Below are 57,671 nucleotides of genomic sequence, written 5' to 3'. Positions count from 1 at the left end.
ATAGTCGACAACTAATTGCTTCTCGTGTGGGTAACGTAATGCAAATAATTGTGTTAACACATTAAACACAATTAAGTTAGCAATCAGAAACAGTTGGCTAGAAACATAATAGTCAATTTGATAATACTGTACTCCCCATAATAGTGCGACTGCATAGGTCATGAACATGCCAACTAAATTAAGTGGGCGCCATGCTTGCCATACACTAATCACTAAAATGGCGATTGATAACATTAAATAGTAGGAAAAGAGCAGAATATGATTTCCGCCACCAGTAGATAGCAAAATAGGCGCTAAATACCCGCCTAACGAGGCTAAAACAGCCAAACTGATCGCTCGTTGTAACAATGCAAGCAAAATACTGGCTGCACAAATCAAGATCATTGCAACGAATGCCATACTATAAGGTAGCATTGTATACAGTTTAAAAGCGGCAAAAACGGTAATGTAAAAACAGCCTATTGAGCCACCTTGTAAGATCAAGGCAAATAAAGACTTTTTATGGCGTAAATACCATCCCACACCAAGTAAAACTAAACAAGCTACTGCGCTCGCTATCAGGCGTACTTGTGGTGATAGCATGTTGTTTTGAATACTGAATTTCAGTAAATAAGCGATACCAAAAAACAGCAAAAGAATACCAATTTTTGCTAGTGGGTTCCCTTTCCAAATCCAACTAAAAAAGTGACTAAATAGAGGGACTACCTCATTATTTTGGTCACTCACTTTATTGTTTGAAGGATGATCAACGTTGTTTGAAGGTTGAACAACGCGATTAACATCCACTGTTGGTTGGAATTGCTGTTGAGGCACTTCTTCTGTTACTTGGGAGTTTAAGACGGGTGGAGCCGTAGGCAAAGGCTCCAACTCATTAGAATAATAAGAGAGCTCTTCCGAGGCGCTTTGATATTGTTGTGGTTTTTCAGAGGCAACAATCGTTTCTGGAGGGCTCAGCTCCGTTTGCTGATTAATCTCCCTATCTTGATAGCGCTTTAGCGTTTGCTCTAATGATAGAATACGTTGATTTTGCTGGAATAATTGGTATTTCACTCGCTGGGCAAAAACTATTGCGATAATCGCAAGTATAGGTGAAACAGCTGCTAAAATAGCAATTATTAACCCTATCAGTATCAAGCCATCCACAAATAGCTTTCCCTCATCTTTAAACCTACGATTAAAAAATTTGCAAAAAAAGCGTATTCCTCTCTTCGCCTAGTGTAGATAGCATTCTAGCTATTGCCAAGCTGCTGTAATAAATTATTACAAATTAAAGTGCTCGCTAGGTTATGCCTAAAAACGGTGACTCAAAAAGAGTTTGTCCTACAAGCCAACACGCTATTACTCTTATTAAGAGGAACCATAAAATAGCCTTTTTTGCTAATGTAATACGCTTATTGACTATTTTTTATCTCTCTTGATTCTCTGTAACTCTTTTTTTTGTTTTCATTGATGTTATTTAATAAAAACTCATCTTTTTTTCGCCTTTCTTTATAAATTTATGTTATTTATATGTTTACATTATTAAAAAATAAATACGCATTAATAATGTAAGAAAGAGTATCAATAAAAGAAGTATATACAAAATAATTTAGATTGCATATAAATAGTTTTATTTCGATACTCAAATTAGGATTAATCGATTCCATCAATCGCAGCTTAAATATGCTGGAAATATTTTTATTTCATATTATGAGGACATTATGCTGTTACATATAATAATGGCTGCACTTGGACCAATCATCCTCGGTTTAGCGGTCGGGTGGCTATCCGGGAAATATGGTTTTATAAAACGTGAGTATTCACAAGCGTTTGCAGACTTTGTGGTTAAAATTGCGCTACCTTTTGCTTTATTTCTTGCCGCTGCACAAGCGCCACCTTCCGTACTGCTAAATATTGATTATCTATTAGCGTTGGCGGTTGGTTTAATCGCTTCTTATATTATTGGCTTCGTGGTTGGTAAGTTATTCTTTCGTCATAATAAGAAAGATGCAGCAATGCAAGCCTTATCGGTTTCCTTCCCTGATATGGCTTACTGTGGGCCACCTGTTTTATTAGCAACGGTCGGGTCGTCCGGTCTTATTGCGATGGTGTTGGGAAATTTAATTTATACCATTATTATTATTCCTTTTACCCTGTTGCTTATTAGTGGCAGACAACAGAATAATGGTATTTTAAAATCGATCGGCAAAGCGATTGCACAGCCATTAGTTTTCTTACCTATATTAGGGGCGCTATTAGCCATATTTGGCGTTAAATTACCTGAAATTTTGCAAAATTCGGTCAACGAATTAGGTAAAACCGCTGGTGGTGTCGCGCTGTTTTTCCTTGGCTTATTACTTTCAGGTATTAAGCTAAAAATCAGTGTTGAGATTGTGTTCAACGTCTTTGTGAAAAACTTTTTGCAAGCCGCATTAATACTAGGAACGGGTATTGCATTGGGGCTACAGGGCGATATGTTAAAAGCAGCCTTTATTATCGGTATTTTACCAACAGCAACGGCGGTACCGGCACTGGCTATCAGTAATAAAGCTTACACGGACACCTCCGCTAGCACAGTTTTACTCAGTACATTAGCCTCCCTCATCTCAATTATTGGCGGTATTACTATCGTCGAAATGCTCTAACCTACTCAGCAGGCTAGCATTAGCCTGCTTTTCCTTCCTGATTTTGTTCACCGATTATTTGCCATAGAGATCACAAAAAAAGTATCATATCTATATATGATTTCTTTTCGCATTCAGGGAATAAATAATGAAAATTAGCGATGAATTAGCTTATGCAATCGCTTCCGTTACAGAGGTTGCGGCATTAGCCGCGCATAATTGGGTAGGTAAACAAGATAAAAACGCAGCAGATAAAGCCGCCGTTGAAGCCATGCGTAACCGCCTAAATGAATTAGATTTTCACGGTCAAGTCGTGATCGGTGAAGGTGAAATTGACGATGCGCCCATGTTATATATTGGAGAGCAAGTGGGTAATCCCTCAGCGAAACAGAAATTAGATATCGCTGTTGATCCTATTGATGGTACTCGTATGGTCGCCTGTAATGAGCACAATGCCATTGCGGTTTTAGCGGCAGCGCCAACGGGTACCCTGTTACAGGCTCCAGATATGTATATGGAAAAATTGGTTGTCGGTTACGAAGCCAAAGGTACAGTACATCTCAATAATCCATTAGAAAAAAATCTTGAAAACCTCTCCTCAGCACTGAATAAACCGATAGCTCATTTATCAATTGCTATGCTTGATAAGCCACGCCATCAACATATCATGCAAACAATTCGCAATTTTGGTGCGAATGTCATTGCAATCCCTGATGGCGATGTTTTAGCTTCCTTATTAGCTATCTTACCTGAACATCCTATTGATATGATGTATGGTATTGGCGGTGCACCTGAAGGAATTATTAGTGCCGCCATTGCACGTGCTTTAGGTGGTGATATGCAAGCTCGTTTAGTCTCTCGTACTCAAGCTAAAGGAGATAATGCACAAAATAGACTCTTAGCTGAGCAAGAGGCAGCGCGCTGCCGCCAAATGGGCGTGAATATTGGGGAAATTCTCACATTAGACTCAATGGTGAGTAGTAATGATGTCATGTTTGCAGCAACAGCCATTACCCCCACAGTGTTAATGGATGGCATCGCGCATCATGCCCACAGTTACACCTCGAATACGCTGCTAATTAATGGTCATAACCGTTCGTTAAAGATTATTAATAACCGACATTTCCATTAATCTCATCTGATCGAACTGGTATTAAACCTACCAGTTCTTTTTCAAAGCGTCTTTGTAAATCTACTTAGTTCGACGACATAATTGGCAATAATTTTCACCTTCACATTTTGACATTATTCTTCTAGGTTATAGAAGGATATTTTTTAATCATCTGTATCATGATCTAATAATGGAGTATTTATGAAATTGAAACTTTTTATCGCCACAGCCGTCGCTCTGTCAACCCTGTCTGCTTTTACAGCTCAAGCTAACTCAAATGCTAACGCTAGCACTACGTTTTCAGCGTCTGTCGCGAAAAAACTCAATAGCTATGAGGATATCATGGTAGGTAAAGTCTGGGTAACCACAGAAGCGCTTGATCAAGATAACAAGCAAGTTGACCCAGCCAATGAACAAGTTGCCAATTTCTTTGGACTTGCCGAATACTTTCCAGATGGCACATTTAAAATGATGACGCCAGAAGGTAAGCCAAAAATGCAGGGTGACTGGTCATTTAGTGACGATGGTAAAAGCCGCTCAATTACCGCGAAAAATGATAAAGGTGAAGTGCTATTTACCCGCGTAGTTGAAAACATCACCGTGACGCCGGAAGAATATACTTATCGTATTTATCCAACACCGGATGATAAATCAAAATACGTTGATATTGTGCATAAAGTGAAAAACTAATTGCCCCAATATGCGGTTGTTCCCTTGCATGGTATTACAACAACATATTCCTGACCCCATCATAGTAAAAAGGATGGTGACATAGTAAAAAGGCCATAGACAGCTCACCGTCTATGGCCTTTTATATAGGTTAAACTGCGTTATTTATCTTGTGCCAATGTCATACGATTCAACATTGGAGCAGTAATCACCATCAAAATCGCAATCACACCCGTTACAATACCAATTTTCAAGAAGACATCACTGTAAACGGATAGTGATTCAAGTGAACTTGTCACCTTCCCTTCTGGTACAGCGGCCAAGGATGCTACGTAACCGGCAATAAATGCAGCAGCAGAGTTAGTTAAGAACCATGCTCCCATGATAAAGCCCATCAAACGCTGAGGAACCAATTGCGCTACCATCGCGAGGCCGAGACCTGAGATCATCAGTTCACCAATACTTTGGAAACCGTAACAAATTATGAGCCAGCCAGCAGACACTATCCCCGCCTCGTTGGCAAATTTCGCACCTAATGGCAACACCAAGAAGGCTGCCGAGCATAGCAACATACCGATAGCAAACTTGTGTGGCATCGGTAAGTGATCGCCCATTTTATTGTAGATTGCCGCCAGAATTGGGCTACCAATAATAATCCAGAATGGGTTTAATGCTTGATATTGTGCTGGTTCAACAGAGAATATTCCAAATATTTCATGCTCAACGTTGTGTAACGCAAAGAAGTTAAGCGAGGTTGGCATCTGACTGTACAGAACAAAGAAGACGATAGCTTCTAACATCAGAATAAGTGCAACAATCATGCGGCGACGTGCAGAGCCATTTAGCGCTAAGGTTTCTTTAATAAAGATAACAATAATCCCTAGCGAAATGATACCCAATGCTGCACGAGCGATCTCCAAATTGTGCAGTAACCATGTAGAAATCACGATCAGAGCCACAACCCCTACAATAGTCACTAGCAATTTAGAAATCACTATTGGAGCAAAGTCAGGTTTAGAACCATGATCGGCAACCCATTTCTTACACATAAAGAAGTTAATCAATGTGATAACGAGGCCGACAACACTGAGGGAAAAGGCAATATCCCAACCATAATGTTTTGCCAACCAAGGCGTTGCTAACATCGAGAAAAGAGAGCCGATGTTAACGGACATATAGTACATGGTGAATGCACCATCCAAACGCGGGTCATCTTTTTCATAACAAGTGGATAGTAACGATGATGGGTTAGCCTTAAATAAACCATTCCCAACAGCAATCGTTGCTAGCCCGATATACACCATGGAGACATCGTGCCCTGAATATGCGACGAAAGCATAACCAGCAATTAACACTAACGTACCGAGAACGATAACGCGTTTTGTGCCGAGAATTTTATCGCCTAACCATCCCCCAATAGCAACAAAGCCATAAACTAATGCAGCAAAAGCAGAAAACAAAGTAATTGACTCTGTTTCTGACATGCCCAGCACTTGGCTTAGGTAGAGAGGGAGGATCCCTTGGAGACCGTAATAACCAAAACGTTCCCAAAGTTCAATAGAAAAGATGAGATAGAACGAGCGAGGTTGCTTAAACGCGTTAAGACTGACTTCCTCTTTGTTGTTAGTTGTGGACACTAGTTACCTCTATGACAACCTGTACATAAGCAAAAAAAGCTAAATGGGGTACTGTTTATACCCTCAGCATTGTTATTGTCTCAAGAATTCCAGTTTAAAAATCCAAAGTTGTCCGGTTAAACGCGTTAAATTCACTAACTTCCCGCCGATACATTAACCTTCAAATTCGACATCACTGTGTGTAATAGGATGCTTATGAATCACAAACATAAAATTCAATGAGTTAAAGCAGATTTGATTATTTATTCAACATTGATAGTGATAAATACCGCTAGAAATGCGAAAATCAATTAAGCAATATACGCTATTTATGCACCAAAAATAAAGATTTAGCTAGTACTAATTACCCCATAAATAGTTCGATATCGTGAATAAGGTCACTTTTATAGCTAATTTACACAGTTAATACTGGATATTAATTAACCAATTGATACGTAAATGTTAAGCATTTTGTGCTAATTTTAAAACTAAGATAATTAAATTTACCTTAAGCTCATTTCAATTAATAATCTTATATCTTTCCCTCGGTGGATTGTTATATGACAGTGCCGTCCGACTAAAAAATCTATTATTGGATACTCTATTTGGGATGGGTTGTTTGATATTTAATCACGCCGATGGGAGTCGTATGGAACCACACTCCATCTATCTATTCACAGAACTAATCAGGTGGGATTTGAAGGAAGTTAGATAAAAAAAAGCCCAGCAAATCGGCTGGGCATAATGCATTCTACTTAAGGATCTTAGTTACTTCGAGTAAAACTACCATTTCATAGCTGCATTATTGCATTACTTCATGTAAAGAAATGAATGTTGAGGGTAAATATATGAATGTTTACGCAAGCAAACAGAATATACTTATTACTAAGACCACCAGCTCATACAAAAGGTTCATAATTTTTTATTTTTTTATCACCAGAAATTCCTTTTGCAGCACAAATAGCTATTTTGCGATAACCACCTGAAAGAGATTGTTTATTGCGCTAGGGAAAACAGCGAGTTAACCTTATGGTAGATACGTTAATAAAAGGATCTTCAGTGAAAAAATTTTTGTTGTCACTGTTCGTTATTTGCAGTGCCTTTGCGCTTAACAGTTATGCAGCACCTTTGTCTCCCCCTCAAGACAAACAACTGTTGCTCAAAAGTGCGCAGGACGGACAAGCCGAAGCTCAGTTTAACCTTGCTATGCTGCTTCAATCCGAAAAACAGTTAACGGAGGCCGCTAAGTGGTATCGTTTGTCGGCTCAGCAAGGGTTTACAAAAGCGCAAATTAACCTTGCGTTGCTGTATCAACAAGGCAATGGCGTCGATAAGAGCCCAGAACAAATGCTGTTTTGGATGAAAAAAGCGGCTGAAGCAGGCGACCCTCTAGGCCAATTAAATATGGCTGAATATACTCTGAGCGGCGTTGATAAATTATTGCCTAAAAATAAACAACAAGCCGAAGCTTGGTTGGTTAAGGCGGCAGCACAACATTTTCAACCCGCAGAATTAATGCTAGCTTACTGGTATGAAAAAGGCATTGCCGTTACTGAAGCCCCCCAAAAAGCACAACAAATCTACCAGTCGCTAGCAAAGCAAAATAATCCCCAGGCTCTTTATTTATTGGGTTATCAAGCCGCCACTGGCATGTACGATAAAGCCGATTATCAGCAAGCCTATCAATACTTTTCACGCTCAGCTCAACTGGGCTTTTCACCCGCACAAAATAGCTTAGGTATGCTCTATTTGCATGGTCAGGGGGTGAAAAAAGAGGTGAAATCCGCGATTAAATGGCTAACACTGGCCTCCGAACAAGGTGAAATTTCTGCTCAATTTAATTTAGCATTAATTTATGCGAGGGGTGATGGTGTGCCTGCTGACCAAGCAAAAGCCTGTCACTGGTTTATTCGCGCAGCCCAACACGGTAATAATGACGCACAATATGCCACGGGAGCATGCTACCAATACGGTATGGGCGTCAAACAGGATGATAGAAAAGCACTTTACTGGTATAAGCTCGCCGCCTCTCAGGGAAATGAAAGAGCAGAAAAGAAAGTGTTGATCCTCGAAAATAACCTTAAAAAATAATCCTGCTTGTCTGCATAAAAACGGTTTGCTGTTTGTTTATGCAGACTTCATGATGTTATTACCCGCTATTTTTGAACGGCACGGTAGATTCGTTGAGGCCGCCCTACTTTGCCGTACTCAATTTCCGCTTCGATTTTATGTTGAGCTAAGCAGTACTCTAAATAACGGCGTGCCGTTGTACGGCTCAGTTTAATTGTTTCTGCAATTGTCTCGGCGGTATATTCCGCATCGGGTTGTGCAAAAAGTGAGAGCACTTTTTCGAGTGTCAACGCATCAATCCCTGTTGGTAGTTCCTCTTTGGCCTCCCCCCGTGCATAAGTATTAAACATATCGTCGATTTGGCTTTGATTTGTTTTGCTCCCTGCCTGTAACACTGATTTACGTTGAATATAGCGATCGAGTGTTTGCCCTAAGCGCTCATAAGCAATAGGCTTCACCAAATAATCGAACACACCTAAGCGGATAGCTTCTGAGACAGTTTCCATATCGCTCGCCGCCGTGGTAAATACGATATCGGCGTTGTTTCTTTCTTGGATCAATTCATGAACCAGATCAATGCCTTTACCGTCAGGCAAATAGTTATCGAGTAAGATGAGATCAGGCTTCATATATTCAATCATTTTTCTGGCCTGAGCCAAATCACCTGCAACCCAAACTTTATCGCAAGCGGGATAGGATTTTATATACTCACCGTGCATTTCTGCTAATAAGAGTTCATCTTCCACAATGAGGATTTTTATCTTAATCATTTTGCATCTTCACTTTCGGAATAAAAATTGAGAATAGAGTACCATGTGGTTGATTATCTTCAATTATAACCACACCATCACACCTTTTGACATACGAAGCCACAAGATACAAGCCAATGCCGTGCCCATCGACTGACTCCGTTTTTGTTGTCATACCTCTTTCAAACCACCTTTCTTTCATTTCAGCAGGGAAACCACAGCCCTGATCCGCGACTTCGATCACAAACTCGCTCCCTTCATCAGAAAGGTACAACTCAACCTGCTTATTACCCTCATTATTTTTCAAGCTTGCTTCAAACGCATTGTCCAGAAGATTCCCCAAAATGGCACAAAATTCTGTACTGCTAAGTAACGGCGGTAACGAACTCAATTGGCACCCTTCTATAAATACCAATTGCACCCCAAGCTCTCTGGCACGGTGATATTTACCAAACAGTAACCCAGCGACTTGCTTATCGGCAAATTGCTTGCGTAATGAATCAATCAACTGCTGTTGTGACTCAGATTCCCCTTTGATCATCGCTAGTGCTTGATCATATTCCTTCATTTGTAGAAGGCCGCTCAGCGTTGACATCCAATTAAGGTGTTCATGACGCAAAGAGCGCAAATTCTCAACGTATTGACGTACTTGTGTCAATTGGGAATTGAGAGATTCAATATCATTTTGGCTACGAAAGCTAATGACCGCGCCAATTAAGTGATTTTCATCGTGTAATGCAATGCGGTTTGCAATCACATTTAACCCATTGAAGGAACAAATGACATCATGTTGTGTGGTAGAGATATCATTAATAAAAAATGTTGCCGGCGTCACTAACTCACTGATAGCGCGCCCAACCAAATGGTTAGATGGTTCACTTAGGGAGAGCATTTTGCGTGCGTTGTGATTGATATTAATGATGCGCCCTTCACAATCAACGGCAATCACCCCTTCGAAAACGGCTTCAAAGATCCCTTTTTGCATAACCACCATTTGCGCGATCTGCTCTGGCTCCATCCCCAGCATTTGCCGTTGGATCAACCGAGTAAAGGCCCATGACAAAAAAAGCAAGATGACCAAAACCCCAAAAAAGGTGGCTCCCGTTTGTACAAATAATTCACTACGGGAAGTTTCAATTTTATTGGTGAGGTACCCGATAGACACCACCCCAATCACCTTATTATTTTCATCAAATATCGGCGTTTTTGCGCGTACAGCATTCCCTATAGACCCTTCACCGTCAATAAAATAGCTTTCACCTCGTTCCAATGCACCGGGTTTATTCCACTGCATTTTAAAGCCAACCTTTTCTTGGTTTGGGTGATATAAGCGCATCGAATTTTCATCCCCTATCACCACATAATCATAATCTGAATCTTGATTTAGTTGATCTGCAATCACTTTGAGGCTTTGAATGTCTTTGGTTTTGACGGATTGGACGATACCTTCCATCGATGCAATCAGCTTCGCCTGACTCATGGCAAGAGAGCGAATATTGGCCATTAAACGGTTTTCTGCCGTGTCGGTGAAATACTTGCCTAGGCTAAAAGTCAATACGACAGAAACGAGTAATAGCAAAAAGAACACCCGTACTGAAAAGGATATCGATTTATTTTTTCTAAATAGAGAACGTTGATGCTCTTTTGCCATGAGATACCCTATGTTACCTACTGAAAAGTAAAAATATTGTTACACGAAAAGCAAGCCAATAACACACACTAGACTCGATTTAGCGAGCAAATAAACACCATATTAATAATTAAATCCATTAAAACCAAGCAATAAAAAACATATCCCATAATAAAGTGCATAAAAACCATTAAACAAATACAAACTCCTTTTAGAAACATGAAACAGGTCAAATATAATAATGCTATAAGCATTAATATTAATATCGAAAAGGATAATTAAATAAAAAGCTAATGAGTTATTTATTAAATTAATATTAAGAGTTTTATTTAATTAACTTTAACATTAGTAACAACTTAAAAACATCTCTATATGAGATGCAGGATACTAATATGTTCGAAAACATAACGTTTCACCAAGTAAAACGTCATGAGAACAGGAAACTAGCTGAAATTGCTCAGTTTTTAAAAGAGAACGACCTCGATATTGATTCAAGCATTGACGTTTTTATTACAATTACGCGCAATGATAAATTAATTGCATGTGGTGGCCTCGCTAAAAATGTTATTAAATGTGTGGCTATCAGTGATCATGTTCGTGGTGAAGGTCTTGCATTAAAATTAGCCACTGAATTAGTTAACCTTGCCTACGAAAATAATACAACCCATCTCTTCATTTATACTAAAACTCAAAACGAAAGTTTATTTCAACAATGTGGATTCCATACTTTGGCTACTGTGCCAAATATCATGGTATTAATGGAAAATAGTTGTTGTTACTTAAAACGCTATATTAAAAACTTAAAAAACTACCGTAAAGAAGGCAAAAAAATAGGTGCTATCGTGATGAATGCCAATCCATTCACTCTGGGTCACCGCTATTTAATCGAAAAAGCCGCTCAATCTTGTGATTGGCTACATTTATTTGTCGTCAAAGAAGATACCTCACGGTTCCCTTATAGCGTTCGCTTAGCACTGATTGAGGCAGGCACCAAAGGAATTGAAAATCTCACTATCCACAAAGGCTCTGAATACATCATCTCAAGAGCGACTTTTCCCTGCTATTTCATCAAGGACAAAGCCGTTGTTGATAATTGTTATACCGAAATCGATATCAAAATTTTCCGTCAATATATTGCACCAGCACTGGGGATCACACACCGTTTTGTGGGCACTGAGCCTTTTTGCAAAGTCACTAATCAATATAACGAAGACATGCGCTATTGGCTCGAAACTCGCACGCTTAGTTATCCACCTATTGAGCTGGTTGAATTTCCGCGAATGGTCTATGACGGCACGGCGGTATCCGCCTCACAAGTTCGTAGACTGCTTGCTAAAAAAGATCTTGCGGCGATCAAGCCGATTGTTCCCGAGGCAACCTATCGCTATTTAGAGGATATGTTAGCTTCCCGTTCAACATCGGCCCCTCACCGTATCGAAAATTCTGAATTAGTCACAGGTGAACTATGAAAATACTCCACGCAGCCGTTGCAGGCACGCTTGAATCAAGCGATGTCATGGTACGAATAGAACCCTTAGAAGACACGCAGGAAGTTTCAATACAAATCAGCAGTAGTGTTGAGAAACAGTTTGGTGATGCGATTGAAAAAATTGTCCTTGAATTGATTGAACAACATGAAATTGAAGGCGCTCAAATCATTATTGATGATAAGGGTGCCCTTGAATGTGTTCTTAGAGCGCGCCTAGAAGCCTTGCTTGCAAGAGCATGTGATATCACTGCATTGCCTTGGGAGGACAAATAATGACACCGGAAAGAAAAACTCGGACGCGTAGAAGCATGCTGTTTGTCCCCGGCTCTAATGCCGCAATGCTGAGTAACTCATTTATTTACAAAGCCGATGCGTTGATGTTCGACCTTGAAGACTCCGTCGCCTTGCGCGAAAAAGATACGGCTCGTCGTTTGGTCTATCATGCGCTACAACACCCTTTATATCAGGATGTTGAAACCATTGTTCGTGTCAATGCTCTGGATTCCGCTTTCGGCGTCGCAGACTTAGAAGCCGTTGTTCGCGGTGGTGCTGATATTGTGCGTTTACCCAAAACAGATACAGCACAAGATGTTATTGATATCGAAAATGAAATTTTACGTATTGAGAAAAGCTGTGGTCGCGAACCTGGTAGCACCGGTTTGCTTGCTGCTATTGAATCACCGATGGGGATCACACAGGCAGTCAACATTGCTCACTCATCACCCCGACTTATTGGCATCGCATTAGGTGCCGAGGACTATGTCCGCAATTTGCGTACCGAGCGGTCTCCAGACGGTATTGAACTCCTCTATGCTCGGTGCGCCATTTTACAAGCTGCACGCTCAGCCGGTATTCAAGCATTTGATACCGTATACTCTGACGCCAATAATGAAGAAGGTTTCTTAAAAGAAGCCGCACACATTAAGCAACTTGGTTTTGATGGCAAATCCTTAATTAATCCTCGTCAAATCGAACTCCTTCATAACCTTTATGCGCCGACACAAAAAGAAGTGGATCACGCCCAACGCGTTGTTGATGCCGCCAATGCCGCGGAACAAGAAGGCCGTGGTGTGGTTTCACTGAACGGAAAAATGGTTGATGGCCCTGTCATTGACCGAGCACGCTTAGTGCTTTCACGAGCGGCATTATCAGGTATTCGAGAAGAGTGAGGCATTGAAAATGACAACGATAACACAGCGCCAGGCACGCGTATCAGCCTATTTTGACCATATAACTGACGATGCCCCTCGTCAATTTAAAGATATTGGCAAAGTACAACAACAAGTTCAAAAACCCCGCAATCGCAAACTGTGTGATGATTTGCAAGTCGCCATCCGCCGTTCAGGTTTAAAAGATGGCATGACCATTTCATTCCACCATGCTTTTCGTGGCGGTGATTTGACCATCAACCTTGTCATGCAAGTGATTGCAGAGATGGGATTCCGTAATCTCACTCTGGCTTCTAGCTCGTTGAGTGCTTGCCATTCCCCATTAGTAGAACATATTCGCCATGGCGTTATCCGCAAAATTTACACATCCGGTATTCGTGGGCCATTAGCAGAAGCCATTTCCCGTGGTGAATTAGCTGAACCAGTACAGATTCACTCGCATGGTGGGCGAGCTAACCTGATCCATAGCGGCGAACTGAATATCGATGTGGCTTTTATTGGTGTTCCATCTTGTGATGAATACGGTAATGCCAATGGCTATACCGGTGAAGCTTGTTGCGGTTCATTAGGTTATGCAAAAATTGATGCCGAAACGGCAAATAAAGTCGTGATGCTAACCGAAGAGTTACTCCCTTATCCACATAACCCTGCTAGCATCAAACAAGATGAAGTCGATTATATCGTCAAAGTAGCGCGTGTGGGGGATGCCGACAAAATCGGTGCCGATGCAACTCGTATGACCTCTAATCCGCGTGAATTACTGATTGCGCGAACAGCCGCAGACGTCATCGAAAAATCAGGCTACTTTAAAGAAGGTTTTTCACTACAAACGGGGACTGGCGGTGCTTCACTTGCCGTCACTCGTTTCCTTGAAGACAAAATGCGTCGCCATAACATCTGTGCAGGTTTTGCATTAGGGGGTATCACATCCACGATTGTTGATCTGCATGAAAAAGGCTTTATTCGCAAGTTAATTGATGTGCAGAGTTTTGACCGTGCTGCGGCAATGTCACTCGCCCGCAACCCGAATCACATCGAAATCAGCGCCAATCAATACGCTTGCTTTGACTCAAAAGGGGCCTCTGTTGATATGCTTGACGTTGTTGTACTCAGCGCCCTCGAAATTGATACACGCTTTAATGTCAACGTGTTAACTGGCTCAGATGGCGTGATCCGCGGTGCATCTGGCGGACACAGTGATACCGCGGTTGCATCAAAACTGTCAATCATTGTTGCACCTTTAGTACGTGGTCGCATTCCAACTTTAGTCGATGAAGTGATCACTTGTGTTACCCCCGGCTCTAGCGTCGATATTCTCGTCACTGACCATGGTATTGCCGTCAACCCTGCCCGTCCTGAGCTAAAACAGCAATTGGAAAGTCAGGGCATAAAAACGGTCTCCATTGATTGGTTACGCGAACGTGCTGAACTGTTAACGGGTAAACCTAATCCGATTGAATTTACAGACAAAGTCGTGGCAGTAGTTCGTTATCGCGATGGCTCTGTAATTGATGTCGTGCATCAGGTTAAGGAGTAACACCATGTTTTACCCACTGCCTGATACGATAGAGCAACCTGAAATTTCTTTATCTGAATTGTTGGCAAGCCGTGATGTTCGTCAGGCTCGGCAACAACAATGGATTGGTCTCCATCAGGTAACCCTGATTTCGTTTACTGTCGTTTTTCCTGGACCTGTTAAAGATAATCATCTTGTCAGGCAAATCTTTAATCAGGGATTAAATGCGCTTAAACAGGTGGCTCAATGCAGGCAGTGGGTACTTTTAGCACAACAATCTTTCGCTTTACCAACAGGCCCTGAATGTTTCGTGGCAGTCGATGCCGATGCCATTGAGGTTAAAACTGCCTTAATTGAAGCAGAAGAGTTATCAGCGGTCGGTCGTCTATGGGATTTTGATGTCTTTGATGCACAAGGACGGCAATATTCGCGCTCTGAGCTGCAACTTCCTCCTAGACACTGCTTAATCTGCGAAAAAGAAGCTAAGATCTGTGCGCGAGAGCGTGCTCATTCATTAAGTGAAATTATTCATCAAATAGAGGTGCTAGCCAATGCGTCCAATCACGATTGAGCAAACAGAGCAACTCACACAAGAGATCGTGCACTACTACAGCCAACTCGGCTGGCAAGCCATGATGGCAGAAGTCAATTTAACCCCCAAACCAGGGTTAGTTGATAAATTCAATACTGGTGCTCATAAAGACATGGCGCTGACCGATTTTCATCTTAGTGCTCATGCTATTGCACAACATTTTCCTGACTTTTTACTGGCAGGCGCCAAATATAAGCAGTACCCCATCGAGCAAGTTTTGACGCTTATTCGCCCTATTGGTATAGCTTGTGAAAAGTCGATGTTCCAATCCACCAAAGGGGTTAATACCCATAAAGGATCAATATTTTCTCTTGGATTACTACTAACCGTTATTGGTCGCCAATTAGCACTGCATGAACCCGTTTCAGCCAAGAGTATCAGTGATGGGGTATCACAAATGTGCCGAGGCATTACCGCGGAACTAAAACATAAAACGATCCGTCCTACAGCAGGCCAGCGGTTATATCAATCTTTCGGTTTGACAGGCGCGCGCGGTGAAGCTGAAAGTGGTTATCAATTAGTCGTCAATTTATCGCTCCCCTACTATTTAAAACAACTTGTTGAAGGTAAACCACAAGAACTCGCATTACTTGAAACGTTAATCCTATTAATGGCGAACAATGATGATACCAATGTTGCCAATCGTGGTGGATTGGAAGGGTTAGCATGGTTAAAAACACAAGCGCAAACTTTACTCGACCAAGGTGGATTAACAACCTCTGCTGATTTAGAAAAAATTAAATCATTCGATAATCAATGTATCGCAAAAAATTTAAGTCCTGGAGGAAGTGCTGATTTACTTATTTTAACGTGGTTTTTATCTCGGTTACCTTATTCAAAAGACAGGATCCATTTTACTCATTAATAAAAAATAAATTTAAATCAACATAGGAAAATTAAAAATCATTTTAATAAAGATATGTTAATTAAATATTGATTATTAGTTTAACGAATTTATAACTTATTTGGTATTGAAGAAGAGATTGACACTCTTCAACGAATCTCTGCATGCCAAATTTGTCATTAAACAAATTCATAATATTAAAGTTCATAAAATTTAATATTAATTAAGTTTAGTATTAATATTAAGGAAACTGGCCTATGCAAAAAGATAAAATATGGAAGCTATTTATTCTAATAGCGATTCCCATAATCATATCGCTTATTCCCACGCCGGAGGGGCTACCCCATATTGCTTGGTTACTATTTGGTCTCTACTTAGCCGCTATCGTCGGGCTGGTACTAAAACCTTATTCTGAACCTGTAATATTGTTAGCCACCATTGCTGCAAGTGCGACGATCATCGGTGTGACTGGCACTAAAGATGTCAAAGTGAGCGAGGTCTTAAGTGGTTATGCTTCGGGTACAACATGGTTAGTCTTTGCAGCGTTTACACTCAGTGCTGCTTTCGTGATCACTGGGTTAGGTAAACGACTTTCCTATGTTTTAATTGGTAAATTAGGTAGTACGACATTAGGTCTTGGCTATGTGACTGCCATCCTTGACTTAATTATCGCGCCTGCAACCCCCTCCAATACCGCGCGTGCTGGTGGGATTGTTTTCCCTATCATTAACAGTGTGGCTGTGGCTCTGGGTTCAGATCCCGAAAAAAGCCCTCGAAAAGCAGGTCACTACCTTTTAGTGAACGTTTATATGGTGACAAAAACCACCAGCTATATGTTCCTAACAGCTATGGCTCCGAATGCGTTAGCACTGGCGATGATGAGCGATATTATGGGGATTAGTTTGAGTTGGGGAGGCTGGGCGCTTGCAGCCGCAGTTCCGGGTCTTATCATGCTCATTTTAACGCCATTCATTATCTATAAGCTTTATCCACCTGAGTTAAAAAAGGTCAACAACAAAGAGATCGCCGCAAAAGGTTTAGAAGAGCTTGGCCCCATGACGGTAAGAGAAAAGCTGCTGAGTATTGTGTTCCTATTAGCTTTAGCGGGTTGGATCTTTGCCGATAAAATTGGTGTCAGTGCTTCCACTGTTGCGATTTGTGTTATGGCTTTGACATTAATTCTGGGCGTTGTGACTTGGGATGATGTGCTAAAAAATAAAGGTGGCTGGAATACCTTGATTTGGTACGGCGGTATCATCGGGATGTCTGGTGTACTGACAAAAGCTGGCTTTTTCGAATGGTTAGCCAATGTTATGGGTCAACACCTCTCATTCGGTGATCAAACCATGCTCGCCTTCTTTGTGATTATGTTTATCAGTGTTGCGATACGTTACCTCTTCGCGTCTGGCGGTGCTTATGTCGCTGCAATGGTGCCTGTGTTTGCAACTGTCGGTATGGTTGCGGGTGCACCACCAATGCTGCTAGCCCTCGGTCTACTCTTCTCGAATGCTTACGGTGGCAGCTTAACCCACTACGGAGGCGCGGCAGCACCAATCGTCTTCGGTGCTGGCTACAACGATATTCGTTCTTGGTGGATTATAGGTGGTATCGTTGCATTCTTAAGTTTACTGGTACATATGACAATTGGTTTAGGCTGGTGGGAAATATTAATCAGCTCCGGTTTAATTTAGAAAATAATAATCTGAATACAAATTAAATTAACAATGGGATCTGAGCTTATGAGATCCCATTTAAATATTAAATGCCCTCTTCCTATTATTTTGCTGTGCTATCGGCAGCGATTGTTTTTATTTCATGCCATCAACAGCATAAATAATAAATGAGCAATACTCTAAATAGGAAAATACATGAAAAAAATACCTTGTATGTTGATGCGTGGCGGCACATCTAAAGGCGTATTTTTATTAGCGGATGACCTACCAAAGAATATCCAAGAGCGCGATGAACTCATATTAGCTATTATGGGATCGGGCCACGCACTACAAATTGATGGTATTGGTGGTGGTAGCCCTCAAACCAGTAAAGTGGCAATCATTAGCCGCTCCCCCCACCCTGATGCCGACATTGATTATTTATTTGCTCAAGTTTCAGTGACGGAACGTATTGTTGATACCGCGCCTAATTGTGGCAATATTCTCTGTGCCGTTGGCGCTTACGCCATCGAAAAAGGGTTAATGCCTATAACAGGTGATGAAACAACAATCCGAATTCGTAATATCAATACGAATACTTTCGTCAACGCCACAGTACAAACACCAAATGGTCATATTGTTTATGAAGGTGATACCACCATTGCAAGCGTTCCTGGTCATGCTGCCCCTATCGCCCTCACATTTTTAAATGCGTGTGGTACAAAAACTGGAAAACTACTCCCCACGGGCCATGCCATTGATACTTTCGATGGCGTCGAAGTCAGTTGTATCGATATGGCGATGCCAGTTGTGCTCATTGACGCCCCTCAATTAAACAAAACGGGTTATGAGAGCGCGGCTCAACTTGAAGCGGATAAGGCGTTTATGCAGCGCCTAGAGAGCATTCGCCGCCAAGCTGGCCTTGCGATGGGATTAGGTGATGTCAGCCAAAAAGTGATCCCCAAGCCTGTTCTGGTTTCCCCTGCAATTCATGGTGGAACGGTTAACGTTCGCTATTTTATGCCTCATAAGTGTCACGGTGCATTAGCTGTTACAGGCGCTATTGCAATAGCGACAGGCACCATCTTAGAAAATAGCGTCATCAAGCGTTATTTAACAAAAAATGTCGATATGCAGCATATCTCGATTGAACACCTCAGTGGTCATTTTGATGTTTCGCTCAATCAGCAAGGCGACTTCCCAGAAGGGTTACAAGCTTCCATTATTCGAACGGCGCGAAAGCTATTTTCCGGGGATGTGTATGTTCCTTAATCGGTTATCTCTCTGACACATGACGCCTATCTATTATAGGCGTCACCTTTCTCTAACTAGTGTGACTGAAATTCCCCTTGGATCACATAAGAAACTTGATGAGCCTCATCGGGTGTTGGCAATTCTAATTTACTTGCCATACGCTCCATTACCTTTTCTGGCACGGCGTAGTCACGTTGACGATTTTGTTGTTGCCACTGCTTGTAGGGAACTTCCAAATAAATAAGGTGAATTTTCGCCTGATAGCGGGCAAACAAACCGATCATACTGGCTCTTAATGACGCACTCAGTGAAGTTGCATTCCAAATAAAGTCCTTTTTTGCACGTAACAAGACTTTCGCCTGCTCCTTCGCTTGTTGAGCGACCCAACCTTGCGCATTTTTATCGGCAGGATCGATTTTATGCGCGCGACGAATTTCATCAAGGCAGACCACTTCCCATTGCGGATAATGCTGAGCAATAAAGTGATCTTTTCCCATTCCCGGCAAGCCACACAGCATAACCACTTCACTTCCTTGCTCCTCAAAAGGCTCGTAATCCGTAGTGCCACGCTGGTGATGAAAATAGTGGAAACGCCCAGCCGCCGAAGCAAAAGCTTTTGGTTGCGTCCAACACCCCTGTTCGCGACAAAATAGCTCAAATATTTCAATGCGAGACAAGAGTTCCGACTGATCTTGGCATATGCGCCCCAATACGTCCGCCTTTGCTAATAAACACAGCAGTGACATATCAACACGTAAAGAAGCAGCAAATAGCGCCCGCTCAGGGTCGACTTTTTCCATCAACCATAAAGGTAAGCCATGATAGCGAACTAAAGCGGCGATTTGTTCACGTATCGCAAACGGGGTTTCAACCTCTCGATAAAGAATGCGTCGAGCAGATAATTCACCTTTTTTCGCATGACCAGGAGAGATAATACGCCCGTTTTCATCTTCTCGTGTTGTCGTACGCTTTTCAACATCATGCAGCAGTGCTGCTGCCCAAACGATATTTTGCTGTAAAACAGGGAGTTGTTGGTATTCAGGTAATGCTTCGAGTGCTGCTAAAACCATTTGTGTATGTGTTGCCACATCACCTTCGGCATGATGCAGCGCATCTTGCGGTACGCCTCGCATATCACGCACAAAATCAAATTGCGCCTCTAGCTGTGACCATGCGCGTTGTTCAGTCAATTGCCAACTCATACTTCCCCCTTTTGGCGTTCGAACGCTAACTTCGCTCGCTGCCAATGTCTTTTCCAATGAATATCGGTTTTAACATGGTTTTTTCGCACATATTTAAAGACATGCTGCATAAAATCAGCGACCAAAAAACGGCGGCTATCGCGAGTCACAATGCCTTCCATACTACAAGGTTGCTGAGTAAACGTATCACAAGCCCCAAAAAGGCTATCTTGTGAAGCGGCCTCACTAAGCTGAGCCGCATAAGCCTGTGGCCCAAGTTGCCTATCAATCTTGAGGGTTAGCTCCGGCACTGTTGGAAAATCAAATAGAGCGGCATAAAACTTCACCTCTTCCCAGCTAAGCCAATAGTCACCTTGTCGCACGGCAAAAACATAGAAGTAATCTTCAATATGTTGATATTCAATAGAGTGTATCGCATAGAGGTTTTCGCCAAACAGTTCGATATCCCCTAAATCGTTTTTAATTAACTGCCAGCGCTGGCGGATCTGTTGGCTCCATGCTGACTGTGTTGGCGCAGCATGCGAGCGAGCAAAAACCCCATATTGGCTTAAGCAATTATTTTCACCATCGAGTTTTTCAGTATGTACCAGTTGTTCAATATTCTGGATGTGCGACCACCAATCGCTATTGATACGATCATCACTGGTGGTGCCAGGTGAGAACGGATAGTGATACGTTCTACCATACTTTCTTGATTGCATATTCATCATGCTTTCTCTACAGAAATAGGAAAAACAACAAATCCTTTAGCAAGATTTGCCTCTGTGTTGTGTGAGAAATCAAGAGTTGGTATTACATATCTCTTCCGCGGAACGGCCTCGTTATGGGGGGTTACTTATTCAAAAGTAACAAATTCATTTAAAAACAGGCCGATTCTAGCCTAACTGTCAAGTAAAAGGCTATCAATTTAATCTGAATCTATGACGGTAATGGAGTGGCTTTCATCGCGTATCAGCCCACTTTCACTTTTGCTGTGTCGCGCTGTTTAGCCCCTTTCCCTCAATTTTAAACGTTAAAAATGACAATGTGCCCCTTATCTTAAGGGGCACACCGATGCATTAAAAGGCTAACCTGTGGCTTAATATAAGCCGAGTACAGCACCTACCGCTAAGGTGAAGAAGCTAAACAGCCAAATCCAACCGAATGAATAGCGCAGATGGCGCCCCATATCAATTCCAGCAAGCCCCATTGCCAACCATGCAGCTGGTGAGAATGGGCTAACAAATGTTCCGGCGTTATTACCAATTGCCATTGCATATACGACCGAAGAGGGGTCTACACCAGCCGTTTCAGCGATTTGCTGAATAATAGGTAGCAGAGCAAAGTAATACGCATCGGTACTGGTGAAAATATCCATCGGTACGCCGAGGATGCCAACAAAGATATGGATTTTAGAGACCCATTCTGTTGGTAATATTGCCGTTAAATCTTCAGCGATCGATTTTAGCATTCCCCCATCCGACAAAATACCGAGGAAAGCACCCGCAGCGAGAATAATCGCGACCATGCCTAACGCTTGTGGGGCATGTTCAGAGAGAACCTTCATTTGATCTTTCGGATTAGGAAAGTTAACCAGCAAGGCGATTGATAACGCAATCATAAACACATAAGGCGCCGATAACAGTCCAAATGCCAGACAAATAATAGAAGCGACAATTAACCCACCGTTAATCCATGGCTTTTGTGGCTTGTTTATTTGTTCATTCACATCCGCTATTTGCTCATTAGCAGGCAATAAAGAGTCCATCAGATACGGACTTGTGCCTTTAAGTGCAGCAGCGGCAATACGGCGTTTCTCACGTAAACCCATAATTACTGCGAATACCACAGCACCAGCCATACCGATGATCTGCACAGGGATCAAGCTTTGCCATAACGTTGCGGCATCAATGCCTGTCACCGCAGAAGCACGGCCTAATGGGCCACCCCATGGCACCATGTTCATAATCCCCATACTGGCGCACATCAATAACAACATTAAATAAGGGCTCATGCCGAGCTGGCGATATAAAGGCAGCAGTGCTGGAATAATAATCAGGAATGTCGCGGCACCAGAGCCATCTAAATGCACGACACCCGCAATTAGTGTGGTCATCACACACACAATGATCACATTGCCTCGCGTCATTTTGACCATCAAACGGATAAGAGGATCAAAAATATGCAAATCTTTCATCAAACTAAAGAATAAAATAGCGAACAGGAACATCGCCGCCACTTTAGAGACTTTATTGATACCGCTTTCAAAAAAAGCTGAAATTTCAGGGATTGAATACCCTGCAATCAGGGCGCCAATAAAAGGAATACAAGACATTGCAATGATAGGGCTAACTTTTCCCATCATAAGCAAGGTGACGATGGAAAGAATGATCAATATACCGATAATTGTTAACACATTGAGTTCCTTATTAGAATTATATTTTTAAGGTGAAAATTAAATACACTTAAACGAGTATTAATTTATTCCATTGTATATCTTCAATGTTGCGATATGCATTTTGAATATACGGTAAATACACATCTATCTCCCTGACCTTATATAAATCAAAATTAATTTTCGCAAGAGCTAGATCATTTTTTTGCTGAATAACAACCTAAAAATTAGCCATAAAAATCAGCGTTTAAGATAAAAATTTAGAGCAAAACGCTATTAGCACCATTAAAACCATTAATTAAAATTAATACCAATATTAATTGTTTTTTATTTACTTAATTGCTAAGCTGGCGATTATAAGAGGGTAATTATTTTTAATTATCAAACTAGTTTATGTTTTCTATTTTTTTTTAGTGTTTTATTTTCACAATGAGGAGAAACAGACAGAAAATTATACTTTTTCACATAGTTCTCAAATTTATACTTATCTACTTGCATTATTCTGTGACTAATAGAATTGAGCTTTAACTGTAAAAAACCACATGAACAGCACAAAATGATACTGAACTTACTTGTATCATGGATAAATTAATCATGATCACTAAGGAACAAGACAGATGAGCTTCCTATTTTCCCCCGCAGCTTTGGGGCAAATTTCCCTAAAAAACAGGATCATTGTTCCACCGATGTGCCAATATTCCGCCATCGACGGCATGCCAACCGCTTGGCATCATTCACACTATATGAATCTCGCGCTTTCAGGGGCGTCGTTAGTTATTGTCGAAGCTAGCGCAGTCACCCCCGCTGGGCGTATCACCTATAAAGATCTCGGTATCTGGAATGATGAACAGGCAACCGCCCTAAAAAACATGTTAGCAGATATCAGGCAATTTGCTGATGCACGCTTAGGTATTCAAATCGCTCATGCAGGTAGAAAAGCCTCAACAGATCTCCCTTGGCTGGGTGGTCAGAGCCTCTCTAAACAAGAACAAAATGGCTGGGAAACAGTCTCTGCGTCAAACTTGCCTTTTGGTCATTCACACCCGCCAAGAGAACTGAGCAAACAAGAGATCCACGACATCCAACAACAATTTGTCGATGCGGCTAAACGTGCAGAATATGCGGGATTTGATGTTATTGAAATCCATGCAGCCCACGGTTATTTATTGCATCAATTTTTATCGCCAATCGCGAACCAGCGCCAAGATGAATATGGGGGCAATTTTAAAAACCGCAGTCGTCTATTAATCGATGTATTTCGTGCGGTTAGAGATGCAGTTAATCCCAATATTGCTGTTGGCGTTCGAATTTCTGCAACCGACTGGGTCAGTGGTGGATGGGGGGTTCCTGAATCCATTGAACTTACTGAACAACTCGAAGCACTAGGCTGTGATTATATACACGTCTCGTCAGGGGGGTTATCGTCTGAGCAGCAGATCCCTATTAGCCCCAATTACCAAGTGCCACTCGCTCAAGCTATTCATGAGCATACAATGATGCCGGTGATTGCCGTCGGCCTTATTACTGAGCCTAATCAAGCCGAAGCGATAATCGCTACTGGGCAAGCGGATTTTGTATCAATCGGTCGAGGGATACTCTTCAACCCTCGTTGGCCTTGGCATGCGGCAGCGCAACTAGGGCAAAATATCAGTGTTGCACCACAATATTTACGCAGTGCGCCTTATCAATATAAAAAGTTATTTAGCGCATAATAATAGTCACAGCGGTAACAAGACACTTACCGCTGTGATATATCTTAATTAACGCTCAGCTTTTGTACACTGATTAACAAATTCAACCATTGATTTTTGAAAATCAGCTTCTGCTGTTGCTGATTTCGCTAATTCACCTTCAATACGTTTATATTCTTTCAAACCGTATTTTTCGATTGTTTTGTCATATGCACAGGCACAAATTGCGCTAATAGCATCTGCGGTTTCACCGGCTGGACTCCCAGACGCTTTCACACAATCACTCACAAAAACTTTTTTAGATTCAGCGATTTCGGCTTTATCGTCCGAGCATGCTGCTAATAATGTCATAATGCCTGCCATACCCAAAATTAATGCGATCTTTTTCATCTTTAGCCTATTATAAATTTAGTTTGCATTACTATTAATCTAAAAAATTTAAATAAGAGAGTCATATTTAGATTAATTACCCATACCTTTCTCATGTAAATAATAATAGCTGCTTTAATTTAAAAAATCTCTATTATAAGGACTATTTTTAGTAAAAGTCTTATTTTGATAATGCACGAAAAGAGCGCCATCGATAATAAAAGAGAGCACTTAAAATAAGAATACAACCTATTATTTGGATCATTGGCATCCGTTCATGATACCAAATGGCAGCAACAAACACGGTCATCACCGGTTCTAAAATCATAATAATGGCAGCGTTCGCGGCAGTGGTATTTTTTTGCCCAATCAACTGCAAAATAAAACGTAAGCTGGTTGCTATCACCACACTGGCAATAAACCACATCAATATCGATGGCGCTAACGTGGTTGGCCACTCCTCTAATAAAAGAGATAACGTCAAACCAACCACGCCCGTACAAGCCAACTGAATAGCCGTTAAAGGTAAAACAGGAACACTACGCGCATAGACGCTGGTATAGCAGAAATAAATGGCTTGAACGATTGCGGCAGCTAAAAACCAAAGTTGACTACTCTTAAACTGAACTTGCCCCTTAAACAGGGTTAAACACGCTAAGCCTAATACTGCAACAGGTAACGCTTGCCAAAAATAACGTGTCGGCCGTATTTTTAAAAGCACCCAACCCACTAACGGCACAAACAGCATGGCTAGGCTCATGATAAACGCGCCCTCACCTAGCGAGTCTGTTGTAGCAACGGCATAAATCCATAAAACGAGGTTGAGGGCCATCCATCCCCCCGTCATCAAAATACTCGGTAGTTGTTGCAAGCGAATATGATGGCGTTTCCCCCAACAAAAAGGGGCTAGAATGATCGCCGCCAATAAGAAACGACTACCTAAAAAAGCAAATATTGGCATGCCTTGTACAGCTTCACGAGAAAAAATCCATCCCCATGCGGCAATAAAAGTGGTCAGCACTAAAAATAGTTCGGCTTTCCTTTGCGACTGCATATTTTATTTTACCTATCAATCACGACATTATTGTCATCATCATACTGTCTATACCATTTATGCCAATCTCTATTTTGCCTCTTGATTAAATAGGGCTTTGAAAACCTCTTCATTTCCTCTTAACACGCCAATGACATTAATAAAATACAGTTATCAATCACTATTCCTTCCTATTGACTGTTTTCTCATCGAATAAATGGGGAAATATGCCATTAAACTGGTCAATTTTTCTGAAATTTTGGGGTGACATAATGCAAATAGATAATTAATCAATGGCTTGATGCAGTGAGCACATTACGCATCAGCTCAAAAAGGTAGGTCGATATGTCAATCACACATAAACATCCATATAACGATTCAGAGAAAATTAGTCAGATAAAAAGCGCTATTAATACACGCAAATATGCTCATCCTGCTGAAATTAGCTTGTTATGGAAAAATGCCATGAACTCATCGTTCAATCTCAGTTGGTCTAAAGTGATGTTAGCGGCGTGTATCTCTACCGCTATTGTATTACTGTTGACATCCTACTAAACAAAAAAATGGCCGGGATCTTCTCCGGCCATTGCGGTTTTTGTTTGAGTAATGAATTACCAGAAACCTAAGACTTTCCACCAAATACTGCCTAAACCAATCCAGATAATAAGGTTGACGACACTCATCACAAATCCGGCTTTCCACCATTCGCCGAGTGTTACGTAGCCTGAACCGAAAATAATGGGGGCAGTTCCTGTGCCGTAATGGGTCAGAGACATCATCAAAGAAGAGGAGAATGCTAAGGTTAAGCCGAGTAACATCGGTGGAGCGCCAAGCGCTAAACCAGCCGCAAAGAAAGCAGCAAACATCGCGGTAATGTGGGCGGTTGTACTCGCAAAGAAGTAGTGTGAGTAGACATAGATAAGCACAAGGATTAATGCTCCCCAAACCCAACTCAATCCCATATTATCGATTGAAGTCCCTACTGAGATGGACATCCATTTAATTAAACCTAGCTTACCTAAGAAACTTGCCATCATCACCAAAGCAGCAAACCAAACAACGGTATCCCAAGCCCCTTTGTTTTTTAATACATCATCCCAATTGATGACGCCCGTGGCTAATAAAATACCCAGTCCAATAAATGCGGCCGTTGTTGCGTTAATCTTATAAGCAGGTCCAAATACGTGTTCGGGTACACCTGCCCACATCACCAGTAATAGCACAAACACGCCAAGCGTAATAACTTCTGGTAATGAAATTGGGCCTAATTGTTGTAAACGCTGTTTTGCAAAATTAGGCGCATCAGGGGTTGACGTAATTTCAGGTTTATACATGAAATAGATAACTAACGGCATCAAAATTAACGACACCAAAGCAGGTGCAAATGCTGCTAGCGCCCACATTGACCAAGTTAATTCATTTGCTCCTCCAGCTTCGCTGACAATCAAACTGACAATTAAAGGGTTTGGCGCCGTCGCGGTAATAAACATCGCTGAAGTAATCGGGTTAATATTATAGTTAACCAAAGAGAGATAACGCCCTATTTTACCGGCAGTACCATCATCGGCCTTAGAGCCAAAACTATCCGCAATGGAGCGCATAATAGGGTGAATGATCCCCCCGCCACGCGCAGTATTACTTGGGGTCACTGGCGCAAGTACTGTTTCTGCAATCGCCAGTGAATAAGCAATACCTAATGTTTTTTTACCAAATAAGGAAATAACATAATAGCCAATCCTCGCGCCTAATCCGGTTTTATTTAGGCTCATTGAAACCATAATAGAAATACCGATTAACCAAATCAGGTCATTTGAGAAACCACTTAACGCATCCGCTATCGCATCCTTTGTGGAGTTTGGATTAGTCACTCCCGTTGCAGCCACTAAAGCAATGGCAATAATGGAAACACCGCCAATAGGAAGGGCTTTACCAATAATTGCGGCGATCGTTCCAACAAAGAGTGCTAATAGATGCCAAGCATCGGGATTAACACCTTCGGGAACAGGGATTAGGAACCAAATAATAAGTGTGATTGCAACTGCTATCAATGTAGGTATAGGTTTTAATGGGGTCAGTTTATTCATATCGGGCATCCATACATGTTTTTAAGATGGAAATAAAAAATTCTTAGCAATATATTTTTTATCATTACAAATATGTTAACTAAATATCTTTGTCAGACATTGATCGTTATCATTGACATAGCTATTTTTACATATAAAAAACGATTTAAATTTAGTAACAAAGAGTAATTAGTAATTACAACAATTTACTAATAGCATTTAACAAGGAACCATCATAATATTAACTTTTATTTTATAAACGACAACGACAATGTATAACATTCATATAAAAAGCACGTTCATTGCCTTAAATAATTAACCATACAAAAAACATTGTTTATTTAATTTAAAATAGACGTTGAAACATCAACAATATACAAAACCCAATGATTTATTTATATTACAATAGGTAAAAATGCAGGCTGAATCGAATTATTCATACAAATAATCTTAATTTTGCTAAATAGCATTAAATAACAAATTCAAAAATTTCGAGTTAAATGCACAAATAACACGCTATTCATCAATACGTACTTAGATGTTTTAATAACCTTATATCTTATTAGATAGTCTAGTAGGAAACTATTTACCACTACATTACAATTATCACTTGATTAAACTTCATACATATTGTGGTTATTTAATCTAATCTTAATCATGGACACTCTGAATTAGATAACTATTCTAAGGAAATATAGATGATAAAGCATGATGTAAATTGTTATAAAGAGCACCAACCTTGCATTATTTTATGTACAACAAACAGCCAAAATAATGCGGTCAAGATTGCTCAACAGTTATTAGATAGACGCTTGGCGGCCTGTGTTTCATTGCTGCCTGAGATAACCTCCATTTATCAATGGAAGAACGAGATCGCACAAGATAAAGAGGTACTGTTACTCATTAAATCTACTAATAAAAACCAAGCTGAATTGTTTTCTGCTATCAAGGAAATCCACCCATACGAAACTCCTGAATTGATTAGCCTCGATTTGGATCAGGTCGACAGTGGATATTTGGCGTGGTTAGTTAAATCAGTCAAATAAGCGTCATCATGGTGTTAAATAGTGAGGTTGTTCTCAATATTCCACTCTCCATGGCGTTACCGATGGATTCGCTAACTGGTCTGCTATGGTAAGTAAAAAATAAATGCTATACAGAAGTTCTCGTTTTCGCTTTATTTGCCCTCTTTATTGAGGGCTTTTTTCGATGGTTTTTTTTGGTCGGTCGAAAAAATGACCCCTTCGCTGGCTGGGGCCATTGATAGATTAATGCAACTATAGCTGGCGAACAGGGGCATCCCCTGCAACATAATAATCAGCCTGACTTGCCGGTAAGGGTTCACGCCCACGGATTTTATCAGCCATCTTTTCGGCGATCATAATTGTCGTTGCATTCAAGTTACCTGTAATAATCAAAGGCATGATTGAAGCGTCAATCACTCTTAGATTTTCAAGGCCATGTACACGACCTGCACCATCAACGACCGCCATTTCATCGTATCCCATCTTACAAGAGCCACAAGGATGGAATGCCGTTTCAGCGCGCTCGCGGACAAAAGCATCAAGCTCGTCGTCTGATTGGACATGCTTACCGGGGCTAATTTCCTCACCTCGGTACGGATCTAATGCTGGTTGAGCCATAATTTCGCGGGTAATGCGAATGGCGGCACGGAACTCTTCCCAATCCTGCTCACTCGACATGTAATTAAACAAAATACTCGGGTGTTGGTAAGGATCCGTTGACTTTATCCTCACACGCCCTCGACTCGGCGAACGCATAGAGCCTACGTGAGCTTGGAAACCATGTACATTTACTGCATTACTGCCGTTGTAATTAATTGCAACAGGCAAAAAGTGGAACTGGATATTTGGCCATGCAAACTTATCACTTGTCCTGATAAATCCGCCCGCCTCAAATTGGTTACTAGCACCGATACCCGTTCCTTTAAACAACCACTCCGCACCGATAGCGGGTTGGTTATACCATTTTAATGCTGGATAGAGCGAAACGGGCTGCTTACACTCATATTGCAAATACATCTCAAGGTGATCTTGCAAATTTTGCCCTACCCCAGGCAACACATGCACCGCGGGGATATTAAACTCTTTGAGCACATCTTCTGGCCCTACACCTGAACGCTGCAATATTTGAGGTGAAGCAATGGCGCCAGCACACAAAAGCACCTCTTTACGGGCTTTGGCATGCACGGCAGTTTTACTGCTCCCTTGGTAGAATTTCACGCCAACCGCTTTTTTCGATTCAAATTCAATAACATCTGTAGTGGCGTGGGTAATAATGGTCAGATTTTTACGTTTTCTAGCCTGATCGAGATAACCTCGAGCCGTACTCGCACGACGCCCTTTTGGTGTTACCGTTCTATCCATTGGACCAAAGCCCTCTTGTTGATAACCATTTAGGTCATCTGTTCTTGGATAGCCAGCCTGAACCCCCGCTTCAACCATGGCATGAAACAAGACGTTATTACCATTTTTAGGCGTAGTCACACTGACAGGACCATCGCCACCATGATAATCATTTGCACCGATATCCCGCGTTTCCGCTTTGCGAAAATAAGGTAAACAATTGAGGTAACTCCAGTCTTCTAAACCTGGAGTTTGCGCCCACCCGTCAAAATCCAATGCGTTACCTCGGATATAACACATACCATTGATCAGCGATGACCCCCCAAGCCCTTTTCCGCGCCCACACTCCATACGGCGGTTGTTCATGTAAGGTTCAGGATCAGTTTCATAGGCCCAATTATAGCGTCGACCTTGTAATGGATATGCTAATGCCGCTGGCATTTGTGTACGAAAATCGAACCTGTAGTCCGGTCCTCCAGCTTCAAGGAGCAGCACAGTAACATCAGAATCTTCTGTCAGGCGGGTAGCAAGAACGTTACCGGCTGAACCAGCACCGATAATAATGTAGTCATAGACCATTGTTATCTCCTCTGTTTCAGTCAAATTAAAAATAAGAAATTAAAATACGGATGCAAACTCCCCAAGTTCGACTTGTATTGATTTGATTTGAGTATAATTTTGTAGTGTGACTAAGCCATTTTCACGGCCAACCCCTGAGTGCTTATAGCCCCCGACAGGCATTTGCGCGGGTGATTCACCCCATGTATTAATCCAACAAATTCCGGCTTCTAATTGATGAATGACACGATGCGCGCGGGATAAATCACAAGTCACGATCCCCGCTGCCAAGCCATATAGCGAGTTATTCGCGCGTTCAATCACCTCATCTTCAGATTGGTAACTGAGAATGCTCATCACAGGGCCAAAAATCTCTTCTTGAGTGATTTGCATATCATCAGAACAGTCGGTAAATACCGTAGGTAATACATACGCGCCTTGAGCAAACTCACCTTCTGTGAGGCGTTCACCTCCACAAAGCAGTTTCGCCCCTTGTTGTTTACCAATTTCGATATAACGCAACACATTTTCCATATGAGCAAAACTCACTAGCGGGCCAAAATTGGTTTCATCATCAATAGGCGAGCCTATTTTGATACGTGCAACACGTTGTTGGATCTTCTCTTCGAATTGCGTTTTTAAATGTTCTGGAACAAAGACCCGCGTACCATTAGTACAAACTTGCCCCGAACTGTAAAAATTAGCCATCATGGCAATATCAGCAGCCTTATCCAGATCTGCATCATCAAAAATAATCAGTGGTGATTTCCCCCCCAACTCCATCGTGACATCTTTTAGAGTTGACCCAGAGGCATTTGCCATCACTTTTTTACCTGTAGGCACGCCACCTGTGAAGGAAATTTTGGCAATGCCCGGATGCTCCGTCAGCCATAGGCCCACATCAGCGCCTCCTCCTGTCACCACATTAAACACACCGGCAGGTAGCCCTGCTTCTGTGTAAATTTCCGCTAATTTGAGTGCGGTCAATGAGGTCACTTCACTTGGCTTAAAGATCATGGCATTACCTGCGGCTAAAGCAGGAGCAGATTTCCAAAGTGCGATTTGGATAGGGTAGTTCCAAGCACCGATACCAGCGACAACACCTAACGGCTCACGGCGCGTATAGGCAAATGAACTATCGCGTAATGGGATCTGTTCGCCTTCTAAAGCGGGGATCAAACCGGCGTAGTATTCGAGAACATCCGCCCCCGTCACAATATCCACATAACGCGTCTCTGAAAGTGGCTTGCCAGTATCTAATGTTTCTAACTGAGCCAACTCGTCATTACGTTCACGTAAAATATCAACTGCTCGACGTAAGATGCGTGAACGCTCTATTGCCGTCATTGATGCCCATATCTTTTGCCCTTGTTTGGCACTTTCCACCGCCCAATCGATGTCTTCATGTGTCGCCGATTGTAAACGAGCGATCACTTCACCGTTCGCTGGGTTAATTGCATCAAACTGCCCACATTCCGGTTGTGAGCTATCTACATAACCACCATGAATATAAAGTTTATGTAATTGTGGTTCGTGCATAATATCTCCCTCCTATTAAAACGTTTCTTTTGGTTTAGCTATCCCGCGACCGACTGAGCTGCATATCGATATACTCATTCGTGATGGTCAACGCATCCTGTAATGGAAAAGCTTCATTACTCAATGCACTACGTAACCATAACCCATCAATTAACGCCGCCAGCCCTTTTGCGGCCATACGCGCGGCGTGCTTATCGAGTACTCGAGCAAACTCATACGTTAGGTTGGAATACAATCGCCTATCATTCACTTGCTGCAACCGATTTAAATTCGGTTGATGCATGCTACTTGCCCAAAAGGCTAACCATGTTTTCATCGCCGCCTCACTGATTTGCGAAGAATCAAAGTTACCTTCAACGATGGCTTGAATGCGCTGTTTAGGTTGGGCATGACTCAGCATTCTTAAACGCATTGCCACGGCGATCCCAAGTTGGTACTGAATATGACGCATGGTGGCTTCTAACAGACCATTTTTATCGCGGAAGTAATGGCTGATGATCCCTGTTGATACACCCGCCTTTCGAGCAATTAACGCGATACTGGCCTCTTGCATGCCCACTTCATTAATCACTTCAAGTGTGGCTTGAATTAACTGCTGCTTACGTATCGATTGCATTCCTATTTTCGGCATAACCTCTAGACCCAAAAAAATACAGTGAACCCTGTTATTAAACTTTTTTTTAATTGAACATTCAATCAATATTAACTATATTTTATCACAATTGTTTTACAAAATTAGGAGAAAGATAGATGTAAAAAAACAACTCTTTGCAATTAATTCAATTAATTAGCAAAGAATGTAACTTTTAACTTTTGAATAAATAAAATTGTGGAAACTGCCGATGACAACTCAAAATAGTCCAAAAAATCAGCAGAAAGACAAATTAAACTCTGTGGTTTTTTTCACTTCTGCTGGTCTAATACTAGCATTTTCATTTTTCACCATACTCATGACAGAAACCGCCAACCAATGGATCGTCGCAACTCTCGGATGGGTATCAAAAACGTTTGGTTGGTACTACTTGTTAGCCGCAACGCTGTATATTGTCTTTGTGATATTTGTGGCGACATCACGCTTTGGTAATATCAAATTAGGGCCGGAGCAATCAAAACCTGAATTTAGCGTATTAAGTTGGTCTGCCATGCTGTTTGCGGCAGGGATCGGTATCGACCTAATGTTTTTCTCTGTTGCCGAGCCTGTCACGCAATATATGCTGCCACCCACTGGCGAAGGGGAAACATTAGAAGCAGCTCGTCAGTCGATGGTGTGGACTCTCTTCCACTATGGCCTGACGGGCTGGTCTATGTATGCGCTGATGGGGATTGCGCTCGGTTACTTTAGTTACCGATATAATTTGCCTTTAACCATTCGCTCTGCCCTTTACCCTATTTTTGGTAAACGTATCTATGGGCCAATCGGCCATACTGTCGATGTTGCCGCCGTTATTGGTACAATTTTTGGTATTGCGACCACATTAGGTATCGGTGTGGTACAGCTTAACTATGGTTTAAAAGTCCTGTTTGATCTCCCCCAAGGGCTTGGCGTACAAGGTGGCCTGATTTTACTTTCGGTCATTATGGCCGTTATTTCCGCCACATCTGGGGTTAATAAAGGGATCCGTATCTTATCCGAACTGAATGTTTTGCTCGCATTAGGGTTGATTTTATTCATTTTGTTTGTTGGTGATACGGAATTTTTACTCAATGCGTTAGTGCTTAACGTGGGTGATTACATTAATCGCTTTATGGGAATGACGCTTAACAGCTTTGCTTTTGATAGACCAACAGATTGGATGAATAGCTGGACGCTATTTTTCTGGGCTTGGTGGGTTGCATGGTCGCCGTTTGTGGGCTTATTCCTCGCACGAATTTCCCGTGGACGGACAATTCGCCAGTTTGTCATTGGCACGCTGATTATCCCTTTCGTGTTCACCCTACTTTGGTTATCTATTTTTGGTAACAGCGCCTTATACGAAATCATTCATGGCAACAAAGAATTGGCAGAAACGGTGCTTGCCGCCCCTGAAAAAGGCTTTTACTCCTTACTAGAGCTCTATCCCGGGTTTGGTTTGACCGCATCGGTGGCAACGATCACTGGCCTACTATTTTATGTGACCTCTGCGGATTCTGGCTCACTCGTACTCGGGAATTTCACCTCAAACCTAAGCGATATCAATAATGATGCGCCTAACTGGTTACGTATTTTCTGGTCAGTGGCGATTGGTTTATTAACCCTAGGTATGTTGATGACCGATGGGGTTGCCGCACTACAAAATACGACCGTGATCATGGGGTTACCTTTTAGTTTTGTGATCTTTTTTATCATGGCGGGGCTGTATAAATCGCTAAAAGTCGAAGATTTCAGGCGCGTCAGTTCACTCACCACCAATGCACCAGCGCCTTTATATGGCAATGGTAAGTTAAATTGGAAACAGCGGTTGGGCCGTGTGATGAACTTCCCCGGTACCACTTACACTCAACGTATGTTGGATCTAGTGTGTACGCCTGCCATGCAAGAAGTGGCAAAAGAGCTATCACTACGCGGCGCTAATGTGGAATTTAATATTCTGCCCCCTGCCGAAGATGAGCGTTTAAATCACCTAGAGCTCGTGGTTGATTTAGGGGAAGAACAGAACTTTATCTATCAAATTTGGCCGCAACGTTACTCTGTTCCTGCCTTTACCTACCGCGCACGTTCAGGTAAATCCCATTACTATCGCCTAGAAACTTTCCTTTGGGAGGGAACACAAAGCAATGATTTAATGGATTACACCAAAGAACAGGTGATCAGTGATATTTTAGATCAATATGAAAAACATCTTAATTTCATTCACTTAAGCAGAGAAGCGCCAGGGGCAACATTAACCTTTCCTGAAACTAATTAATCGTTTTACTGCAAAGGGGCCATTAGGCCCCTTTTTAAGCTGCAACAATACACGTGTTTTTGAAATAAATTTCATGACAAGTGATTAATCTGTTCATCATTTGACCAATAAATATGGCGTATTTTGTTCATTAATGGCGCGATGCCAGATGGCTAAAATTCCCCCTATTCAAGGAGAAATGATGATGAACAAGACACTATTTGCCCCTTATTTGGATGTGACCGTTGATGCGATTTGGAATGACCCGCTTTCTCCTAACGGCAAACCAAACCCTAAATATAGCCAAGCTGCAATTAGTCACAGCGTTGATGGTGTTTACTTGGCTTTTTTAACCGCTGATCCTAATAATAATGCCGCATGGGGAGCATATTCGAGTATGCCTATCGCTTGGGCTAAGCCATTTTGTGATGCGTTAATTGAAGCCAATATCAAAGTGATTGTGTCATTCGGAGGTGCAGCTAACTATGATGTCTCTGCAAGGCAGACTGTTGACCAATTGATTGCAACTTACCAAGAAGTCATTGATATACTTGGTGCCTCACAACTGGATTTTGATTTTGAAAATGATTTATACGATGCCGATAAAACCTTTACCGCACTATCAACCATCGTGAAAAATAACCCTGATATCACCTTGAGCCTAACGTTACCTGTTATGCCGTATGGCCTTGTCGAAAAAGGGTTAGCGCTAGTACAAAAATCGGTTAACGCAGGTTTAAAAATGAAAGTGAATGGTATGGCGATGGATTATGGTCAAGGAACGGATAAAAATATGGGGCAGGCCGCCGTAGATGTGGCAACCAGTCTAAAAAACCAATTAAAAACCTACTACCCTACACTGACAGATGCTGAGCTGTATGATTTAGTACAAGTCACACCGATGATTGGCCTTAATGATGATAGGTCTATGTTTAATTTTAACGATATCAATACATTAAGTAATTTTGCAAAAACTAATGGTGTGAACTTAATTTCAATGTGGAGCTTAACCCGCGATAGGGTCGGCGTCGGCGAGTCCGCATCAGCCTCTTATTCAGGTAACCCCGAGCAAACCAAAGATTTTGAATACACGGAACGCTTCACTAACGCACTGAAATAACGGCCCAAGGTGAGGCGATACATTGCCTCACCTTATTTTCCTGCTTGTTCAATCATGTGCTTCAATTGTTGCGGATCATGCAACCATGCTGGCTCACTAGTGCATCCCATCGTGGTGAAAGAGCGATGACAGACATTATTATCCCAACTATCCCACGCATCATTTTGTTGTTTTTGAGCAAGTAAATCTTCATAGCTGCGCTCCTCTTCAGCGACTTTCTTGTTTGGATCAAACATGAAGCGTTGCTGCTGCTTGATAGCATCAATACCTTGATAATCTTCATCATACACACGGTCAGCAGGCGCTTTTTCTGTGAAGGTATAATCCGCTGCTATGGCTTGAGGAGACATAATAAATAGGCTAAATATCAATAAATTTTTAAGCATCATCATATTTTCATTACAAAATAATGCCAAAATTATAAATATGACAAATGAGATGGCGAGTTTTATCAGTAAAAACTCGCGTGATTGGTCTTTTTATCCGCAAATAAGTGATAGTTTAACCAATCATCAAACGATTGATTTAATTAAACTTTAATATCAAATAGTCAATCATATAAAGCTCAATGAAAAATAACTGGTTTAAACCCTGACTATGACGGATAAGCGTGGTATCCCATTTTTTCTGAAATCTGACGTCCGGCAGCCTTTAGCAAACGGATATAATATTCCAACTGCTGTTCATCAAAACGAATTGTAGGAAAGGAGATTGATAGTCCTGCTATCACATGCCCTAAGCGGTCATAAATAGGTACGGCAATGCAACGTAACCCTAACTCTTGCTCTTCCCTATCCTCTGCATAATGTTGCTCTCGCACCACCGCTAATTCAGCCATTAACGCCTCAATACTCAATAGTGTTGTATCGGTTTTTTTGACGAATTCAATCTGCGCTAAAATACCTGTTACTGTTGCTTCATCCTGCCATGCTAAAAGCACCTTACCGATCGCAGTACAATACAATGGATTACGCCGTCCAACCCGTGAGTACATGCGCAAGTTGTAGCTAGAATCAATTTTATGAATATAAATAATCGCATTATCATCAAAAGCACCAAGGTGCAGCGCTTCATGGGTTAACTGTCCAATATGGCGCATCTCCTTATCAGCAATTTCAATTAAATCAACATACTCTAGAGATTTAGCACCCAACTCGAATAGTTTAAGCGTCAATGAATATTTATCCGCTTCCCCTTCCTGTGCCACATAACCTAATTGTTTCATGGTTTGCAAGAAACGATAGGTAGTCGCTTTTGACATCAGCAGTCGTTGTGAAAGCTCAGACACACCAATCTCTTTTTGTTCTCCTAATACATTGAGAATACTGAATACTTTTACTACTGACGAAACGGCATCCGTTTGCGTGACCTTATCCACCATTCACCTTCCTATTTATTCAAATCAATATGATAGCCATATCAGATGGTTTGATGTGCTGACTTTATGTTTACTCAACAGCATAAAGATCACTTTCATGAAAAACAAGAACGGTGATTTGATATTTTTAAAACGGCGTTTCATTTTTATTTGAACTTGTCTAAAAAATAGGTTTTAATGCTGTTAGCTAATGAGGTTTGACTCAATTCGGTTATAAAAAATAAAAACGATAGGTGGTAAAAATGGCTACAGCTTTGCAAGTTGCCGTGATTGGCGAATGTATGGTTGAGTTACAAAAATCAGGGGAATTATTTAAGCAGACTTTTGGCGGAGACACCCTAAATAGTGCACTCTACCTTGCACGTTTAACCCACAAACAAGGTGTTGTCACTCGCTATTTAACGGGGCTTGGTCAAGACCCCTTTAGCCAACAAATGCGAGAAAGTTGGCAAGCCGAAGGGATCAATACCGACCATGTCGTGATCGCCGAAAAACACCTTCCCGGTATGTATTTAATTGAAACATCAGAGGATGGCGAGCGCCGTTTTTTTTATTGGCGTGATAACTCAGCGGCCAAATTTTGGTTGAATGAGCAAACCGCCGAGCGAACTCAACAATTACTCAATCAACAGCAATATATCTATCTAAGTGGGATTAGCTTAGCCATTTTACCTGAACCCGCTCGCCAATTACTGTTTACACTGTTAGCAACGGCTCGCCAATCAGGTGCTAAGGTCATTTTTGACAATAATTATCGCCCTGCATTATGGCCTTCTGTCGAGGCGGCACAGCAAGCCTACCAACAAATGTTATCACTGACTGATATTGCATTTTTAACTTTTGATGATGAGCAACTGCTGTATGGTGATCAGCAAGAAAGCCAATCCATTGCACGTGCACAGCAGCAGGGTGTTGAAGAGATCGTTATTAAACGCGGAGCAAAACCCTGCTATATCATCATTCACGATCAACAATTCGAAGTGGCTGCGAATAAAGTGACTCACGTCATTGATACCACCGCCGCTGGCGATTCTTTCAGTGCAGGCTATCTTGCCTGTCGAATTCTAGGTGGCTCTCCTGAAGAAGCGGCTCGCACAGGCCATTTACTTGCAGGAACCGTGATCCAACACCGAGGCGCCATTATTCCGCGTGAAGCGATGCCTATCATAGAGCTAAACAATATCAAAGGGATCTAAACATGAATCAATTAATCGAAAAACTAAAAAAAATCAGTGTGGTGCCAGTGATCACAATCAACAAGGCGGAACATGGCGCGCCTCTCGCACAAGCGCTAATGGAAAATGGTCTACCTTGTGCTGAGGTCACCTTTCGTACTCCCGCCGCAGTACAAGCGATTAAAAATATGCGAGCAGCACACCCCGAAATCCTTATTGGGGCGGGCACGGTATTGACCACGCAACAGGTTGATCAAGCCATTGACGCTGGCGTGGATTTTATCGTAAGTCCAGGTTTTAACCCTAAAATCGTCGCTTATTGCCAACAAAAAAATGTCATTATTATCCCTGGGCTCAATAACCCAAGCTTAGTTGAGCAGGCATTAGAATTTAATTTAACTACAGTGAAGTTTTTCCCAGCAGAAGCTTCTGGTGGCGTAGCGATGCTAAAAGCAATGAGCGCGGTTTATCCTGTTAACTTTATGCCAACGGGTGGGATCAACCCCAAAAATATCAAAGAATATAAAGCACTACCATCTGTATTAGTTTGTGGTGGCTCGTGGATGGTACCTAATGAGCTGATCGATAATGAAAATTGGCAAGCTTTAGGCCAATTAATTGCTGACGCTGCGAGCCTTTAACCAACGCCTCTGGCGCTCTTTACACTATCTTAAGTCAAGAGCGCCAACTTATAGAAGCGTAGCGATAATACGCAATAAATTACAGTCACATTATTGATACTCTCATCCTTTAGCTAGCCACTTCCCTGTCTGCTCTTTTAATCGTAAATAGCCTACGACTCCGTTAATGATTTTAAACGACCGCGTAAACGTTTTATGGCTTGGCTATGGAGCTGACTGACTCGCGACTCTCCGACCTCCAAAACCGCACCAATTTCTTTTAAGTTCAATTCTTCTTGATAATAGAGGGTAAGTACCAGTTTCTCCCGCTCTGGTAACTGCTCAATTGCCTCAATGATTTGTGCGCGTAGATTAGACTCCATCAGTAAACTTAATGGATTGCCTCCATCACTTTCATCAATAGCAGGCTCACAGCTTTCGCCATGAATTTCATGCCATTCATCATAGGAATAAAGTTGACTGTTGTTGGTATCAAGTAAGGCTTGACGGTATTCTGTAACGTCAATATTGAGTGCTTGGGCAATTTCACTTTCCGTCGCACTGCGACTTAATGATTGTTCTAATTCTCCAATGACTTTAGCCATTTCACGAGCTTGTCGGCGCACACTACGTGGTGCCCAATCTCGACTGCGCAATTCATCTAGCATGGAGCCGCGAATACGCTGCACTGCATAAGTGGCAAATGATGCTCCTTGAGAAGCATCGAAGCGCTCTAACGCATGCAATAACCCGATACCGCCAGCTTGAATAAGATCATCAATATCGACGCTCGCAGGCAATCTCACTTGTAATTTTAGGGCCTCATGTCGTATTAAGGGATAATAACGCTCCCATAGGCTATTTTTATTAATTACACCTTCGGCAGTATACAAATCACTCACAACCGGAATCACCCTTTAAAACTTATATAAAGGTATTCATTATGCTAGCTGCACAATAATTCAATCCGTAGAGTAATGAGGTAAATTAGTGCTATTTATCCTAACCTAAATAAATTTAGCGAAGACAATTACACTGTGAATATATTGAATGTGATGCCTGAATGATAAACAAAAAGGCCAGAACAACGTCTGGCCTTCAATCACTGATATTAATCCGTGATGAATTAACGTAACAGGCTCAGAACACCTTGTGGAACTTGGTTTGCTTGTGCCAGAACTGAAGTACCTGCTTGTTGCAGGATTTGACCACGGCTCATGTTAGACACTTCTGTTGCAAAGTCAGCGTCTTGGATACGGCTACGTGCTGCACTCAAGTTGTTGACTGAGTTGTTCAGGTTATTGATAGTAGATTGCATACGGTTTTGGAATGCACCCAGTTTAGAACGGTATGAATCCACATTTTTCAGTGCAGTATCTAAAGTATCTAATGCGTCAGATTTTGCAGCAGTACCACCACCTAGACCAGTGATCTCAGCACCTTTCACATATTCAGTTTTACCTGAAGTAGTTGTTGTGTCTTTAGTCGCTTCGTACCATTTATTATCTGTTGTATCTTTGATATAGAATTTAGTAGCATCTGCTTTATCTGCATAAATTTCAGCAGTGCCAATTTTTGCGCCACCTGCGCTTGCAACAGCATAGTTATCAGCATCTACGCTGATTGCAGTGCCTTTACCTGCTGGCTCTTTTGGACCAGCTGCAGCCGCAGAAACCTTCTCAACTTTGTCTTTGAAATCTTTGATACCTAGTGTATCAAGATCCATCTTTTGCATTTCCATGCTGATAGTTTGACCATCTTTCGCACCCACTTGGTAAGAAACAGTGTCACCATTTAGAATTTGTGTTCCGTTAAATTCAGTGTGTTGATAGATACGGTCGATTTCATCCAGACGTTGTTGTACTTCATCACGAATTGAAGTGATATCGCTGTCAGAGTTACTGCCGTTAGCTGCTTGAACAGTCAGTTCACGGATACGTTGCAAGTTTTCGTTGATTTCGTTAACTGCGCCTTCAGCAACTTGCGCCATTGAAATACCGTCGCTCGCATTACGAGAAGCTTGGGTCAAACCTTTGATGTTAGCAGTGAAACGGTTAGCAATCGCTTGACCTGCTGCGTCGTCTTTTGCGCTATTGATACGTGAACCTGAAGATAGACGCTCAATTGCAGTACCCAGTACGCTTTGTGAACGGTTTAGGTTGTTCTGAGTTGTCAGAGACAGGATGTTAGTGTTGATAACCTGTGCCATAATATATGTCCTTGTTATTCCGTAATAATAAAGTTAGCCAATCTGTTAGGCTTTACAGTTTGTTGCCAGCAATACCATTATCGGCGGCATAAAAAAGGGCTTTAGGGATTTCGACAAAAATTTTTTATCTCAAAGCGAGAAACCCAGCTACCGCCCCGCTCCAAGCGGTAAATTATTTTGTCAAAATAAATTTATAAACCGCAAATTTTAAATTATTGATTATCAATAGAGATAAATACCCTGTTTTGTAGGGTCAACTCCTGCCATCATTATTTATCGACTTAGTCTAAGATTTCCGTTCTTCTCGCCGATAACCCTGTAAATGAGAATAATTTTTTAGGAGAGAACAATGGCTGGTATATCGACACTCGGTATCGGGGCAAACTTAGACTTAAATAACCAAATGGACCAACTTGAAGCGATGGAAAAACGTCGCCTTGAGCCATTAACGGCACAAAAAGCCAGCTATGATGCACAGATTAGCGCTTTTGGTAAGATGCAGTCATCTCTAGAAAAATTAAAAAAAGCGGCGGAAGATCTTAAAAAATACAATGATATCAGCACCACCAAAGTGAACGGTGAATATAAAAGCTTCGACGTTAAAACAGATGGCAAGGCCGTAGCTGGGGTTCATGATGTCCTAGTCACTCAACTTGCGAAAGCACAAACTATTGCGACTAAAGGCCATGATGATAATAAAAAATTATTAGGTAACGGTAACGCAGAGCGAACTATCACTATCACTCAGCCTGCTGAAGAAGATCCCATTATTATCAAACTTGATAATGAACACACCTCTTTGGTTGAAATCGCTGATGCTATCAATAAAACAGATAAAACGGTCACCGCCGCGGTGATCAAAGATAAAAGTAATCGTTATCATCTTGTCGTTACCTCCAAAAAAGAAGGTACTGAACACCGTATTAATATCAAAGTTGAAGGTGATGACGAGCTCGCTAAAATACTGAATGTTGAGTCTGAACTAGACAGTGGTGGAAATGTCGTTTTAAAAGATAAAGAAAACATCGGCATGGAGCAAAAAGTTCCCCCGCAAAATGCCTTGCTAAATATTGATGGTTTTGAACTTGAATCACAAAGCAATGAAGCAAAAGATCTCTTTCCTGGGCTCACTTTGACATTGAAAAAAGAGAGTGAAGACAAAAAACCTGACCATTTGATCATTTCTGAAGATATTGAGCCCGCTAAAGCAAAAATTAAAGCGTGGGTAGACGCCTATAACGAATTCCAGAATTTAGCCAAAGAATTGACCAAATATACGCCAACAACGAAAGGAACCGCCCCAGATAAAACCAATGGTCCACTTATCGGTGATTCGACATTACGCACAATTCAAAGCCAATTACGTACTCAAATACGTTCAGCACAAGATAGTGGTGAAATTAATTTATTAAATAAAATGGGGATCACACAAAAAGTTGATGGCACATTAGAGATAGAAGATAAAAAGTTCGAAAAAGCGTTAAAAGAGAATCCTGGTAGCGTCAAAAGTTTCTTTATGGGGGATGGTAAAGAGACGGGCTTTGCAACCGAGAACTTTAATTTCTTAAAAGATACCCTCGATGCCCGCGAAGGCACACTGCATAACGCGACTGATGGCGTACAAAAGAAAAAGAAAAGCCTTGATAAGCGTATTGAACAAACTAATAAGCAGATTGAAAACACCATGGATTTATACCGCCGCCAATTCCAAAATTTAGATAAAATGATGAATTCACTCAATAGCACCAGTAACTCATTAGGCAGACTGTTAGGTTAATAATTATGTATCAGCAAAAAGCAAAACAAGCCTACCAACAAGTCGATTTGGAAAGTGAAATTGCCAATGCGACCCCATACCAACTGATTAGCATTCTCTATCGAGGGGCGTTAAGCGCCCTCAAACGTGCTGAAATTTTTATGCAACAAAATAATATCGCTGCAAAAGGCAAAGAACTTTCTAAAGCAATCGATATTATTGACACAGGTTTGAAACAGGCGCTCAACCATGAGGCCGGAGGTGAAATCGCTGATAATCTTGCAAGTCTTTATGACTATATGATCATGCGCCTATTAAATGCTAATCTTGAAAATAATGTGGCTTATATCCAAGAAGTTTACCAATTACTCTCCGATATCGCGTCAGCTTGGCAACAGATCGGGGCAAATGTGGATGAAAGATAACCAGGTGAATAATAAAAAACCTACCGATTTATATGAAATCTATCGTGATGTCTTAGCATTAAGTGAAAATTTAGTCGCACTCGCAGAAGCACAACAGTGGGAACAGTTAGTTGCCCACGAAACAGAATATGTTTATGCCGTCGAAAATTTAACGCAGCTAACTCATGAGTTTGAAGCACACCAACCCATCACCGATGAGTTGGTTAGGTTATTACATCAAATTATTGAGAACGAGCAGATCACGAAAACGCATTTACAACAGCACTTAGATTTTTTAAGTAAAGAAATGAAGCAACTGGACCAAAAACGAGCACTCAATAATAGCTACGGCCAATTTAATGAGCCAGATACGCCAATAACAATAAAACCCATTGAATAGCCATGTGTGTCAGGCGGCCTACCTGACACTTATGGATCGATTACTGTCTTAAACGCTGCTGTTTCTTTAGTTTTTTCAACAGCATATTGCGTTTTAAAGTCGATAAATGATCAAGAAAAACCTTTCCATGCAAATGGTCAATTTCATGCTGCATTACAATCGCCAAAAATTCATCAGAATCGGTGATAAACGCCTTCCCGTCTCTATCTAGCGCCTTAACTTTTACGCGCTTAAAACGTGCCACATCAGCATAAATTTCAGGCACGGATAAACAACCTTCTTGGTAGCTCGTTTCCCCTTCACTTTCAATAATTTCAGGGTTAACAAATACCATAGGCTGATCACGGTTTTCAGAAATATCAATCACCATCACCGATAATGTTGCGCCAATTTGCGTCGCTGCTAAGCCAATACCATTATCGGTGCTGTACATGGTATCCAATAAATCATCAATTAATGGCTGTGCTGCCGCAATGTCGGTGACTGGGTCACATTTAACGCGTAACCGCTCATCGGGTATCTCAATAATAGCTCTTACTGCCATATCTCAAAAATCCTATCTGTCATACTCTTTATTCAAACTATTACGCATTATCGTCTTTTTAAATTGACGATAAGATGCAAAAAATGGCATTACCCACTAGCTAAAAAAATCACATCAAGATCAACTAGGTTAACCTAAAAATAAAACACCCTATAATTTCACAGAAAAATAACATGTTATCTAGAAAAAAACACTAAAAATAATAGCCGTTTATTTTTATTGCTACATCGTTTATCGTCGCCCCATCGCAGCTTAGCAACCCTAACTATGCTAAGGTTTTAACCATATGATTAATTAATAATATAAATTAATAAAAATCGTTATTTCAGAAAATACATTCAAAATGCTAATATTTTAATCTCCGTTATTTATGATAATAGTAAAATTAAAATATCATGGCATATTGCTTTTATTTTATCATTTATAAAGTGTATAAAACCGCGCTTAATTCATACCAAATCACTTTTTACGATATCATTGAGAGTAATATTAGAATATTCAAAAGTGGCCATTAACTCTAATATAAATTAATGCCTCTTTTTGAATGTAATAGAAGCAAAAATTAGAGGCGTTTATTTCATTAATAAGGATATCAACATGAAAAAAACGTTATTGGCGAGTTCAATGGCGGTATTAGCACTTTCACATTCAGCACAGGCGGCCCCCCTATTTCCGAGCGCAACAGAGGTTGCCTTCGATGTCGCTGAGTCACTAGCTGAGTTCCAAAAAGCCGCTGAATTATTCAAACATTACAGGGCAGAACAAGCAAAAAATATCGAAATACCTACCCTAGAAGAGTTAGTGTATCAACAACTCATCAAACAAGATAAAAAAGTGACGCCGACGATCACGGAGATTGATGAAAAGATCCAACAGTCGATTAATATTAACAATGATTATATTGATAACCGATTGATTGAGCATCACCGTGATTTAGACAATAAGCTTGAGTTACTCGATTCACAACACAGTACAATCCAAGCTGAAAATCAAAATAGGTTTGCCCATTTCCAGCAAAATCTCGATAACACACAAGCCTTCAATAAAGTACGTTTTACCCAGCTAGATAAAAAAATCACTAAAATGGAAAAACAGGCCAACTCAGGTATCGCTTCTGTGGCAGCTATGTCTAATATCCCTTATTCGTTAAATACACGTTTTAGTGCTGGCATTGGCTTGGGTCATTACCGTAATGGCAATGCTATTGCTGCTGGAGCACAATACCAATTAAAAAAGGATCTGAATCTGCGTAGCTCTATCGCATGGAATAATGCCGATAGTGCGGTTGTTGGTGCAGGTATCGCCATTGGTTGGTAACTCATCATTTTTGATGATACTTATGCTTAAGTAAAAAATATCCTCCGGCGTAGCCGGAGGTTTTTAATATGCGCCGATAAGGCTTTGTTACCTGCCGCGCCCTAACAGGCGCACAACGGCTCTGACATTCTTCTACTCACATAACTTTCTTAAAATACTGCCTACCGCTCTACGTTTTTCACCGTGAAAAACTTGTTTTCTATATTTGGGTGCAAATTCCATCGTGTATGCGCTAAGCTCTTTTCGTCTCCCATTGGAACCCCCTTTTGATTTCTTGTTTGACTCTTGCCGTTGCCAGGCCGCAAGATGTTTTAACAAATCAAAAGGGGGTTTTATATCTTATTCAAAGCTGAAAGCTTTACGGCCCCCCAACCTATCTGGGGTTTTCTATATACAATGAACTGTTTCCATTTACTGAGCGCCTTCTCAACTTTATGCTTCAATTGAAAGTAAAAAGAAACAGTTAAAATATTTATTTATCCACCCCAAAAATGTTCAAAACAATTTAATCAACAGAGTAGTTGTCTAAAAAAACACGTAAATTAATCCCTCAACCCAATATATGATGACATAGTTTATCTTTAATTTATTAATGTAACGTTCCATTTAAGTTTTTCACTCGCGGAGCCAATACCTCTGTGCCTTCTTTTGCAAGGTATAATTGACCCAATATCTAGCTCTATGACTTTTGTGCTCCAACAAAGTAATAAAAGAAAGAGACTCTAGAGCATACACAAGTATGTAACGAGGGCGAGCATCGCCAACACACGAGGGTGCAAACAGTGGCAAGCTAGCGCTATAACATTAGTGTTCCGACAAAATAGCAAAGGCAAGAAACCCTAGGAGCATACATAAGCATGTCACTAGGGCGAACGAGTGTGGACAATACCGTTAGGTGAAAAAGGTGACGAGCGAGGGCGACTGCTAAACAGGAATCGACATCACCTCTTGGTACGCCGCAACCAACTTATTACGCACTTGGATCCCCATTTGTAGGCTCAAGCTGGCTTTTTGCATATCCACCATAACATCATTTAACGAGACATTACTTTTACCTAATGTAAAGTCTTCTATCTGTTTTGCCGATTGGTTTCTCACGGTATTGATTTGATTAACCGCTGAAACCAGATGATCGGCAAATCCAACGGGTTCAACCACCGGTTTTTGATGGTTTGCGGCCTGTAATGCCGTTGTCTGTAGCTGCGACAACACCCCTTCAATTGCTTGGATTGTCATTTTCTTCTCTTCAATGTCTGTGCGAACAACCATCGCTGTTTTATATAGCTGCATACCCTAACACAGCCTTTTTAACTTGAAGCCGATAAATAACACCAAAATGATAGGCTGATTCCGTCATTAGATTTATCAGAGTCATCAATAATAGCAGCGTAAAAAAGTGACGTTACGAAGAGGGAATAACATTGTTTCGCCAAAAGTGTTTTCATCTGTTGATTCTGCAAGGCAGGGAATATCTATGAGTGCCGCATCGAAAGAGACGGGAGAAGCTTCAAAAGGGTTTGCATCTATTGCAGCACGCTTCAAAGCATCCCCAAAAATCCCATTAATGATTGCTGGCGCCGCAGCGATTGCCGTCGTTGTCGCCCTACTTCTTTGGCTACGCAGTCCGGATTATCGTGTATTGTTAAGCAATCTCAGCGCAAAAGATGGCGGTGATATTGTCAGCCAATTAACCCAAATGAACGTACCGTATCAAATTGCGGATAACGGCAGTGCAATTTTAGTACCCGCCGAAAAAGTTCATGAACTTCGTCTGAAATTGGCACAATCAGGATTACCTAAAGGTGGCAATACAGGCTTTGAACTATTAGATAAAGAGCAGTTTGGGATTAGCCAATTTAGTGAGCAAGTTAACTATCAACGTGCATTAGAAGGTGAATTATCACGCACGATTGAATCACTCAGTCCTGTTCAAAATGCACGAGTGCATTTAGCTATCCCCAAACCGACATTATTTGTCCGTGAACAGAAACTCCCCACCGCTTCGGTGACCGTCGGCTTATTGCCCGGACGCATGCTAGACGAAGGACAAATCACGGCAATTGTCCATATGGTATCAAGCAGTGTCTCTGGCCTAACGGCGGCTAACGTGACCATCGTTGATCAAACGGGTCGCTTGCTCACAAATAATGATAATAGCCAACAATCTGCCAACAATGCGCAAATTAAAATGACCAAAGAGATGGAATCCCATCTAAAACAGCGCATTGAAGACATCATTTCGCCTTTAGTGGGACGCGCTAATGTGCATGCCCAAGTCACGGCACAAATGGATTTTTCGAAGGTTGAACAAACCTCCGAAGAGTATAAGCCTAATCAAACGCCAAATAGCGCAGCCGTACGCTCTCGCCAAAATAGCCAAAGCTCGCAAAACAATACCAGTGGTGTAGGTGGTGTGCCAGGTGCGCTATCTAATCAGCCACCAAGTGCGCCAAGTGCCCCTATTTCTACCGATAATAAAGGTGCAAATTCGGCACAAAATAGCCCTTCTAATAATGGCTCTAGCCTTTCACAAAGTGATGAAACCACAAACTACGAAGTCGATCGCAAAATTAGCCATACCCAACGTCAAATTGGCGTTATCGACAGACTATCCGTAGCTGTGATCATCAACTATTTACCGCAAGATGGTGAAGATGGCACACAACAGATGAAACCATTATCACCAGAAATGATGCAGCAAATTGAGTCGTTAACCCGTGAAGCGATGGGCTATTCCAGCACACGCGGCGATTCACTGAGTATCACTAACTCATTGTTTACCAACGATACTGTCGTTGAAGAACAACCATCCATGCTTGAAAACCCTCAATTTATCGCTCAAGTGTTGGATTACGGCAAAATCATCTTGATAGCCATCATTGCTTGGTTGATGTGGCGTTTCGGCGTCAAACCACAATGGGTGAAATATCGTCAAACTCAACAAGCCCAATCGGCGGCAGAAGTGTTTGTGGCGGCTCAGCCTAAAACCCCTCTCGTGGTCGATGAAGAAATTAATGAAGATATGGACGAACAAACCCGTCGTCGCTTAACTCGCCAACGTGTGAGTGCAGAGATCCAAAGTCAGCGTATTCGTGAAATGGCTGAAAAAGATCCACAAGTCGTGGCAATGGTTATCCGTCAGTGGTTAGGAAAAGCACAATAATGTTAAGTGGAACCGAAAAAAGTGCCGTGATGCTAATGACTCTCGGCGAAGATCAGGCCGCTGAGGTCTTTAAGCATTTGAACCCAAAAGAAGTGCAGCAACTAAGTATGGCTGTTTCAAACATGCGCCAAATCTCTAACAATGAGTTAGCAGAAGTGCTCACTGAGTTTGAAGAATCGGCGATTCAATTTGCGGCATTAAATATCAATACCAATGATTATCTCCGTTCGGTACTGGTTAAAGCGCTGGGTGAAGAGCGCGCAGCTAGCCTACTTGAAGATATTTTCGATAAGCAAGAGAGCACATCAGGTATTGAAAGTCTTAACTATATGGAGCCACAAACTGTGGCCGATATTATTCGTGATGAGCATCCACAAATTATCGCAACCATATTAGTTCACCTTAAGCGTAACCTTGCGGCCGATGTTTTAGAACTGTTCGAAGAGCGTCAACGCAATGACATTATGTTGCGTATCGCAACCTTTGGTGGTGTGCAACCTGCTGCTTTAGCAGAGCTGACGGAAGTCCTCAATAATCTGCTTGATGGACAAAATCTCAAACGCAGCAAAATGGGTGGCGTAAGAACAGCGGCTGAAATTATTAACTTAATGAAAAATCAGCAAGAAGAAAGCGTTATCAACGCAATGCGCGATTACGATGGTGAATTGGCACAACGCATTATTGATGAAATGTTCCTATTTGAAAACCTTATCGAAGTCGACAATCGCAGTATTCAACGCATCCTACAAGAGATCTCCAACGACTCTCTGGTTATTGCGCTCAAAGGCTGCAATCAAGCTCTACGCGACCACTTCCTCAACAATATGGCTGTTCGTGCGGCTGAAATTGTGCGCGATGATTTGGAATCCCGTTCACCAGTACGCATGTCTCAAGTGGAAAACGAGCAGAAAGCCATTCTTATGGTTGTCCGTCGCCTAGCAGAAAAAGGCGAGATCACCATCGGTGGTGGAGACGATGTCTATGTCTAAATCCCCGATTAATCCAGAAGCATGGCAACCTTGGCAGTTGCGCGAACTGAATCAATGGGATCTCAACGCCTCCGGTGTCTCTTCACCGGAGGAACTCCCTGAGCCAACCAAACCAGCAGTACCGTGTCTTGAACCCCAAGAGGTACTCGAACAAATTAATATTCTTGATAACTTAAAAGAAGAAGCTCAACGAACAGGTTTCCAACAAGGTTATGAGCTAGGTAAAAAAGAAGGCTATCAAGCTGGTTTTGAGCAAGGCCAACGCGAAGGTGCAGAGCAAGGCCGCCAGCAAGCACTGGCTCAGGAGCAACCAATTATTGATACATGGCAAAAGCTGCTATCTGAATTTCATTATTCATTAGATAGTTTCGATACGGTGATCACCACTAAGCTTTTACAAATTGCTTTAACTGCCGCAAAACAAGTGCTCGGTCAATCCACCATTTGTGATGGCACGGCCTTGCTGGAAGAGATCAGCCATTTGTTACAGCAAAAACCGCTGTTTTCTGGGCAACCTGAACTACACGTCAACCCAGCTCACACAGCATTGATCGAGCAACATTTAGGCTCGCTGCTGAATTTGAATGGCTGGCGCTTAGTTGGCGATCCGAAGCTGCATCTTGGTGGTTGTCGTGTCGTCGCTGAAGATGGCGAAATCGATATGACAGTGGCAACACGCTGGCAAGAGCTATGCCGCCTCTACGCGCCGGAGACACTCTCATGACCGTACGAATGAGTCGCTGGATTGCTGCACTTGAAGGCTTTGAATCCCGAATGAAAGGGATCCCAATGATACGTCGCTATGGACGACTGACAAAAATAACCGGGTTAGTCATGGAGGCAGAAGGGATCAAGATGCCATTAGGCGCCACCTGCTTTGTCGAACGAGCCATTAACGATCGCCATGACGAAGTGGTTTGTGAAGTTGTCGGTTTTAATGGCCCACGCATGCTATTGATGCCACTTGCTGACCTAGAAGGGATTGCGCCGGGCGCGCGCGTCTATGCACAAACTAACGGTGATGATGGACAAACCAGTCGTTTGTTGCCATTAGGGGATGAACTATTAGGACGCATTCTTGATGCGCAAGGTACACCGCTCGATGGAAAAGGCCCATTAGACGCCAAGCAACGGGCGCCATTGATCACGCCTCCTATTAACCCATTAGAACGCACGCCTATCCATAGTGTTTTGGATGTGGGCGTACGCGCCATTAACGCCTTACTGACCGTTGGGCGAGGCCAACGCATGGGGCTATTTGCAGGTTCAGGGGTCGGAAAAAGTGTTTTACTCGGCATGATGGCGCGTTTCACTCAGGCTGACATTATTGTGGTTGGCTTGATTGGTGAGCGTGGTCGTGAGGTCAAAGATTTTATCGAAAATATTTTAGGGGCCGAGGGCTTAAAACGTGCCGTTGTGGTTGCGGCACCTGCTGATGTCTCGCCACTATTACGTATGCAAGGGGCTTCTTATGCGACACGGATTGCCGAGTACTTCCGTGACCTAGGAAAAAACGTATTGCTGATCATGGATTCCCTCACCCGTTACAGTATGGCTCAACGAGAAATTGCCTTAGCCATCGGTGAACCTCCTGCAACAAAAGGCTATCCACCTTCTGTTTTTGCCAAATTACCTGCATTAGTCGAACGGGCAGGTAACGGCAAAAATGGTGGCTCTATTACCGCTTTTTATACCGTATTAACCGAAGGGGATGACCAACAGGATCCTATCGCAGATTCTGCCCGCGCCATTCTCGATGGGCATATCGTGCTATCAAGATCACTGGCGGAATCAGGCCACTATCCGGCTATCGATATTGAGGCATCAATCAGCCGAGCGATGACAGAGTTAATTGATAAACAACATTATCGCCAAATCCAACGTTTCAAGCAGCTCACCTCCAGTTATCAACGCAACCGCGATCTGATTAATGTGGGTGCGTATGCAACAGGCAGTGATCCGCTGTTAGATATGGCAATCCAATATTACCCCCGTATGTCGAAGTTTTTACAACAAGACATTGATGAGCGCTGCGATTATCAAAGTGCTTGCGAACAATTGGTGCATGCTGTTCCAAATGAGTAATGAGGGTTAAATGAGTAAAAACAATGCGTTAGATACATTATTGAGTTTAGCCGTTGAGGCCTCAGAAGAAGCCGCAAAGGTGTTGGCCCAAGTTCGACAAACGCAGGTACAAATGACTCAACAACTCAATATGTTAGAGAACTATCAGGCTGAATATCGGCAAAAATTAAACCAAACACTGCACAGTGGGATAGATGCTGATAAATGGCAAAACTACCAGCAGTTTTTAGTCACATTAGAACTCACCATTGAGCAACAGCAGCAACAGCTTTCATTATGGGAGCAACGTGTTAGCGAAGCTAACCGCCATTGGCAAGAAAAACAGCAACGCGTCAATGCATTCGACACTTTAATTCAACGTGCTGAGCAAACTAAAAACCAACGTTTAAACCGCCTAGAGCAAAAGCAGATGGATGAATATGCTCAGCGCGCAATGTTACGGAGAAATCAATAAATGGACGTCAATAATACAGGCTCTCCAGCCATTACGGCAACAAATGGCGCTAAAAACGGCCATACGCAGCCAAATCAATCACGTGCTGATGATAATCAAGAGGCGGTGGTGCCTTTTCAAGCCGCGTTGGAAAGCCAGCAACCCACGCCACAAAAAGCGTCTACGTCTGAACCAACGATGGACAAGCAGGCTAATCAAAAGCCTACAAGTGCTGATGAGCGTTTAACAACCAAAGGCCATGAGCCATCCACGGGAAAAGAAAAGGAACAAGCAGAGCAGGCAATTGAGCAACTAAATTATAGCCGCCACTTACGCAACGGTAGCGAGCAACCTGCTTTACAATCGCAATTATTGGCGCAATCAGACGCTGTTGAGCAAGTGTGGTTAGCTAACCTGAAAAATGCCGTTGATCAGCAAACCCTGTCGTCAGCAACAACAAAATTTGCTGATGGTCAGCGAGCGGCTTTAGTGCCATTTGCCCAAAAAACTCAACCTTTAAATGACTCGTTGGTGGCGATGGCAACAATGGATGAGCCAACTGACCTAAGTGCTCAAATGCAATTAGCCGGCGAAGAAGAATCGCCATCATTAGGGGCTTTCATTAAAAATGAGCGAGAGCCGCGTAAAGATCAACCACTTTTCTCACTCAATGAAGGCCGCGAGAGCTTAACCAAAAACTTATCCTCAGACTTTATGCCATTAAATAAAAAACTGGCGGATAAAGAGGCACCAAGCTCCATCGTACCTACCTTTGCGACGGCAGATAACGGCGCCCTAATTAAAGGGGCATTTACCCCGACAACGGGCAGTGATGCCATTCAAATGGCACCTTCATCACCCACTCAAACGGTCAGCTTAACGCCGCTGCCTAACAGTTCTCAAATAGTTTCGACGAATGTGCCCGTTATCCCCATGCAGCCGGGAGTACCATTAGGCAGTGAAGCCTGGCAACAGCAATTGAACCAACATATGCTGTTTTTCTCACGCCAAGGGGTCTCACATGCACAAATTCGCTTACATCCGGAAGAGCTTGGCTCGTTAAATGTTCACCTACGCATTGAAGATAACCAAGCCGTTATGCATTTTGTGTCGCCTCACAGTCAAGTACGTGCCGCGATGGAAACCATGATGCCAATCTTACGTAATGCGTTACAAGAAAGTGGCATCCATTTGGCTCAAGGCTCGGTTGGGCAAGATAACTTTAGTGATCAATCGAATGCGGATACGCACTCAGAGCAAGGTCACGAAAAAAATCTGTATGGCGGACAAACGCTTAGCAGCGTGACAAGTACTGAGATGGCGGCAGTGTCACCGACGACTTCCACCATTCGCACACGAGGTGGGATCGATACATTCGCTTAATTTTTAAACGAGAGGTGGTGATTTCGTAATTAAAGCGCCGAGTTACCCCCTTTTTGTTTCGTTTTTCCCCCCTTTAGTCTGGCTCAATCAAGCCATAATGCTAAAGATAACAAAGTAAAAAACCCCGAGGTGGGTTTGGTCTTCATAAATAGGAATTTTGCTAACATGTCGTCTTCAAGCAATACATCTAAGAATTCAAACAAAGGGTTGCTCGTGCTGTTCGCCCTTCTCGCCATTGCCGGTGCGGGTTTTGGTGGTTATACATGGTGGACAACGCAACAGACGGCAAATTCAGTTAATGAGGAAGAGAAATCACCTAAGCTATCCCAACCTATTTTTATGGATTTAGAACCTTTTACCGTCAACCTTCCGGGACTGAACGAATCCCCCGATCGGGTTCTGTATATCAATATCACGTTACGATTAGCAAATGAGAAATCACGCAAGCAACTGCATGATTTTCTACCTGAAGTCCGTAGCCGTTTGTTGTTATTGCTATCAGAGCAGAAGCCGAAAGCACTCAGTACTCATGACGGTAAATTGCAATTAATGCAAGCCATTAAAAAAACTTTGTCTCCAACTGTGATCCCCGGCGAAAACGATCAGGAGATCACCGACGTGTTATTTACGACATTTATTTTGCGGTAATTCAGATGAGCGATAATATTTTATCTCAGGCTGAAATCGATGCGTTGCTCAATGATGACGCACCATCGTCAAATGAATCAGCGACACAACCTAAAGACAAAGAGCAGGTTCGCCCTTACGACCCGAATACCCAACGTCGTGTTATTCGGGAGCGGATGCAATCACTCGAAATTATTAACGAGCGGTTTGCACGCCAATTCCGTATGGGGTTGTTTAATATGTTACGCCGTAGCCCTGACATTACTGTTGGTGGCATAAAAATCGAGCCTTATCATGAATTTGCTCGTAACTTACCTGTTCCTACAAACTTGAACCTTATTCATATGCCACCGTTACGCGGCACGGCATTATTCACATTCGAACCTGCGCTGGTGTATATCGCGGTCGATAACTTATTTGGTGGCGATGGACGTTTTCCTGTTCGCTCAGAAGGCAAGGAATTTACCAATACCGAGCAGCGCATTATTCATCGTATGCTGAAATTGGCATTAAGCGCTTACCGTGATGCTTGGAGGCCTATCGCTGATATTGATGTGGAATATGTTCGTTCCGAAATGCAGGTGAAGTTTACCAATATTACGACATCGCCTAATGACATCGTGGTCACGACACCTTTCTTAGTCGAGATAGGAAATACCATTGGTGAATTCAGTATCTGTATCCCTATTGCCATGATTGAACCGTTACGTGAACGGTTGATTAACCCACCTGTGGAGCAAGGACATCAAGAAAATGAAGCTTGGGTGAGTAATTTAGTCACCCAAGTCAAGCGCTCAGAGTTAGAGCTAGTCGCAAATTTTGTCGATATTCCACTGCGGATATCTCGCTTACTGCAATTGCAAAAAGGGGATGTTATCCCTATTGAGAAGCCAGATCGCCTCATCGTTAGTGTTGATGGCGTGCCTGTGTTGACCAGTCAATACGGAACCCAAAATGGCCAATATGCATTGCGTGTAGAACATTTGATTAACCCTGTTTTAAACACTCTAGATGAGGAAAGTACCAATGAGTGAGGCGAAGAATTCTCCTGATGCATCAACCAATCACGACAGTGAGGACTTATGGGCTGAGGCACTGGAGCAACAAAAGAAAGCGGAATCCGCCTCTGCCGGTGCACAGGCGTTTGCAAATCTTGATGGGCAAAATGCACTCAATCAGCTTTCTGATATCAATCTTATTATGGATATCCCCGTTCGCCTCTCTGTCGAACTGGGGCGCACAAAAATGACGATTAAAAAGCTATTAAGTTTGTCACAAGGCTCTGTCGTTTCTCTCGATGGATTAGCCGGTGAGCCATTGGATATTCTCATTAATGGTTACTTAATTGCACAAGGTGAAGTTGTAGTCGTTTCTGATAATTACGGTATCCGTATCACGGACATCATTACACCTTCAGAGCGTATGCGCCGTTTAAGTCGTTAATAAGACAGCGGAGACTAGACTGAAATGAAAACAACACCTTTTATCAGCCAGACCGAACAACCTAGCAGCCAAATATCCCCTGCGATTAGCAATAGCGATAGTTTAGTGCAAGTTTCAGGGGCGTTAGGTGGCATCATTTTGTTGATATTGGCCGGTGCTTGGCTAGTGAAAAAACTTGGTTTTGCGCCTAGAAATTTAGGTAAACCCTCATTAATAAAAGTCAAATCGAGTTGCTCACTAGGCAATAAAGAGCGTGTTGTTGTGGTTGAAATGAATAACGAATGGCTGGTGCTTGGTGTCACGGCACAATCTGTTAATTTACTCCATCAATGCCCAGCTAAAAATGAAACTGCACTCACTTCAGTGACTGAGCCACTCACATTTCAGTCTATCCTAAAGAAAAAACAAGATGCCGCCAACCATGCGGCTTCAAATCTCTCTAATTATAACTAACTGGAAGCGCTCATGTTTTCTGTGAAATCCCCAGCAATGATCGCTTCGTTATTATTGATGCTGCCTATGCAAGCTCTAGCATCATTACCGCCTGTAATCAGTCGAACATTACCCGATGGTGGGCAAAGTTGGTCGTTACCTGTCCAAACCTTACTTTTTCTAACATTGCTGGGTTTTATCCCTGCACTGTTATTGATGATGACAAGTTTTACGCGCATTATCATTGTGCTAGGCTTGCTGCGTAATGCGCTTGGAACCCCTTCTGCACCACCAAACCAAGTATTATTAGGCCTTGCGTTATTTCTCACATTTTTTGTGATGTCGCCTGTTGCCGACCAAGCCTATCGTGAAGCTTATCAGCCATTTAGTGAAGATAAAATCAGTTTAGAAACCGCTTTAGAACGCGGCACAGCCCCCTTTCGTACTTTTATGTTAGGGCAAACTCGAGAAAGTGATTTGGCTCTTTTTGCACGCATTGCCAAAGTCGGTGAGATCCAAGAGGCAAAAGATGTTCCAATGCGGATTTTAGTACCTGCATTTATCACTAGCGAACTAAAAACCGCATTCCAAATTGGTTTCACTATTTTCATTCCATTTCTGATCATTGACTTAGTGGTTGCCAGTGTCTTGATGGCGCTTGGGATGATGATGGTGCCACCCGCCACTGTCTCTTTACCGTTCAAATTAATGCTTTTTGTTCTGGTTGATGGATGGCAATTATTACTTGGCTCTTTATCACAAAGCTTTTTTAATTAAGGGATCACAATGACACCCGAATCGGTTATGGCCCTGGGCACTGAAGCAATGAAAATTGCCTTAATGTTAGCGGCCCCACTATTATTGGCGGCACTCGTTGCAGGGTTGACGATCAGTTTGTTGCAGGCTGCAACCCAAGTGAATGAGATGACGCTGTCATTTATCCCTAAAATTTTGTCGGTCATCGCGGTAATTATTATTGCAGGGCCTTGGATGCTCAACCTATTACTGGATTATATGCGTACGCTATTCAGTAATCTGCCCTTTATTATTGGCTAATCATGTTAACGATTACCAGTGAGACACTCACACTCTGGTTAAGCCAAGGTTTCTATCCTTTTATACGCCTTTTAGCGCTGTTTGGTACAGCGCCCTTTTTTAATGAAAAGCAAT

Annotated in this window: 55 protein-coding genes and 1 pseudogene (2 of these 56 cut by a window edge); 36 read left to right on the top strand and 20 right to left on the bottom strand. The window is 42.1% G+C overall.

The annotated features are described in order from the left end of the window. Window positions 1-1,143, bottom strand: the 5' portion of a protein-coding gene (locus tag PR709_RS09115) for a DUF2339 domain-containing protein (RefSeq protein WP_272570868.1). 1,647 nt of this gene lie to the left of the window's left edge; only the first 1,143 of its 2,790 coding nucleotides appear in the window; its start codon is at window positions 1,141-1,143; the stop codon falls past the left edge of the window. 557 nt (window positions 1,144-1,700) lie between these two features. Here PR709_RS09115 and PR709_RS09110 point away from each other — a divergent pair. The 3 genes from PR709_RS09110 (at window position 1,701) to PR709_RS09100 (ending at window position 4,404) form a co-directional block, all read left to right on the top strand. Beyond that, on the top strand, window positions 1,701-2,624 hold the full coding sequence (locus PR709_RS09110) for an AEC family transporter (protein ID WP_272570867.1): 924 nt from the start codon (window positions 1,701-1,703) through the stop codon (window positions 2,622-2,624). A gap of 127 nt (window positions 2,625-2,751) precedes the next feature. Further along, window positions 2,752-3,735 (top strand): class II fructose-bisphosphatase, encoded by a 984-nt coding sequence (gene glpX / locus PR709_RS09105; protein ID WP_036943782.1) that lies wholly within the window; start codon window positions 2,752-2,754, stop codon window positions 3,733-3,735. Window positions 3,736-3,915: 180 nt separating this feature from the next. After that, window positions 3,916-4,404 carry a DUF4822 domain-containing protein gene (locus tag PR709_RS09100; RefSeq protein ID WP_014658099.1) on the top strand — a complete coding sequence of 163 codons (489 nt, stop codon included), beginning with the start codon at window positions 3,916-3,918 and terminating at the stop codon, window positions 4,402-4,404. Window positions 4,405-4,544: 140 nt separating this feature from the next. On the opposite strand, the gene dtpA is transcribed toward PR709_RS09100, so the two are convergent. Beyond that, the gene (gene dtpA / locus PR709_RS09095; protein WP_004918766.1) at window positions 4,545-6,020 is read right to left on the bottom strand and encodes a dipeptide/tripeptide permease DtpA; all 1,476 of its coding nucleotides are present in this window, start codon (window positions 6,018-6,020) and stop codon (window positions 4,545-4,547) included. Window positions 6,021-7,058: 1,038 nt separating this feature from the next. Here dtpA and PR709_RS09090 point away from each other — a divergent pair. Next, on the top strand, window positions 7,059-8,090 hold the full coding sequence (locus tag PR709_RS09090) for an SEL1-like repeat protein (RefSeq protein WP_053110732.1): 1,032 nt from the start codon (window positions 7,059-7,061) through the stop codon (window positions 8,088-8,090). A 65-nt stretch (window positions 8,091-8,155) separates the two neighbouring features. Here PR709_RS09090 and dpiA read toward each other — a convergent pair whose 3' ends face one another. Continuing rightward, window positions 8,156-8,839 (bottom strand): two-component response regulator DpiA, encoded by a 684-nt coding sequence (gene dpiA / locus PR709_RS09085; RefSeq protein WP_004918761.1) that lies wholly within the window; start codon window positions 8,837-8,839, stop codon window positions 8,156-8,158. Beyond that, complete coding sequence (gene dpiB / locus PR709_RS09080; RefSeq protein WP_014658097.1) at window positions 8,832-10,469, bottom strand: sensor histidine kinase DpiB; 1,638 nt, start codon at window positions 10,467-10,469, stop codon at window positions 8,832-8,834. Before dpiB ends, dpiA begins: the two co-directional genes overlap by 8 nt. Window positions 10,470-10,840: 371 nt before the next feature. Here dpiB and citC point away from each other — a divergent pair, with 371 nt between their 5' ends. The 8 genes from citC (at window position 10,841) to PR709_RS09040 (ending at window position 18,982) form a co-directional block, all read left to right on the top strand. Further along, on the top strand, window positions 10,841-11,917 hold the full coding sequence (gene citC / locus PR709_RS09075) for a [citrate (pro-3S)-lyase] ligase (protein WP_036943776.1): 1,077 nt from the start codon (window positions 10,841-10,843) through the stop codon (window positions 11,915-11,917). Further along, on the top strand, window positions 11,914-12,210 hold the full coding sequence (gene citD, locus PR709_RS09070; RefSeq protein ID WP_004918755.1) for a citrate lyase acyl carrier protein: 297 nt from the start codon (window positions 11,914-11,916) through the stop codon (window positions 12,208-12,210). Before citC ends, citD begins: the two co-directional genes overlap by 4 nt. Then, window positions 12,210-13,106, top strand: a complete 897-nt coding sequence (gene citE / locus PR709_RS09065; protein ID WP_004918754.1) for a citrate (pro-3S)-lyase subunit beta — start codon at window positions 12,210-12,212, stop codon at window positions 13,104-13,106. The genes citD and citE overlap by 1 nt, the downstream gene beginning before the upstream one ends. A gap of 10 nt (window positions 13,107-13,116) precedes the next feature. Continuing rightward, a complete protein-coding gene (gene citF, locus PR709_RS09060) occupies window positions 13,117-14,643 on the top strand; it encodes a citrate lyase subunit alpha (RefSeq protein ID WP_004918753.1) in 1,527 nt (508 codons plus the stop codon). A 4-nt stretch (window positions 14,644-14,647) separates the two neighbouring features. Next, on the top strand, window positions 14,648-15,193 hold the full coding sequence (citX, locus tag PR709_RS09055; protein WP_036943774.1) for a citrate lyase holo-[acyl-carrier protein] synthase: 546 nt from the start codon (window positions 14,648-14,650) through the stop codon (window positions 15,191-15,193). After that, window positions 15,174-16,079 carry a triphosphoribosyl-dephospho-CoA synthase CitG gene (citG, locus tag PR709_RS09050; RefSeq protein WP_154598726.1) on the top strand — a complete coding sequence of 302 codons (906 nt, stop codon included), beginning with the start codon at window positions 15,174-15,176 and terminating at the stop codon, window positions 16,077-16,079. Before citX ends, citG begins: the two co-directional genes overlap by 20 nt. Before the next feature lie 236 nt (window positions 16,080-16,315). After that, window positions 16,316-17,749: an anion permease gene (locus PR709_RS09045; protein ID WP_004918749.1), complete on the top strand. Its 1,434-nt coding sequence runs from the start codon at window positions 16,316-16,318 to the stop codon at window positions 17,747-17,749. Window positions 17,750-17,926: 177 nt separating this feature from the next. Then, window positions 17,927-18,982, top strand: a complete 1,056-nt coding sequence (locus PR709_RS09040) for a 4-oxalomesaconate tautomerase (protein WP_036943769.1) — start codon at window positions 17,927-17,929, stop codon at window positions 18,980-18,982. 56 nt (window positions 18,983-19,038) lie between these two features. Here the strand turns inward: PR709_RS09040 and PR709_RS09035 are convergent, their stop codons facing one another. The 3 genes from PR709_RS09035 to PR709_RS09025 all read right to left on the bottom strand — a co-directional run bounded on the left by PR709_RS09035 (window position 19,039) and on the right by PR709_RS09025 (window position 22,561). Beyond that, window positions 19,039-20,166 carry an AAA family ATPase gene (locus PR709_RS09035; RefSeq protein WP_061064147.1) on the bottom strand — a complete coding sequence of 376 codons (1,128 nt, stop codon included), beginning with the start codon at window positions 20,164-20,166 and terminating at the stop codon, window positions 19,039-19,041. Continuing rightward, window positions 20,163-20,873: an RNA ligase family protein gene (locus PR709_RS09030; RefSeq protein ID WP_014658091.1), complete on the bottom strand. Its 711-nt coding sequence runs from the start codon at window positions 20,871-20,873 to the stop codon at window positions 20,163-20,165. The genes PR709_RS09035 and PR709_RS09030 overlap by 4 nt, the downstream gene beginning before the upstream one ends. 371 nt (window positions 20,874-21,244) lie before the next feature. Beyond that, on the bottom strand, window positions 21,245-22,561 hold the full coding sequence (locus PR709_RS09025; protein ID WP_014658090.1) for a CitMHS family transporter: 1,317 nt from the start codon (window positions 22,559-22,561) through the stop codon (window positions 21,245-21,247). A gap of 596 nt (window positions 22,562-23,157) precedes the next feature. Here PR709_RS09025 and PR709_RS09020 point away from each other — a divergent pair. Then, a complete protein-coding gene (locus PR709_RS09020) occupies window positions 23,158-24,252 on the top strand; it encodes an NADH:flavin oxidoreductase/NADH oxidase (RefSeq protein ID WP_004918738.1) in 1,095 nt (364 codons plus the stop codon). 48 nt (window positions 24,253-24,300) lie between these two features. Here the strand turns inward: PR709_RS09020 and PR709_RS09015 are convergent, their stop codons facing one another. Together PR709_RS09015 and PR709_RS09010 are read right to left on the bottom strand one after the other, a co-directional pair. Then, window positions 24,301-24,621 carry a hypothetical protein gene (locus PR709_RS09015; protein WP_004918736.1) on the bottom strand — a complete coding sequence of 107 codons (321 nt, stop codon included), beginning with the start codon at window positions 24,619-24,621 and terminating at the stop codon, window positions 24,301-24,303. A 160-nt stretch (window positions 24,622-24,781) separates the two neighbouring features. Continuing rightward, window positions 24,782-25,654: a DMT family transporter gene (locus PR709_RS09010; RefSeq protein WP_004918734.1), complete on the bottom strand. Its 873-nt coding sequence runs from the start codon at window positions 25,652-25,654 to the stop codon at window positions 24,782-24,784. Window positions 25,655-25,978: 324 nt separating this feature from the next. On the opposite strand from PR709_RS09010, the gene PR709_RS09005 reads away from it, so the two are divergent. Further along, a complete protein-coding gene (locus PR709_RS09005) occupies window positions 25,979-26,188 on the top strand; it encodes a hypothetical protein (protein ID WP_004918732.1) in 210 nt (69 codons plus the stop codon). Between the two features lie 56 nt (window positions 26,189-26,244). On the opposite strand, the gene PR709_RS09000 is transcribed toward PR709_RS09005, so the two are convergent. Further along, window positions 26,245-27,717: a DASS family sodium-coupled anion symporter gene (locus PR709_RS09000; protein WP_014658088.1), complete on the bottom strand. Its 1,473-nt coding sequence runs from the start codon at window positions 27,715-27,717 to the stop codon at window positions 26,245-26,247. Window positions 27,718-28,394: 677 nt separating this feature from the next. Between PR709_RS09000 and cutA the strand changes: the two genes are divergently transcribed. Continuing rightward, complete coding sequence (gene cutA, locus PR709_RS08995; RefSeq protein ID WP_004918729.1) at window positions 28,395-28,742, top strand: divalent-cation tolerance protein CutA; 348 nt, start codon at window positions 28,395-28,397, stop codon at window positions 28,740-28,742. Window positions 28,743-28,973: 231 nt separating this feature from the next. Here the strand turns inward: cutA and betA are convergent, their stop codons facing one another. The 3 genes from betA to betI are packed head-to-tail and all read right to left on the bottom strand — an operon-like array spanning window position 28,974 to window position 32,790. Continuing rightward, window positions 28,974-30,641: a choline dehydrogenase gene (gene betA, locus PR709_RS08990; RefSeq protein WP_004918727.1), complete on the bottom strand. Its 1,668-nt coding sequence runs from the start codon at window positions 30,639-30,641 to the stop codon at window positions 28,974-28,976. A 39-nt stretch (window positions 30,642-30,680) separates the two neighbouring features. Continuing rightward, window positions 30,681-32,159 carry a betaine-aldehyde dehydrogenase gene (gene betB / locus PR709_RS08985; protein ID WP_004918726.1) on the bottom strand — a complete coding sequence of 493 codons (1,479 nt, stop codon included), beginning with the start codon at window positions 32,157-32,159 and terminating at the stop codon, window positions 30,681-30,683. Between the two features lie 34 nt (window positions 32,160-32,193). Further along, window positions 32,194-32,790 (bottom strand): transcriptional regulator BetI, encoded by a 597-nt coding sequence (betI, locus tag PR709_RS08980; RefSeq protein WP_004918724.1) that lies wholly within the window; start codon window positions 32,788-32,790, stop codon window positions 32,194-32,196. 211 nt (window positions 32,791-33,001) lie between these two features. Between betI and PR709_RS08975 the strand changes: the two genes are divergently transcribed. Next, entirely contained in the window at window positions 33,002-35,044 is a 2,043-nt protein-coding gene (locus tag PR709_RS08975; RefSeq protein WP_004918722.1) for a choline transporter, read from the top strand. A 181-nt stretch (window positions 35,045-35,225) separates the two neighbouring features. Then, window positions 35,226-36,143 (top strand): chitinase, encoded by a 918-nt coding sequence (locus tag PR709_RS08970; RefSeq protein WP_158002582.1) that lies wholly within the window; start codon window positions 35,226-35,228, stop codon window positions 36,141-36,143. Window positions 36,144-36,175: 32 nt separating this feature from the next. On the opposite strand, the gene PR709_RS08965 is transcribed toward PR709_RS08970, so the two are convergent. Both PR709_RS08965 and kdgR read right to left on the bottom strand, forming a co-directional pair. Further along, a complete protein-coding gene (locus PR709_RS08965; RefSeq protein ID WP_148493771.1) occupies window positions 36,176-36,532 on the bottom strand; it encodes a hypothetical protein in 357 nt (118 codons plus the stop codon). Window positions 36,533-36,738: 206 nt separating this feature from the next. After that, window positions 36,739-37,524: a DNA-binding transcriptional regulator KdgR gene (gene kdgR / locus PR709_RS08960; protein WP_004918716.1), complete on the bottom strand. Its 786-nt coding sequence runs from the start codon at window positions 37,522-37,524 to the stop codon at window positions 36,739-36,741. Between the two features lie 239 nt (window positions 37,525-37,763). Between kdgR and PR709_RS08955 the strand changes: the two genes are divergently transcribed. Beyond that, the gene (locus tag PR709_RS08955; RefSeq protein WP_004918712.1) at window positions 37,764-38,717 is read left to right on the top strand and encodes a sugar kinase; all 954 of its coding nucleotides are present in this window, start codon (window positions 37,764-37,766) and stop codon (window positions 38,715-38,717) included. A gap of 2 nt (window positions 38,718-38,719) precedes the next feature. Next, window positions 38,720-39,337 carry a bifunctional 4-hydroxy-2-oxoglutarate aldolase/2-dehydro-3-deoxy-phosphogluconate aldolase gene (locus PR709_RS08950; protein ID WP_004918711.1) on the top strand — a complete coding sequence of 206 codons (618 nt, stop codon included), beginning with the start codon at window positions 38,720-38,722 and terminating at the stop codon, window positions 39,335-39,337. Window positions 39,338-39,489: 152 nt separating this feature from the next. On the opposite strand, the gene PR709_RS08945 is transcribed toward PR709_RS08950, so the two are convergent. Further along, window positions 39,490-40,218, bottom strand: coding sequence for an RNA polymerase sigma factor FliA (locus PR709_RS08945; protein WP_042116490.1), 729 nt, complete (start codon window positions 40,216-40,218; stop codon window positions 39,490-39,492). 224 nt (window positions 40,219-40,442) lie between these two features. After that, a complete protein-coding gene (locus PR709_RS08940) occupies window positions 40,443-41,525 on the bottom strand; it encodes a FliC/FljB family flagellin (protein WP_004918705.1) in 1,083 nt (360 codons plus the stop codon). 349 nt (window positions 41,526-41,874) lie between these two features. On the opposite strand from PR709_RS08940, the gene fliD reads away from it, so the two are divergent. Genes fliD through fliT form a run of 3 tightly spaced genes read left to right on the top strand, consistent with a single transcriptional unit; the run spans window position 41,875 to window position 44,085 of the window. Beyond that, window positions 41,875-43,302, top strand: coding sequence for a flagellar filament capping protein FliD (fliD, locus tag PR709_RS08935; RefSeq protein ID WP_004918704.1), 1,428 nt, complete (start codon window positions 41,875-41,877; stop codon window positions 43,300-43,302). A 5-nt stretch (window positions 43,303-43,307) separates the two neighbouring features. Then, window positions 43,308-43,706, top strand: coding sequence for a flagellar export chaperone FliS (gene fliS, locus PR709_RS08930; protein WP_004918702.1), 399 nt, complete (start codon window positions 43,308-43,310; stop codon window positions 43,704-43,706). Further along, window positions 43,696-44,085 (top strand): flagellar protein FliT, encoded by a 390-nt coding sequence (gene fliT / locus PR709_RS08925; protein ID WP_004918700.1) that lies wholly within the window; start codon window positions 43,696-43,698, stop codon window positions 44,083-44,085. The genes fliS and fliT overlap by 11 nt, the downstream gene beginning before the upstream one ends. 40 nt (window positions 44,086-44,125) lie before the next feature. Here the strand turns inward: fliT and def are convergent, their stop codons facing one another. Then, the gene (gene def, locus PR709_RS08920) at window positions 44,126-44,629 is read right to left on the bottom strand and encodes a peptide deformylase (RefSeq protein WP_004918698.1); all 504 of its coding nucleotides are present in this window, start codon (window positions 44,627-44,629) and stop codon (window positions 44,126-44,128) included. A gap of 597 nt (window positions 44,630-45,226) precedes the next feature. Here def and PR709_RS08915 point away from each other — a divergent pair. After that, a complete protein-coding gene (locus PR709_RS08915; protein WP_014658078.1) occupies window positions 45,227-45,946 on the top strand; it encodes a YadA-like family protein in 720 nt (239 codons plus the stop codon). A gap of 135 nt (window positions 45,947-46,081) precedes the next feature. On the opposite strand, the pseudogene PR709_RS08910 reads toward PR709_RS08915, so the two are convergent. Further along, window positions 46,082-46,200 (bottom strand): annotated as a pseudogene (locus tag PR709_RS08910) (IS200/IS605 family transposase); the annotation flags it as partial. A 670-nt stretch (window positions 46,201-46,870) separates the two neighbouring features. Next, window positions 46,871-47,182 carry a flagellar hook-basal body complex protein FliE gene (gene fliE, locus PR709_RS08905; RefSeq protein ID WP_014658077.1) on the bottom strand — a complete coding sequence of 104 codons (312 nt, stop codon included), beginning with the start codon at window positions 47,180-47,182 and terminating at the stop codon, window positions 46,871-46,873. Window positions 47,183-47,420: 238 nt separating this feature from the next. Here fliE and fliF point away from each other — a divergent pair, with 238 nt between their 5' ends. The 13 genes from fliF to fliR form a co-directional block, all read left to right on the top strand. After that, window positions 47,421-49,109, top strand: coding sequence for a flagellar basal-body MS-ring/collar protein FliF (gene fliF / locus PR709_RS08900; RefSeq protein WP_004918690.1), 1,689 nt, complete (start codon window positions 47,421-47,423; stop codon window positions 49,107-49,109). Then, window positions 49,106-50,098, top strand: coding sequence for a flagellar motor switch protein FliG (fliG, locus tag PR709_RS08895; RefSeq protein ID WP_036944176.1), 993 nt, complete (start codon window positions 49,106-49,108; stop codon window positions 50,096-50,098). The genes fliF and fliG overlap by 4 nt, the downstream gene beginning before the upstream one ends. Beyond that, the gene (gene fliH, locus PR709_RS08890) at window positions 50,091-50,822 is read left to right on the top strand and encodes a flagellar assembly protein FliH (RefSeq protein WP_004918683.1); all 732 of its coding nucleotides are present in this window, start codon (window positions 50,091-50,093) and stop codon (window positions 50,820-50,822) included. Before fliG ends, fliH begins: the two co-directional genes overlap by 8 nt. Continuing rightward, window positions 50,819-52,183 (top strand): flagellar protein export ATPase FliI, encoded by a 1,365-nt coding sequence (fliI, locus tag PR709_RS08885; protein ID WP_004918680.1) that lies wholly within the window; start codon window positions 50,819-50,821, stop codon window positions 52,181-52,183. Before fliH ends, fliI begins: the two co-directional genes overlap by 4 nt. 10 nt (window positions 52,184-52,193) lie before the next feature. Beyond that, window positions 52,194-52,637: a flagellar export protein FliJ gene (gene fliJ / locus PR709_RS08880; RefSeq protein ID WP_004918676.1), complete on the top strand. Its 444-nt coding sequence runs from the start codon at window positions 52,194-52,196 to the stop codon at window positions 52,635-52,637. Then, window positions 52,638-53,999, top strand: a complete 1,362-nt coding sequence (locus PR709_RS08875) for a flagellar hook-length control protein FliK (protein WP_154611443.1) — start codon at window positions 52,638-52,640, stop codon at window positions 53,997-53,999. 165 nt (window positions 54,000-54,164) lie between these two features. After that, window positions 54,165-54,647 (top strand): flagellar basal body-associated protein FliL, encoded by a 483-nt coding sequence (gene fliL, locus PR709_RS08870; RefSeq protein ID WP_004918672.1) that lies wholly within the window; start codon window positions 54,165-54,167, stop codon window positions 54,645-54,647. Between the two features lie 5 nt (window positions 54,648-54,652). Next, on the top strand, window positions 54,653-55,660 hold the full coding sequence (gene fliM, locus PR709_RS08865) for a flagellar motor switch protein FliM (RefSeq protein WP_004918669.1): 1,008 nt from the start codon (window positions 54,653-54,655) through the stop codon (window positions 55,658-55,660). Further along, window positions 55,653-56,069 carry a flagellar motor switch protein FliN gene (gene fliN, locus PR709_RS08860; RefSeq protein WP_004918665.1) on the top strand — a complete coding sequence of 139 codons (417 nt, stop codon included), beginning with the start codon at window positions 55,653-55,655 and terminating at the stop codon, window positions 56,067-56,069. The genes fliM and fliN overlap by 8 nt, the downstream gene beginning before the upstream one ends. 24 nt (window positions 56,070-56,093) lie before the next feature. Further along, entirely contained in the window at window positions 56,094-56,522 is a 429-nt protein-coding gene (gene fliO / locus PR709_RS08855) for a flagellar biosynthetic protein FliO (RefSeq protein ID WP_004918662.1), read from the top strand. Between the two features lie 12 nt (window positions 56,523-56,534). Further along, window positions 56,535-57,278: a flagellar type III secretion system pore protein FliP gene (gene fliP, locus PR709_RS08850; protein ID WP_014658072.1), complete on the top strand. Its 744-nt coding sequence runs from the start codon at window positions 56,535-56,537 to the stop codon at window positions 57,276-57,278. Window positions 57,279-57,287: 9 nt separating this feature from the next. Beyond that, complete coding sequence (gene fliQ, locus PR709_RS08845) at window positions 57,288-57,557, top strand: flagellar biosynthesis protein FliQ (protein WP_004918656.1); 270 nt, start codon at window positions 57,288-57,290, stop codon at window positions 57,555-57,557. Between the two features lie 2 nt (window positions 57,558-57,559). After that, on the top strand, window positions 57,560-57,671 hold the beginning of the coding sequence (gene fliR / locus PR709_RS08840) for a flagellar biosynthetic protein FliR (protein ID WP_004918654.1). Its footprint extends 671 nt past the window's final position; 112 of the gene's 783 nt are visible here — the first part of the coding sequence; its start codon is at window positions 57,560-57,562; its stop codon lies beyond the right edge, outside the window.

Origin of the sequence: Providencia sp. PROV267 (assembly GCF_028477825.1) — a bacterium.
GTDB classification, from domain to species: Bacteria; Pseudomonadota; Gammaproteobacteria; order Enterobacterales; family Enterobacteriaceae; genus Providencia; species Providencia stuartii.
This window is presented reverse-complemented; position numbering and strand designations above follow the sequence as displayed.

What these genes read in the sequence shown, in the direction of transcription:
- PR709_RS09110 (WP_272570867.1), top strand. Translation starts at nt 1,701, where the DNA reads ATGCTGTTACATATAATAATGGCTGCACTTGGACCAATCATCCTCGGT.
- glpX (WP_036943782.1), top strand. Translation starts at nt 2,752, where the DNA reads ATGAAAATTAGCGATGAATTAGCTTATGCAATCGCTTCCGTTACAGAG.
- PR709_RS09100 (WP_014658099.1), top strand. Translation starts at nt 3,916, where the DNA reads ATGAAATTGAAACTTTTTATCGCCACAGCCGTCGCTCTGTCAACCCTG.
- dpiA (WP_004918761.1), bottom strand. Translation starts at nt 8,839, where the DNA reads ATGATTAAGATAAAAATCCTCATTGTGGAAGATGAACTCTTATTAGCA.
- dpiB (WP_014658097.1), bottom strand. Translation starts at nt 10,469, where the DNA reads ATGGCAAAAGAGCATCAACGTTCTCTATTTAGAAAAAATAAATCGATA.
- citC (WP_036943776.1), top strand. Translation starts at nt 10,841, where the DNA reads ATGTTCGAAAACATAACGTTTCACCAAGTAAAACGTCATGAGAACAGG.
- citD (WP_004918755.1), top strand. Translation starts at nt 11,914, where the DNA reads ATGAAAATACTCCACGCAGCCGTTGCAGGCACGCTTGAATCAAGCGAT.
- citE (WP_004918754.1), top strand. Translation starts at nt 12,210, where the DNA reads ATGACACCGGAAAGAAAAACTCGGACGCGTAGAAGCATGCTGTTTGTC.
- citF (WP_004918753.1), top strand. Translation starts at nt 13,117, where the DNA reads ATGACAACGATAACACAGCGCCAGGCACGCGTATCAGCCTATTTTGAC.
- citX (WP_036943774.1), top strand. Translation starts at nt 14,648, where the DNA reads ATGTTTTACCCACTGCCTGATACGATAGAGCAACCTGAAATTTCTTTA.
- citG (WP_154598726.1), top strand. Translation starts at nt 15,174, where the DNA reads ATGCGTCCAATCACGATTGAGCAAACAGAGCAACTCACACAAGAGATC.
- PR709_RS09045 (WP_004918749.1), top strand. Translation starts at nt 16,316, where the DNA reads ATGCAAAAAGATAAAATATGGAAGCTATTTATTCTAATAGCGATTCCC.
- PR709_RS09040 (WP_036943769.1), top strand. Translation starts at nt 17,927, where the DNA reads ATGAAAAAAATACCTTGTATGTTGATGCGTGGCGGCACATCTAAAGGC.
- PR709_RS09035 (WP_061064147.1), bottom strand. Translation starts at nt 20,166, where the DNA reads ATGAGTTGGCAATTGACTGAACAACGCGCATGGTCACAGCTAGAGGCG.
- PR709_RS09030 (WP_014658091.1), bottom strand. Translation starts at nt 20,873, where the DNA reads ATGAATATGCAATCAAGAAAGTATGGTAGAACGTATCACTATCCGTTC.
- PR709_RS09020 (WP_004918738.1), top strand. Translation starts at nt 23,158, where the DNA reads ATGAGCTTCCTATTTTCCCCCGCAGCTTTGGGGCAAATTTCCCTAAAA.
- PR709_RS09015 (WP_004918736.1), bottom strand. Translation starts at nt 24,621, where the DNA reads ATGAAAAAGATCGCATTAATTTTGGGTATGGCAGGCATTATGACATTA.
- PR709_RS09010 (WP_004918734.1), bottom strand. Translation starts at nt 25,654, where the DNA reads ATGCAGTCGCAAAGGAAAGCCGAACTATTTTTAGTGCTGACCACTTTT.
- PR709_RS09005 (WP_004918732.1), top strand. Translation starts at nt 25,979, where the DNA reads ATGTCAATCACACATAAACATCCATATAACGATTCAGAGAAAATTAGT.
- PR709_RS09000 (WP_014658088.1), bottom strand. Translation starts at nt 27,717, where the DNA reads ATGAATAAACTGACCCCATTAAAACCTATACCTACATTGATAGCAGTT.
- cutA (WP_004918729.1), top strand. Translation starts at nt 28,395, where the DNA reads ATGATAAAGCATGATGTAAATTGTTATAAAGAGCACCAACCTTGCATT.
- betA (WP_004918727.1), bottom strand. Translation starts at nt 30,641, where the DNA reads ATGGTCTATGACTACATTATTATCGGTGCTGGTTCAGCCGGTAACGTT.
- betB (WP_004918726.1), bottom strand. Translation starts at nt 32,159, where the DNA reads ATGCACGAACCACAATTACATAAACTTTATATTCATGGTGGTTATGTA.
- betI (WP_004918724.1), bottom strand. Translation starts at nt 32,790, where the DNA reads ATGCCGAAAATAGGAATGCAATCGATACGTAAGCAGCAGTTAATTCAA.
- PR709_RS08975 (WP_004918722.1), top strand. Translation starts at nt 33,002, where the DNA reads ATGACAACTCAAAATAGTCCAAAAAATCAGCAGAAAGACAAATTAAAC.
- PR709_RS08970 (WP_158002582.1), top strand. Translation starts at nt 35,226, where the DNA reads ATGATGAACAAGACACTATTTGCCCCTTATTTGGATGTGACCGTTGAT.
- PR709_RS08965 (WP_148493771.1), bottom strand. Translation starts at nt 36,532, where the DNA reads ATGATGCTTAAAAATTTATTGATATTTAGCCTATTTATTATGTCTCCT.
- kdgR (WP_004918716.1), bottom strand. Translation starts at nt 37,524, where the DNA reads ATGGTGGATAAGGTCACGCAAACGGATGCCGTTTCGTCAGTAGTAAAA.
- PR709_RS08955 (WP_004918712.1), top strand. Translation starts at nt 37,764, where the DNA reads ATGGCTACAGCTTTGCAAGTTGCCGTGATTGGCGAATGTATGGTTGAG.
- PR709_RS08950 (WP_004918711.1), top strand. Translation starts at nt 38,720, where the DNA reads ATGAATCAATTAATCGAAAAACTAAAAAAAATCAGTGTGGTGCCAGTG.
- PR709_RS08940 (WP_004918705.1), bottom strand. Translation starts at nt 41,525, where the DNA reads ATGGCACAGGTTATCAACACTAACATCCTGTCTCTGACAACTCAGAAC.
- fliD (WP_004918704.1), top strand. Translation starts at nt 41,875, where the DNA reads ATGGCTGGTATATCGACACTCGGTATCGGGGCAAACTTAGACTTAAAT.
- fliS (WP_004918702.1), top strand. Translation starts at nt 43,308, where the DNA reads ATGTATCAGCAAAAAGCAAAACAAGCCTACCAACAAGTCGATTTGGAA.
- fliT (WP_004918700.1), top strand. Translation starts at nt 43,696, where the DNA reads ATGAAAGATAACCAGGTGAATAATAAAAAACCTACCGATTTATATGAA.
- def (WP_004918698.1), bottom strand. Translation starts at nt 44,629, where the DNA reads ATGGCAGTAAGAGCTATTATTGAGATACCCGATGAGCGGTTACGCGTT.
- PR709_RS08915 (WP_014658078.1), top strand. Translation starts at nt 45,227, where the DNA reads ATGAAAAAAACGTTATTGGCGAGTTCAATGGCGGTATTAGCACTTTCA.
- fliE (WP_014658077.1), bottom strand. Translation starts at nt 47,182, where the DNA reads ATGACAATCCAAGCAATTGAAGGGGTGTTGTCGCAGCTACAGACAACG.
- fliF (WP_004918690.1), top strand. Translation starts at nt 47,421, where the DNA reads ATGAGTGCCGCATCGAAAGAGACGGGAGAAGCTTCAAAAGGGTTTGCA.
- fliH (WP_004918683.1), top strand. Translation starts at nt 50,091, where the DNA reads ATGTCTAAATCCCCGATTAATCCAGAAGCATGGCAACCTTGGCAGTTG.
- fliI (WP_004918680.1), top strand. Translation starts at nt 50,819, where the DNA reads ATGACCGTACGAATGAGTCGCTGGATTGCTGCACTTGAAGGCTTTGAA.
- fliJ (WP_004918676.1), top strand. Translation starts at nt 52,194, where the DNA reads ATGAGTAAAAACAATGCGTTAGATACATTATTGAGTTTAGCCGTTGAG.
- PR709_RS08875 (WP_154611443.1), top strand. Translation starts at nt 52,638, where the DNA reads ATGGACGTCAATAATACAGGCTCTCCAGCCATTACGGCAACAAATGGC.
- fliL (WP_004918672.1), top strand. Translation starts at nt 54,165, where the DNA reads ATGTCGTCTTCAAGCAATACATCTAAGAATTCAAACAAAGGGTTGCTC.
- fliM (WP_004918669.1), top strand. Translation starts at nt 54,653, where the DNA reads ATGAGCGATAATATTTTATCTCAGGCTGAAATCGATGCGTTGCTCAAT.
- fliN (WP_004918665.1), top strand. Translation starts at nt 55,653, where the DNA reads ATGAGTGAGGCGAAGAATTCTCCTGATGCATCAACCAATCACGACAGT.
- fliO (WP_004918662.1), top strand. Translation starts at nt 56,094, where the DNA reads ATGAAAACAACACCTTTTATCAGCCAGACCGAACAACCTAGCAGCCAA.
- fliP (WP_014658072.1), top strand. Translation starts at nt 56,535, where the DNA reads ATGTTTTCTGTGAAATCCCCAGCAATGATCGCTTCGTTATTATTGATG.
- fliQ (WP_004918656.1), top strand. Translation starts at nt 57,288, where the DNA reads ATGACACCCGAATCGGTTATGGCCCTGGGCACTGAAGCAATGAAAATT.